57 protein-coding genes and 3 pseudogenes (2 of these 60 cut by a window edge) are annotated in these 57,671 nt (G+C 49.5%); 51 read left to right on the forward strand and 9 right to left on the reverse strand.

From position 1 onward, the window contains the following. The 6 genes in view from DW965_RS06555 to DW965_RS06580 are tightly spaced (at most 53 nt apart) and all read left to right on the forward strand, a layout consistent with a single transcriptional unit that may run on beyond the window. Positions 1-86 carry the 3' end of a ribonuclease H1 domain-containing protein gene (locus DW965_RS06555; protein WP_022462318.1) on the forward strand. Its footprint begins 649 nt before the window's first position, so only the last 86 of its 735 coding nucleotides appear in the window; its start codon lies off the left edge, out of view; its stop codon occupies positions 84-86. A 53-nt stretch (positions 87-139) separates the two neighbouring features. Then, positions 140-985 (forward strand): metallophosphoesterase, encoded by an 846-nt coding sequence (locus tag DW965_RS06560; RefSeq protein WP_158582813.1) that lies wholly within the window; start codon positions 140-142, stop codon positions 983-985. Further along, positions 954-1,775, forward strand: a complete 822-nt coding sequence (locus tag DW965_RS06565; RefSeq protein ID WP_022462320.1) for a segregation and condensation protein A — start codon at positions 954-956, stop codon at positions 1,773-1,775. Before DW965_RS06560 ends, DW965_RS06565 begins: the two co-directional genes overlap by 32 nt. Then, complete coding sequence (gene scpB, locus DW965_RS06570) at positions 1,753-2,376, forward strand: SMC-Scp complex subunit ScpB (RefSeq protein ID WP_119198169.1); 624 nt, start codon at positions 1,753-1,755, stop codon at positions 2,374-2,376. Before DW965_RS06565 ends, scpB begins: the two co-directional genes overlap by 23 nt. A gap of 33 nt (positions 2,377-2,409) precedes the next feature. After that, positions 2,410-2,922, forward strand: a complete 513-nt coding sequence (locus DW965_RS06575) for a zinc dependent phospholipase C family protein (protein WP_119198170.1) — start codon at positions 2,410-2,412, stop codon at positions 2,920-2,922. Between the two features lie 5 nt (positions 2,923-2,927). Beyond that, positions 2,928-3,197 (forward strand): hypothetical protein, encoded by a 270-nt coding sequence (locus tag DW965_RS06580; RefSeq protein ID WP_119198171.1) that lies wholly within the window; start codon positions 2,928-2,930, stop codon positions 3,195-3,197. 99 nt (positions 3,198-3,296) lie between these two features. On the opposite strand, the gene DW965_RS06585 is transcribed toward DW965_RS06580, so the two are convergent. The 4 genes from DW965_RS06585 to DW965_RS06600 form a co-directional block, all read right to left on the reverse strand. Then, a complete protein-coding gene (locus DW965_RS06585; RefSeq protein WP_416388066.1) occupies positions 3,297-5,171 on the reverse strand; it encodes an extracellular solute-binding protein in 1,875 nt (624 codons plus the stop codon). A 23-nt stretch (positions 5,172-5,194) separates the two neighbouring features. Further along, positions 5,195-6,037, reverse strand: coding sequence for an ABC transporter permease (locus DW965_RS06590; protein WP_118666265.1), 843 nt, complete (start codon positions 6,035-6,037; stop codon positions 5,195-5,197). Then, a complete protein-coding gene (locus DW965_RS06595; protein ID WP_118666264.1) occupies positions 6,009-7,082 on the reverse strand; it encodes an ABC transporter ATP-binding protein in 1,074 nt (357 codons plus the stop codon). Before DW965_RS06595 ends, DW965_RS06590 begins: the two co-directional genes overlap by 29 nt. Before the next feature lie 72 nt (positions 7,083-7,154). Beyond that, positions 7,155-7,661: an XRE family transcriptional regulator gene (locus DW965_RS06600; protein ID WP_243036466.1), complete on the reverse strand. Its 507-nt coding sequence runs from the start codon at positions 7,659-7,661 to the stop codon at positions 7,155-7,157. Between the two features lie 310 nt (positions 7,662-7,971). On the opposite strand from DW965_RS06600, the gene DW965_RS06605 reads away from it, so the two are divergent. Continuing rightward, positions 7,972-9,207: a D-alanyl-D-alanine carboxypeptidase family protein gene (locus tag DW965_RS06605; RefSeq protein ID WP_243036468.1), complete on the forward strand. Its 1,236-nt coding sequence runs from the start codon at positions 7,972-7,974 to the stop codon at positions 9,205-9,207. Here DW965_RS06605 and DW965_RS06610 read toward each other — a convergent pair. Further along, entirely contained in the window at positions 9,192-10,574 is a 1,383-nt protein-coding gene (locus DW965_RS06610; protein WP_055226390.1) for an MATE family efflux transporter, read from the reverse strand. The genes DW965_RS06605 and DW965_RS06610 overlap by 16 nt on opposite strands. 267 nt (positions 10,575-10,841) lie before the next feature. On the opposite strand from DW965_RS06610, the gene DW965_RS06615 reads away from it, so the two are divergent. From DW965_RS06615 to DW965_RS06665, 11 genes and pseudogenes are all read left to right on the forward strand, one after another. Continuing rightward, positions 10,842-12,065 carry a 6-phosphofructokinase gene (locus DW965_RS06615; RefSeq protein WP_119198172.1) on the forward strand — a complete coding sequence of 408 codons (1,224 nt, stop codon included), beginning with the start codon at positions 10,842-10,844 and terminating at the stop codon, positions 12,063-12,065. Positions 12,066-12,335: 270 nt separating this feature from the next. Further along, a complete protein-coding gene (locus DW965_RS06620) occupies positions 12,336-13,769 on the forward strand; it encodes an acyl-CoA carboxylase subunit beta (protein ID WP_022462330.1) in 1,434 nt (477 codons plus the stop codon). A gap of 15 nt (positions 13,770-13,784) precedes the next feature. Then, complete coding sequence (locus tag DW965_RS06625; RefSeq protein ID WP_118659149.1) at positions 13,785-14,558, forward strand: OadG family protein; 774 nt, start codon at positions 13,785-13,787, stop codon at positions 14,556-14,558. 14 nt (positions 14,559-14,572) lie between these two features. After that, a complete protein-coding gene (locus DW965_RS06630; RefSeq protein ID WP_117509004.1) occupies positions 14,573-14,950 on the forward strand; it encodes a biotin/lipoyl-containing protein in 378 nt (125 codons plus the stop codon). A gap of 33 nt (positions 14,951-14,983) precedes the next feature. Beyond that, positions 14,984-16,135: a sodium ion-translocating decarboxylase subunit beta gene (locus DW965_RS06635; protein WP_055226382.1), complete on the forward strand. Its 1,152-nt coding sequence runs from the start codon at positions 14,984-14,986 to the stop codon at positions 16,133-16,135. 49 nt (positions 16,136-16,184) lie between these two features. Further along, entirely contained in the window at positions 16,185-17,594 is a 1,410-nt protein-coding gene (locus DW965_RS06640; protein WP_022462334.1) for an oxaloacetate decarboxylase subunit alpha, read from the forward strand. Positions 17,595-17,824: 230 nt separating this feature from the next. Then, on the forward strand, positions 17,825-18,799 hold the full coding sequence (locus tag DW965_RS06645) for a MurR/RpiR family transcriptional regulator (protein WP_118594791.1): 975 nt from the start codon (positions 17,825-17,827) through the stop codon (positions 18,797-18,799). After that, positions 18,796-20,043, forward strand: a complete 1,248-nt coding sequence (locus DW965_RS06650) for an NAD(P)/FAD-dependent oxidoreductase (RefSeq protein WP_118594753.1) — start codon at positions 18,796-18,798, stop codon at positions 20,041-20,043. Before DW965_RS06645 ends, DW965_RS06650 begins: the two co-directional genes overlap by 4 nt. A gap of 44 nt (positions 20,044-20,087) precedes the next feature. After that, positions 20,088-20,752 (forward strand): annotated as a pseudogene (gene cmk, locus DW965_RS06655) ((d)CMP kinase). Between the two features lie 32 nt (positions 20,753-20,784). After that, a complete protein-coding gene (locus DW965_RS06660) occupies positions 20,785-22,686 on the forward strand; it encodes a bifunctional 4-hydroxy-3-methylbut-2-enyl diphosphate reductase/30S ribosomal protein S1 (RefSeq protein ID WP_118594754.1) in 1,902 nt (633 codons plus the stop codon). A gap of 147 nt (positions 22,687-22,833) precedes the next feature. Next, positions 22,834-23,910 (forward strand): putative ABC transporter permease, encoded by a 1,077-nt coding sequence (locus tag DW965_RS06665; protein WP_117801018.1) that lies wholly within the window; start codon positions 22,834-22,836, stop codon positions 23,908-23,910. Positions 23,911-23,974: 64 nt separating this feature from the next. On the opposite strand, the gene DW965_RS06670 is transcribed toward DW965_RS06665, so the two are convergent. Then, positions 23,975-25,063: a ribonuclease H-like domain-containing protein gene (locus DW965_RS06670; protein WP_117801021.1), complete on the reverse strand. Its 1,089-nt coding sequence runs from the start codon at positions 25,061-25,063 to the stop codon at positions 23,975-23,977. Between the two features lie 172 nt (positions 25,064-25,235). On the opposite strand from DW965_RS06670, the gene ruvA reads away from it, so the two are divergent. From ruvA to DW965_RS19305, 11 genes are all read left to right on the forward strand, one after another. Continuing rightward, entirely contained in the window at positions 25,236-25,850 is a 615-nt protein-coding gene (gene ruvA, locus DW965_RS06675; RefSeq protein ID WP_117508999.1) for a Holliday junction branch migration protein RuvA, read from the forward strand. A gap of 40 nt (positions 25,851-25,890) precedes the next feature. Beyond that, the gene (gene ruvB / locus DW965_RS06680; protein WP_022461905.1) at positions 25,891-26,901 is read left to right on the forward strand and encodes a Holliday junction branch migration DNA helicase RuvB; all 1,011 of its coding nucleotides are present in this window, start codon (positions 25,891-25,893) and stop codon (positions 26,899-26,901) included. Between the two features lie 130 nt (positions 26,902-27,031). Continuing rightward, positions 27,032-27,463 (forward strand): cell division protein ZapA, encoded by a 432-nt coding sequence (gene zapA / locus DW965_RS06685; protein ID WP_055226374.1) that lies wholly within the window; start codon positions 27,032-27,034, stop codon positions 27,461-27,463. A 57-nt stretch (positions 27,464-27,520) separates the two neighbouring features. Continuing rightward, the gene (locus DW965_RS06690) at positions 27,521-29,734 is read left to right on the forward strand and encodes a U32 family peptidase (protein ID WP_117801024.1); all 2,214 of its coding nucleotides are present in this window, start codon (positions 27,521-27,523) and stop codon (positions 29,732-29,734) included. Positions 29,735-29,760: 26 nt separating this feature from the next. Next, entirely contained in the window at positions 29,761-31,275 is a 1,515-nt protein-coding gene (locus DW965_RS06695) for an FtsW/RodA/SpoVE family cell cycle protein (RefSeq protein WP_119198173.1), read from the forward strand. Between the two features lie 55 nt (positions 31,276-31,330). Next, positions 31,331-32,689, forward strand: a complete 1,359-nt coding sequence (locus tag DW965_RS06700) for a peptidoglycan D,D-transpeptidase FtsI family protein (RefSeq protein ID WP_243034501.1) — start codon at positions 31,331-31,333, stop codon at positions 32,687-32,689. Between the two features lie 203 nt (positions 32,690-32,892). Further along, positions 32,893-33,369 carry an NUDIX hydrolase gene (locus DW965_RS06705; RefSeq protein WP_117508996.1) on the forward strand — a complete coding sequence of 159 codons (477 nt, stop codon included), beginning with the start codon at positions 32,893-32,895 and terminating at the stop codon, positions 33,367-33,369. Next, on the forward strand, positions 33,353-33,682 hold the full coding sequence (locus tag DW965_RS06710; protein WP_022461899.1) for a hypothetical protein: 330 nt from the start codon (positions 33,353-33,355) through the stop codon (positions 33,680-33,682). The genes DW965_RS06705 and DW965_RS06710 overlap by 17 nt, the downstream gene beginning before the upstream one ends. After that, a complete protein-coding gene (locus DW965_RS06715) occupies positions 33,679-34,662 on the forward strand; it encodes a DUF2953 domain-containing protein (RefSeq protein WP_117760322.1) in 984 nt (327 codons plus the stop codon). The genes DW965_RS06710 and DW965_RS06715 overlap by 4 nt, the downstream gene beginning before the upstream one ends. Before the next feature lie 3 nt (positions 34,663-34,665). After that, positions 34,666-35,070 (forward strand): GerW family sporulation protein, encoded by a 405-nt coding sequence (locus DW965_RS06720; protein WP_117760321.1) that lies wholly within the window; start codon positions 34,666-34,668, stop codon positions 35,068-35,070. 6 nt (positions 35,071-35,076) lie between these two features. After that, positions 35,077-35,223: a hypothetical protein gene (locus tag DW965_RS19305; protein WP_167622772.1), complete on the forward strand. Its 147-nt coding sequence runs from the start codon at positions 35,077-35,079 to the stop codon at positions 35,221-35,223. Positions 35,224-35,616: 393 nt separating this feature from the next. On the opposite strand, the gene rpmB is transcribed toward DW965_RS19305, so the two are convergent. Then, positions 35,617-35,802 (reverse strand): 50S ribosomal protein L28, encoded by a 186-nt coding sequence (gene rpmB, locus DW965_RS06725; RefSeq protein WP_022461896.1) that lies wholly within the window; start codon positions 35,800-35,802, stop codon positions 35,617-35,619. Between the two features lie 244 nt (positions 35,803-36,046). Between rpmB and DW965_RS06730 the strand changes: the two genes are divergently transcribed. The 4 genes and pseudogenes from DW965_RS06730 to DW965_RS06745 all read left to right on the forward strand — a co-directional run bounded on the left by DW965_RS06730 (position 36,047) and on the right by DW965_RS06745 (position 40,962). Continuing rightward, positions 36,047-36,403, forward strand: coding sequence for an Asp23/Gls24 family envelope stress response protein (locus DW965_RS06730; RefSeq protein WP_022461895.1), 357 nt, complete (start codon positions 36,047-36,049; stop codon positions 36,401-36,403). 24 nt (positions 36,404-36,427) lie between these two features. Continuing rightward, a pseudogene (locus tag DW965_RS06735) lies at positions 36,428-38,106 on the forward strand (DAK2 domain-containing protein). 18 nt (positions 38,107-38,124) lie between these two features. After that, positions 38,125-40,179, forward strand: coding sequence for an ATP-dependent DNA helicase RecG (recG, locus tag DW965_RS06740; RefSeq protein ID WP_117760320.1), 2,055 nt, complete (start codon positions 38,125-38,127; stop codon positions 40,177-40,179). Between the two features lie 264 nt (positions 40,180-40,443). Further along, a complete protein-coding gene (locus DW965_RS06745) occupies positions 40,444-40,962 on the forward strand; it encodes a DUF6465 family protein (RefSeq protein ID WP_055265199.1) in 519 nt (172 codons plus the stop codon). A gap of 112 nt (positions 40,963-41,074) precedes the next feature. Here DW965_RS06745 and DW965_RS06750 read toward each other — a convergent pair whose 3' ends face one another. Further along, positions 41,075-41,296 carry an alpha/beta-type small acid-soluble spore protein gene (locus tag DW965_RS06750; RefSeq protein WP_022461891.1) on the reverse strand — a complete coding sequence of 74 codons (222 nt, stop codon included), beginning with the start codon at positions 41,294-41,296 and terminating at the stop codon, positions 41,075-41,077. Positions 41,297-41,592: 296 nt separating this feature from the next. On the opposite strand from DW965_RS06750, the gene DW965_RS06760 reads away from it, so the two are divergent. From DW965_RS06760 to DW965_RS06775, 4 genes are read left to right on the forward strand one after another with little or no spacing between them, the layout of a single operon-like run. After that, entirely contained in the window at positions 41,593-41,994 is a 402-nt protein-coding gene (locus DW965_RS06760; RefSeq protein ID WP_022461890.1) for a methylglyoxal synthase, read from the forward strand. A gap of 40 nt (positions 41,995-42,034) precedes the next feature. Next, positions 42,035-42,613, forward strand: coding sequence for a 16S rRNA (guanine(966)-N(2))-methyltransferase RsmD (rsmD, locus tag DW965_RS06765; RefSeq protein WP_022461889.1), 579 nt, complete (start codon positions 42,035-42,037; stop codon positions 42,611-42,613). Beyond that, positions 42,610-43,122: a pantetheine-phosphate adenylyltransferase gene (coaD, locus tag DW965_RS06770; protein ID WP_055265195.1), complete on the forward strand. Its 513-nt coding sequence runs from the start codon at positions 42,610-42,612 to the stop codon at positions 43,120-43,122. The genes rsmD and coaD overlap by 4 nt, the downstream gene beginning before the upstream one ends. An 11-nt stretch (positions 43,123-43,133) precedes the next feature. After that, the gene (locus DW965_RS06775; protein WP_055265193.1) at positions 43,134-43,757 is read left to right on the forward strand and encodes a hypothetical protein; all 624 of its coding nucleotides are present in this window, start codon (positions 43,134-43,136) and stop codon (positions 43,755-43,757) included. On the opposite strand, the gene DW965_RS06780 is transcribed toward DW965_RS06775, so the two are convergent. Beyond that, positions 43,731-44,402 (reverse strand): sporulation protein, encoded by a 672-nt coding sequence (locus DW965_RS06780; protein WP_119198174.1) that lies wholly within the window; start codon positions 44,400-44,402, stop codon positions 43,731-43,733. The two genes, DW965_RS06775 and DW965_RS06780, sit on opposite strands and share 27 nt — an antisense overlap. 354 nt (positions 44,403-44,756) lie before the next feature. Between DW965_RS06780 and DW965_RS21030 the strand changes: the two genes are divergently transcribed. The 14 genes and pseudogenes from DW965_RS21030 to hisB form a co-directional block, all read left to right on the forward strand. Beyond that, positions 44,757-45,488, forward strand: a complete 732-nt coding sequence (locus DW965_RS21030; RefSeq protein WP_330420975.1) for a hypothetical protein — start codon at positions 44,757-44,759, stop codon at positions 45,486-45,488. 50 nt (positions 45,489-45,538) lie between these two features. Then, positions 45,539-46,111 carry a hypothetical protein gene (locus tag DW965_RS21035; protein ID WP_330420976.1) on the forward strand — a complete coding sequence of 191 codons (573 nt, stop codon included), beginning with the start codon at positions 45,539-45,541 and terminating at the stop codon, positions 46,109-46,111. A gap of 262 nt (positions 46,112-46,373) precedes the next feature. Beyond that, the gene (locus tag DW965_RS06790) at positions 46,374-47,186 is read left to right on the forward strand and encodes a GTP pyrophosphokinase (protein WP_055218019.1); all 813 of its coding nucleotides are present in this window, start codon (positions 46,374-46,376) and stop codon (positions 47,184-47,186) included. 24 nt (positions 47,187-47,210) lie between these two features. Continuing rightward, positions 47,211-48,584: an RsmB/NOP family class I SAM-dependent RNA methyltransferase gene (locus tag DW965_RS06795; protein WP_117760580.1), complete on the forward strand. Its 1,374-nt coding sequence runs from the start codon at positions 47,211-47,213 to the stop codon at positions 48,582-48,584. Further along, on the forward strand, positions 48,581-49,339 hold the full coding sequence (locus tag DW965_RS06800; RefSeq protein ID WP_117760317.1) for a pseudouridine synthase: 759 nt from the start codon (positions 48,581-48,583) through the stop codon (positions 49,337-49,339). The genes DW965_RS06795 and DW965_RS06800 overlap by 4 nt, the downstream gene beginning before the upstream one ends. A 3-nt stretch (positions 49,340-49,342) precedes the next feature. After that, positions 49,343-51,286, forward strand: a complete 1,944-nt coding sequence (locus DW965_RS06805; protein ID WP_055226360.1) for a YgiQ family radical SAM protein — start codon at positions 49,343-49,345, stop codon at positions 51,284-51,286. A 112-nt stretch (positions 51,287-51,398) separates the two neighbouring features. Then, on the forward strand, positions 51,399-51,956 hold the full coding sequence (locus tag DW965_RS06810) for a hypothetical protein (protein ID WP_119198175.1): 558 nt from the start codon (positions 51,399-51,401) through the stop codon (positions 51,954-51,956). Between the two features lie 12 nt (positions 51,957-51,968). Beyond that, a complete protein-coding gene (locus DW965_RS06815) occupies positions 51,969-52,955 on the forward strand; it encodes an RluA family pseudouridine synthase (RefSeq protein WP_055226359.1) in 987 nt (328 codons plus the stop codon). After that, entirely contained in the window at positions 52,952-53,530 is a 579-nt protein-coding gene (lepB, locus tag DW965_RS06820; RefSeq protein ID WP_055265187.1) for a signal peptidase I, read from the forward strand. The genes DW965_RS06815 and lepB overlap by 4 nt, the downstream gene beginning before the upstream one ends. Before the next feature lie 25 nt (positions 53,531-53,555). After that, positions 53,556-54,104, forward strand: coding sequence for a Holliday junction resolvase RecU (locus tag DW965_RS06825; protein WP_117509155.1), 549 nt, complete (start codon positions 53,556-53,558; stop codon positions 54,102-54,104). 179 nt (positions 54,105-54,283) lie between these two features. Beyond that, a pseudogene (hisZ, locus tag DW965_RS06830) lies at positions 54,284-55,452 on the forward strand (ATP phosphoribosyltransferase regulatory subunit). A gap of 21 nt (positions 55,453-55,473) precedes the next feature. Continuing rightward, on the forward strand, positions 55,474-56,112 hold the full coding sequence (gene hisG, locus DW965_RS06835; protein ID WP_022461875.1) for an ATP phosphoribosyltransferase: 639 nt from the start codon (positions 55,474-55,476) through the stop codon (positions 56,110-56,112). Further along, a complete protein-coding gene (gene hisD, locus DW965_RS06840) occupies positions 56,109-57,407 on the forward strand; it encodes a histidinol dehydrogenase (RefSeq protein WP_055226357.1) in 1,299 nt (432 codons plus the stop codon). The genes hisG and hisD overlap by 4 nt, the downstream gene beginning before the upstream one ends. Before the next feature lie 54 nt (positions 57,408-57,461). Then, on the forward strand, positions 57,462-57,671 hold the start of the coding sequence (gene hisB, locus DW965_RS06845) for an imidazoleglycerol-phosphate dehydratase HisB (protein WP_242991106.1). It continues 327 nt past the right edge of the window; the window shows 210 of its 537 coding nt (coding positions 1-210); its start codon is at positions 57,462-57,464; the stop codon falls past the right edge of the window.

Genomic DNA, 57,671 nt, shown 5'->3' on the forward strand with positions numbered 1-57,671 from the left:
TCCGTTTCTGCAAAGTAAAGGGCCACACCGGCGTCACCTACAACGAAAAAGCCGATCAGCTGGCAAAACAGGCACTGGGCTTATAAACAGCAGGGAAAACGGGTTGTCATACACCGAAAAATCAAGTATAATGAACGGTATGAGAAAATTTACAACGACCTATTACAAACTTTCGTCAAATGGAAAATTTCTGGAAGGAAACGGTTTTCGTCTGGCGTTTATCAGTGATCTTCACAATATGGAGTTTGGCCCGGATAACACGGTGTTAAAGGCAGTCATCGATGAGGCGGCTCCGGATCTTGTCATCATCGGCGGGGACCAGATTGTGGCAAAGCCGGGGGAGAACCTCGACCCGGGTCTGAGTTTCGCGGAACGTCTTGCGGAGGAATACCAGGTAATCTATGGCTGCGGAAACCACGAATACCGTCTGAAGCTGTATCCGGAACAGTACGGCGATCTGTATGAAAAGCTCCGGGAGCGCCTGAAAAAGGCAGGAATCTGCTATCTGGAAAATGAGACGGCGGATCTTACCATCAGCGGCTGTCCGGTCCGGATCTACGGCTATGCCATGGACCGCACCTATTACAACCGCTTTTACCGCGGACCGCTGCCGGTTTCGGAACTGACGGACCATCTTGGAAAACCGGATCCGGCGCGCTACGGCATTCTGCTGGCGCATCACCCTGCCTACCGCAGCTCCTATGCATCATATGGAGCCGATCTGACGCTTTCCGGCCATTATCACGGCGGCGTGGTGGGCCTTGGCGCGCACCGGGGGCTTGTGACGCCGGATTTCCGCCTTTTTCGAAAACTGCCGCGGGCTGTTCCTGACGGGCGGCACCTGCCAGATCATCAGTGCAGGAACGGGCGAACACACCATTCCGGTCCGCATCTGGAACAGAAGAGAATTGATTATTACAGATATCGGGAAAACGTAAGGGAGAACAGAGCACATGGCGATACCAGTAAAGCTTCCGGTGTTTGAAGGACCGCTGGACCTTCTTCTTCACCTGATCGATAAAAACAAAATAGATATTTACGATATCCCCATTGTAGAGATTACGGACCAGTATCTGGAATACATTCATCAGATGGAGCGGGAAGACCTCGACATCATGAGCGAGTTCATGGTCATGGCGGCGACGCTTCTGGATATCAAATGCCGCATGCTGCTTCCGAAAGAAGTGAATGAGGAAGGCGAGGAAGAGGACCCGAGAGCCGAGCTGGTGCAGCAGCTTTTAGAGTACAAAATGTACAAGTACATGTCGTACGAGCTGCGTGACCGCATGAACGAGGCGAGCCGTTCCGTGTACAAGGAGCCGACGCTTCCAAGAGAAGTGCTGGAGTACAGGACGCCGGTCGACACCTCCGAGCTTCTCTCGCAGATTTCTCTCGCGAAGCTCCATACGATCTATAAAATGATTTTAAAGCGCCAGGAGGACAAGATCGACCCGATCCGAAGCAAGTTCGGAAAGATCGAAAAAGAAGAGGTCAGCCTGCCGGACAAGATGACGTATGTCGAGCAGTTTGCTGTTAAAAAACGCCGCTTCAGCTTCCGCGACCTTTTGGAATCCCAGCCGGGCAAGGTGCATGTGATTGTCACCTTCCTTGCAATCCTGGAGCTGATGAAAACCGGCAAAATCCGGATCAGCCAGGAGGAGCTTTTCGGGGATATCCTGATTGAATCCCTGGAGGATGAAGACACCGTAGTTGTGCCGTATACAGACGAGACAGACAGTGAGGACAAGACAGATGGAAGAACAGAACAGGAATAAAGAAACTGCCCTGGGTGAGGCAAGACGCCCCTCTTCGGTCGAGGAGGCGGAAGCAGCCATCGAGGCAGTCCTTTTTGCGATGGGAGATTCCGTGGAGCTGGGAAGGATTGCAAAAGCGATCGGCCATGACACGGAGACGACCCGCAGGATTCTGAACCATATGATGGAAAAATATAATACGAAAGACCGCGGCATCCACATCGTGGAGCTTGAAAATGCGTATCAGATGTGCACGAAACAGGAATATTATGATTATCTTGTCAACATCGCCATGCAGCCGAAGAAGGCGGTTCTGACCGACGTCATGATGGAGACCCTCTCGATCATTGCCTACAAGCAGCCGATCACGAAGCAGGAGATCGACAAGATCCGCGGCGTCAAGAGCGATCACGCGGTCAACAAACTGGTGGAGTACAATCTGGTGCAGGAGCTTGGCCGTCTCGACGCGCCGGGCCGCCCGATTGTGTTCGGCACGACCGAAGAATTCCTGCGGAACTTCGGCGTTGATTCCACCGACAATCTGCCGGAGATCAGTCCGGTCAAGATGGAGGACTTCCGCGCAGAAGTGGAAGAGGAAATGCAGATCAAGCTGGATGTCTGATCCGGCAGGAGAAAAAAGAAGGGAGATACCGATATGCCTACTACGTACGCACACGACAGGTTCGGAAGAGAAGTCTATGAACAGCTTCCGGCAAATTTGAAAAAGATCATTCGAGAAAACAAAAAATTGTATCTGATCGGACTGCACGGGCCGGATATCTTCTTTTATTACCGTCCGTTCTCGAAAAACCGTGTGTCTGATTACGGAACGTTTCTGCATGAGCAGACGGCTTCCGTTCTGTTCGAGGATGAGGTGAAAAAGTATCAGCAGAGCCCGTCAGAGGCGATGGAAGCGTATCTGTTAGGCTTTGCCTGCCATTACCTTCTCGATTCGACGTGTCATCCGTATATCGGGAAATTTGTGGATCACACTGGAATTTCCCATGCAAAGATTGAGACGAGCCTTGACCAGTACTTCATGCTGGAGGACGGCCTCGATCCGCTCGTATACCGTCCGGCATCGCCGATCTGCCCGCACACCGACGGCAACAAGGTCATCCACGCTGTTTTCCGGAAATCGGGGAAACAGAAATTGTCGAATGCCTGAAGGGCATGAAGCTCTGGACGAGAATCACGATCTGCCGCAGCAGTGCGGTAAGAAGCCTTCTTCTTGGAGCGATGAAACTGGTCGGCTGCTATGATTCGATGGGCGGCCGTGTGATGCCTGGAAGGTCTCAGAAGGAATGCGAAGCGGGCACACGGAATCTTGTCCACCTGTACGAAAGAGCGCTTGCAGAGGCGCCGCAGGAGCTTGTAAAGCTGGATGAAGTGCTCCATGGAAACGGAACGCTTTCTCCGCGCTTTGACCACAATTTTGATTAAAACAGACTTTTGAGAGCAACAGTAAGAATAGAAAAATCCCGGCAGGAATCTTTCCTAAGAATTCCTGACCGGGATCTTTTTTTGTCCGAAAGCAGATCTTTAATTTGATTTTACTTCACGCCACAGCTGGTTGTAAACCTCATCGGCATCATCGCCAAGATACGTAAAGGTTTCGCACCGTGCAAGCGTTTCCTCATCCGGGAAGGCGATTTCACTGTTTCGGATATCGTCATCCTCAATCAGTTCACGCGCCGCATCATTCGGCGTAGAGTAGGTAATATACTCAAAGTTTTTCAGTGCGATGTCCGGCCGGCAGAGGAAATTCAGGAATTTCTCTGCGTTCTCGACATGCTGCGCATCTTTTGGAATGCACCAGGAATCGATCCAGACGTTAGAGCCTTCTTTTGGAACAACGTATTCCAGATCCGGGTTTTCACGCTTCGTGTAGATAGCTTCACCGGAGTAAATAACGCCGATAGCCGCCTCATTTCCGATCATCTTGTCACGCACCTGATCCACAACGTACGCCTGCACGAGAGGTTTTTGTGTCACAAGCAGATCCTTCGCCTCCGTCAGCTCCTTGATATTGGTGGAGTTTAAGGAGTATCCCAGATCCTTTAAAGCAACAGCAAACGCATCGCGCACGCTGTCCTGCATCAGAATGCTGTCGCGGTAATTGGTATCCCACAGAACAGACCAGGAGTCGATCGGCTCGGTTACCATTTTTTTGTTGTACAGAATACCAACTGTTCCCCAGCAGTACGGGATCGAGTAGAGATTGCCCGGGTCGAACTGCTCGGAAGTCTCGTAGTACATATCTCCAATGTTGGAAGCGTTCGGAATATGGTCAAAGTTGATCGGCTGCAGCAGATCGTTCTGGATCATCTTCTGAATCATATAGTCGGACGGGCAGACAAGATCGTAGGAAATCGCACCGGATTTGATCTTCGGATACATGATTTCGTTCGTCTCATACTCCTCGTAAACAACGTGGATACCGGTTTCTTCCTCAAAGATATCGATGACATCAGAATCCATATATTCGCCCCAGTTGTACACAATCAGCTGCTGGGAGCCGCCGGCTGAAGCATTCTGGCTTCCGTAGTAAATACCGCCGCCGCCGATGACAAGCACCATGGCGATCGGAAGAATCCGGCGGAAGACCACACGTTTCGTGATGCGGAAACGGATGCCCTTCTTCGCCATAGCCTCGCGCTCTTTTGCCTCCTCTTTTTCTTCCTTCGGAGAAGGATTCACATTCACAAGGAGCAGCAGAAGCAGTACGGTAACAAAAAGAATCGTGGAGAGCGAGTACATCTCCGGCTTGATTCCCTTGCGGACTTCGGCATAAATCTTTGTGGAGAGCGTATCAACGCCCGGTCCCTTGGTGAAGTAGGTGATAACGAAATCATCGAGGGACATCGTAAAGGAGAGCAGAAAGCCCGAAACAACGCCTGGCATGATGTCCGGGAAGATGACTTTCCAAAACGCGTACAGAGGGGAAGCGCCAAGGTCGAGGGCTGCCTCGTACGTTGATTTGTTCGTCTGCTTTAATTTCGGCATAACGCTCAAAATAACATAAGGAACATTGAACGTGATATGCGCCATCAGAATCGTGCCGAATCCAAGCTGAATGCGGCAGATGATAAAGAGCAGCATCAGCGAGATTCCCATAACGATCTCACCGTTCAGCATCGGGATGTTCGTAATACCCATGAAAAGCGTCCGGCTTTTTTTTGACATGCTGTTGATGCCGATGCACGCAAGCGTTCCAAGGATGGTTGCAATCGCAGAGGCAAGAAGCGCAATGATTAACGTTGTATACAGCGCGTTCATGATCTCTGTATTGGCAAACAGTGAACGGTACCAGTGCAGCGTAAAGCCGCCCCATTTGGCACGCGTTTTTGATGCATTAAAGGAGAGCACCACAAGGGTGACAATCGGCGCATACAGAAGAATAAAGATGAGCGCCATGTAAATTTTTTCCAGTTTCTTTCTCAAAATGCCGTTCCCTCCCCGTCTTTATCGTATTTGTTCATCAGAACCATAGACAGGATGATGAAAATCATCAGGACTGTGGAAAGTGCGCTTCCGGCATTCCAGTTGTTGGTCTGTTTGAACTCCTGCTCGATGACGTTTCCGATCAGAAGGATCTTGCTTCCGCCGAGCAGGTCGGAAATAACAAAGGTTGTAAGCGCCGGGATAAATACCATGGTAATACCGCTTACGATACCCGGCGTGGTGAGCGGCAGCGTTACTTTCAGAAAAGTCTGTACACTGTTCGCTCCAAGGTCTCTTGCTGCGTTGATGACATCGCGGTCGATCTTAATCAGGACATTGTAGATCGGCAGAACCATAAACGGCAGGAAGTTGTAAACCATACCGAGAATGATCGCTCCCGGTGTGTTGATGATGGAAATGCCGGGCAGATGGAAAAACGAGAGAATGCTGTTGATGACGCCGTTTTTCTCAAGCAGTGTCTGCCATGCAAGCGTACGGAGCAGAAAGTTCATCCACATCGGGAGAATGAAGATCAGCACAATAAAGCTGGTCTGGTTGACATTCCGGTTTGCCAGAATCATGGCAAGCGGATAGGCAAGGACAAGACAGAGTACTGTGCTAAGGAGTGAGAGCCACAGAGCCAGGCCAAGTGCCTTGATGTTTTCCTTCGTTGCAACGTAGGCAAAATTCGAAAGGGTAAAGCCGCCTTCTTCCCCGGTGAACGCATAGTAGAGAATCAGGATCAGCGGGATGATGATGAAACCAACAGCCCAGACGGCATAAGGTGCTGCCAGCCATTTCTTTAATTTATTACTCTTCAACAGCTGCCGCCTCCTCATCTTCGGATTCCGGTTTGTTCATGATCTGGATATCAAATGGATCGACATGGATGCCGACTTCCTGTCCGACCGGGAACAGATCGGTAGAGTGAACGAGAAGCTCAAAACCGTTCACCGTAACCTCCATCTCATAGTGAACACCTTTGAAAATCAGATGGGTGACACGTCCGCGGATGGTACCTTCCTCCGGTTTCACAAGATCAATATCCTCCGGGCGGATCACAACGTCGACCGGTTTGTTTTTGCCGAATCCGACATCAACGCACTCGAACTTCGCACCGAGAATCTCGACGAGACGGTCCTCAATCATGATGCCGTCGAGAATGTTGCTGTCACCGATGAAGTCTGCAACGAATGCGTTCTGCGGCTCATTGTAGATGTCTTCCGGTGTGCCGATCTGCTGGATATAACCCTGGTTCATGACAACGATCGTGTCCGACATGGTAAGCGCCTCTTCCTGATCGTGGGTGACATAGACAAAGGTGATGCCAAGTTCGTTTTTCAGACGGATCAACTCGTACTGCATGTCCTGGCGGAGCTTTAAGTCAAGTGCGCCGAGCGGCTCATCCAGAAGGAGAACTTTCGGTTCGTTGACAATCGCGCGCGCAATGGCGATTCGCTGCTGCTGGCCGCCGGAGAGAAGCGCCGGGGAGCGGTTTTCGTAACCCTCAAGGTTAACAAGTTTTAATGCGTATTTGATTTTGTCATTGATATATGCTTTGGATTTTCCTTTGATTTTCAGCCCGAAAGCAATGTTTTCCGCAATTGTCATATGCGTGAAAAGAGCATATTTCTGGAACACCGTGTTTAGCTGGCGTTTGTTTGGCGGAAGCTGGGTGATATCCTGTCCGTTAAATAAAACCTTTCCGGCATCCGGTGTCTCAAAACCGCCGAGGATACGTAATGTGGTTGTTTTTCCGCAGCCGCTCGGGCCAAGGAGGGTAAGAAATTCGTTTTCACGGATATAAAGATTCAGATCATCCAGAATGGTAACTCCGTCGTACGATTTTGTGATGTTGACCAGATCAAGTAATTTGGTACTCATGTGTAATATGCTCCTTTCGGGTTGTGAAATTTGGAACACCGTTTCTCGTGAAAATCACGCGGTGTAAAAAATCTAAAAATAAGGCGGTGAACTGACCCAGAGAATGATGGCCGGTGTTTTACCCGGATTTTCCAGATAGTGATTACAGGAAGCGGGATAGTAGAAGCTTTCCCCTTTCTTCACTTTGTGGCATTCATCTCCAAGATGAAGGAGAATACGGCCGGAAAGTACATAGCCGAATTCCTCGCCTTCATGCGGTGAATCAATCTCGGTGCACGCGCCGCTTTGCAGCGTCAGCCGGATTGGCTCCATCCTGTTTTTCTGTGCATTCGGAACGATCCATGCGATCTCGTTGCCCTGCGCTTCAGCGGTCTTTACAAAGTAATCTTCTTCGCAAAAGACAACCTGATTGTCCTGCTCTTCGCCGAAAAACGTTTTTAGATCCGTTCCAAGGCAGGTAAGAACATCAACCAGCGTGGCGATCGAGGGAGAGGTCACATCGTTTTCAAGCTGGGAAATAAATCCCTTTGACAGCTCGCTCCGATCTGCCAGTTCCTCCTGCGTCAGCCCTTTCCACATCCGCAGTTCCCTGATTTTTTTCCGATTTCCATAAAAAATCCTTTCTGCATCCAAAGTCTTTCCTGGGATCCTTTTGCTGAATACGGATTCTCAGGAAATCTCAGTAAAAATAAACAAAAAGTTTAGTAATTCTATACAAACACGGGGAATTATACATGATATGGATCGCAGTGTCAATAACTTTGTGAAATTTTACCATGATTTTGCAGGAAACCTCATATAATGAAGAAGAAGCAGACAAAAAGCCGGTCCCAAAAGAGCGTCCGGCTTTTCCATTTTTAAAGAGAAAAAACACAAGGGGGATCTGATTTTGAACAGAAAAAGAAGAAACAAGACAGGTTTTTTCCTGGGAATCCTGCTTCTGTTTTTGGGAAGTGTGTCCGTGACTGCGACAGAGCAGGAGAGCGAGCCGAATCAGCTGTTTGCAACGGCGGCATGCCTGATGGATGGCGATACCGGCCGTGTGCTGTTCGGAAAACGCGAGACAGATCCTATGGCAATGGCGAGCACAACGAAAATCATGACATGCATTCTGGCACTGGAAAACGGACAAGAGCAGACGGTCGCAACTGCATCGGCTAAAGCAGCCGCAGCGCCGAAAGTACATCTCGGTGTGAGGGAGGGAGAACAGTTTCTGCTTGGCGATCTTCTGTATTCCCTGATGCTGGAATCGCATAACGACGCGGCGGTAATGATTGCAGAGACCATCGGCGGAAGTGTAGAGGAATTTGCATCGCTTATGAATGAAAAAGCCGCAGCAATCGGCTGTACAGATACGCATTTTGTGACGCCGAACGGTCTCGATGCTTCTGACGCAGGCGGAGATCACCACACGACAGCAGCTGATCTGGCACGGATCATGCGATACTGTGTCTGGATTTCACCGAAAGCCGCCCAGTTTCTCGCAGTGACGCAGACGCGGTCCTATACCTTCTGGGATCTGGAAAAGAAAAACATGTTCAACTGCTATAATCACAACGCACTGCTGGATCAGATGGATGGAGCTGTTTCGGGAAAAACCGGCTTCACGGCAAAAGCCGGTTACTGTTATACCGGTGCGCTGGAGCGGGATGGAAAGCGTCTGATTGTGTCGTTGCTTGCGTGCGGATGGCCCAGCCATAAAAACTATAAATGGGCGGATGCCGCAAAGCTTTTAAACTACGGGCTGGAATCGTATATGTATCGTGACGTGCTGGACCATAGCTGGAACCCAGGGCAGATTGAAGTAGCAGACGGTATTTACGACGGGATGCTGCAGGTAAAAAGCAGCGCCCGCCTTACCCTTACAAGCCCGGCGCTTGATCCGGCGCGCTCGCTTCCCGCTCTTCTGAAAGAGACAGAAATACCGGAAAAAGACATTTTTTTACCGGAGCTTTTGAAAGCCCCGGTAAAGAAAGGAGAAAAGGTCGGTTCAGTTACGTATTCGATCGACGGGATTCTTCTCGCGGAATATCCCGTCTATGCAGCCGAAACGATCGAGAAAATTGATTATGGGTGGTGCATGGAAAAGGTCGCAGAGCGCCTCTTTTGTCACTCTTCGGTATGAGTTACTTTTGCAAGTGTTTCCGTTGAAAGAATTTTCCGGATATTGCAGAGAAACAGCGTAACGGCAGTGATAACAGAACATACATCAGCGATCGGTTCTGCATAGTAAACGCCCATGACACCGAAGAAATGCGGCAGAATGAGTGCAAGCGGAATCAGAAGGATGACTTTTCGAAGCAGTGCAATAAAAAGAGAAATCTTCGCCTGGCCAAGACCGAGGAAGGAACTCTGTACGCCGCTCTGCAGTCCGAAAATTGCCATGCCGGCAATGTAAACCGGAAGTACCTTCTCTACGATGACAATCAGTTCCGGGTCAGTCGTGAAAAGACCGGCAAAAAGAGCCGGACGAAGCATTGCGAATACAACGTAGACGAAAGCGGCAGTAAAAGTAATGGCGATCATGCGCCGGATTGTCTGGCGGACACGGTCAAACTGGCCTGCACCAAAGTTGTAGCTGATGATCGGCTGTACACCGTTCGTAAAGCCGTTGACCGGTACGAAAATCAGCTGCAGCACCGACTGGAGAATTGTCATCGAGCCGACATAGAGGTCGCCGCCGTACGTCTGTAGCCCGTGGTTCATGACGATTGTGATGGCACTTTCCGTTGCAGACATGATAAATGGTGAGATGCCGAGTGCCATGACAGAGCCTAAAATGGAAAAATCCGGTTTCATGGTGCGAAGAGAAAGGCGGACACCTGATTTTTTTGAGGTAAGAAACCGAAGAACCCATGCAGCACTTAAAGCCTGGGAGAGAATGGTAGCAAGTGCGGCCCCGGAAACACCCATATGAAGAACGAAGATGAAAACCGGGTCAAGACCAATGTTGATAACAGCGCCAATGAGAACGGAGCACATGGCCGTGCGTGCGTGTCCCTGACAGCTGATAAAAGTATTCAATCCGACAGCCAGCTCGACAAATACGGTTCCGACAAGATAAATGGAAATATACGTGGAAGCGTATCGGATTGTGTTGCTGCTTGCACCAAAGAGGTACAGAAGCGGTGTCTGAAAGAAAAAGAAAAACGCCATCAGACACACGGAGAAAAAGAGCAGCAGGGAAGTGGAGCTTCCAAGAATTTTTTCTGCGCGGTCCCGGTTTTTCTGTCCGAGTGCGATGGCGGCAAGAGGAGCACCGCCTCCACTTGCGAATCCGGCAAAGGCGGAGATGATTGTGATAATCGGAAACGTGACGCCGACACCGGTCAGTGCCAGGGAACCAACATCAGGAATCCGGCCGATATAAATGCGGTCTACAATGTTATATAGTACATTTACAATCTGTGCGAGGACAGAGGGAAGGGCCAGTTCGAGCATCAGTTTCCCGATTTTTTCGGTGCCGAGACGGCCATCTTGCTTGGTCTGCATGAAAAAAACCTCCAGTTTTTTTGTTGATGAAACGTATATTTTTCTGCGTCCTTTTCGTGGACATTGCTCTATTATAGCTTTTTAAGGGCAATCCTGCAAGAAAAAAACGAAAAACTTTGCAATCCGTTGTGAAAGTCTACAGGCTTTTCCCGGAAACGCAAAACAGGGTGTACGGAAGAAAAAAAATATGGTACGCTATAGGACGAAGCGAAAGTGATTTCGTGAAAAACTTTTAGAAAGTAGTGGGAATAGATGGAGGAAAATCATATGCGAAATCTGTTAGTAGCGCAGTCTGGCGGACCGACCGCGGCGATCAATGCAACGGTGGCAGGAGTTGTTTCCTGTGCTGCACTGTCCGGAAAAGTAGATCATATTTATGGTGCGGTAAATGGAATTGAAGGCGTGCTTGCAGAAAAATTTCTTGATCTTGGAAAAAAACTGGATTCAGCAGAAAAAATCTCTCTTCTGATGCAGACCCCGGCAGCAGCGCTTGGCTCCTGTCGTTATAAACTGGGCGATCCGGAAGAAAACAAGGAGGATTTTGAAGAAATACTTCAAATTTTTCGCAGACATGAGATCCGTTATTTTATTTATATCGGCGGAAATGATTCGATGGATACCGTAGACAAGATGTCAAAGTACTGCAAAGAAAACGGTGTGGACGATGTGTTTGTTGTCGGGGCGCCAAAGACGATTGACAATGATCTTGTCGAAACGGATCACTGCCCGGGCTTTGGATCTGCGGCAAAATATCTGGCAGCAACCTTTGCAGAGCTGGAGAGAGACTGCCATGTATATGAAAAGAAGGCTGTGACCATCGTGGAGGTCATGGGAAGAAACGCAGGATGGCTGACGGCAGCGTCTGCACTGTCCCGTGTCAACGGCGGAGAAGGGCCGAGCCTGATCTATCTTTGCGAGCCGGTCTTTGACACCGAACAGTTTTTAAAGGATGTGCAGGAAAAACTGGAACAGAAGGACAGTGTTCTGGTTGCAATCAGCGAGGGCATCCATGACAGCGAGGGCCGCTATGTTTCTGAGCAGGTGCAGAGCGATGCACAGGATCAGTTTGGGCACAGCTACATTGCAGGTTCTGCAAAAGTACTCGAAGAGCTGGTGCGTGACCGTATCGGCTGTAAGGTAAGATCGATTGAACTGAACCTGATGCAGCGGTGCGCGGCTCATCTTGCGAGTGCGACCGATCTTGAGGAGTCCCGTATGCTCGGCATGAAAGCCTGCCAGTGTGCACTGGAAAAACAGGGAGGACAGATGGCATCGATCCGAAGAATCTCCGCGGATCCTTACCGCGTGGAGTATACCTCCGTTCCGGTATCGGAAGTGGCAAATAAAGAAAAGAAAGTGCCGCTTTCCTGGATTACAGAAGATGGTCATGATGTGACCGAGGAGATGATGGCGTATCTTCGTCCGCTGATTCTTGGCGAACCGGCGATGCAGTATGAGAATGGAATTCCGGTTCACATTGAACTATATTAAACCGAAGGAAAAACGTGTAAGAAAAGCCGCCGCCGGGCGGCTTTTTTGTACGATGCGGAAAGAAAACAGGACTTTTTGAAAAAGGAAAGGCCGGGAAAAATCAAGTTTGACCTTCCATTTATAATAGGAAAAATCTGAAATTTTTCTGTCTATTTTCTGTCAAAAAGGTGAGAAAAAGTATTGAAAAAAAACGAAAAAACAGATATGATAGACTTGTATAAAATTTGTTTAAAATTTTATAATGAAAATAGAAAGATGGAGGTTTGAAGAATGAGTAACACAGCACAAAGTTTAGCGAGCACAAGAATCGCCTCTTTGCTGGATGAAAACAGCTTTGTGGAAATCGGCGGACAGGTTACTGCCAGAAGCACAGATTTCAACATGGCCGGCATGGAGACACCATCCGATGGTGTAATTACTGGTTACGGTGTGATCAACGGCAGCCTGGTATACGTATACAGCCAGGATGCGTCTGTGATGGGCGGTACCATCGGCGAAATGCATGCAAAAAAAATCGCGAGACTGTATGAGTTTGCACAGAAAACAGGTGCTCCGGTCATCGGACTGGTAGACTGTGCCGGTATGCGTCTGCAGGAGGCAACTGATGCTCTGAACGGTTTCGGCGAAATCTATATGGCGCAGGCAATGGCATCCGGCGTGATTCCACAGATCACAGCAGTATTTGGTACCTGCGGCGGCGGTATGGCACTCATCCCGGCTATGACAGACTTCACGTTCATGGAGTCTAAAAACGGAAAACTTTTCGTAAACTCCCCGAACGCACTGGACGGAAACCACGTATCCAAATGTGATACCGCATCCGCAGATTTCCAGGGCGAAGAAGCAGGTCTTGTTGACTTTGCTGGAACCGAGGAAGAAATCCTCGGACAGATCAGAAACCTGGTATCTATGCTTCCGGCAAACAACGAGGACGAAGCATACACCGAGTGCGAGGATGATCTGAACCGTGCATGTGCAGACCTTGCAAACTGCGCAGGCGATACCGGAATCCTTCTTTCTCAGCTCAGCGACAACGGCATCTATTTTGAGACCAAAGCCGCTTACGGAAAAGATGTTGTAACTGCATTTATCCAGTTAAACGGAGCAACCGTAGGAGCAGTTGCAAACCGCTCTGAAATCTACGGCGAGGACGGAACGGTAAAAGAGAAAATGGATGGAACCTTAAGCGCAAGAGGAGCCAAAAAAGCAGCAGATTTCGTAAACTTCTGCGATGCTTTCTGCATCCCGGTACTTACCATCACAAACGTAACCGGATTCAAGGCAACCAAATGCTCTGAGAGAACCATGGCTAAGAACGCAGCAGCCCTGACCGCAGCTTTCGCAAACGCAACCGTTCCGAAAGTAAACGTTGTTGTCGGCAAAGCATACGGAAGCGCATACGTTGTCATGAACAGCAAATCCATCGGAGCAGACATGGTATTTGCATGGCCGAACGCAGAAATCGGAATGATGGATGCAAAATCTGCAGCAAAGATCATGTACGAAGGATCTGACGCTGCTACCATCAACGAGAAAGCAGCTGAATATGCAACCCTTCAGAACAATGTAACTTCCGCAGCCAGAAGAGGCTATGTGGACACCATCATCGAGCCGGAAGACACCAGAAAATATGTTATCGGCGCATTCGAGATGCTGTATACCAAGAGAGAAGACAGACCGGACAGAAAACACGGAACAGTCTAAGGAAGGTGGCATACGATGAGAAAGAACTGGAAAAAATTAGTAAGTCTCGTCCTTACCGCAGCCTGCACCATGGTTGTGACCGTAGCTCCTGTTTTTGCGGATGCGGCATCTACACCGGCTTATTCACCGGTTGAGGCATCTACGGTAGATTCTCTGCTCTCCTCCAGTGTTCAGTGGGTAGGACAGAGCCTGATGACCTACAGCGATGACGATCTTGCCAATATGGAAGCTTCCGACCAGCAGTTCTATGCAAGAGCAGCTGAGGCATGGGAAGAGGCAAAGGCTGACCTCGGAGAGGTAAAAAGCCTGGAAGACGGTACTCTCGAAGTAGACGGAGATTTTGTAACCTGCACAATTCCGGGTGAATTTGAAAAAAATCCTGGTATTGTCCGCGTATTCTGGAACATCAGCACCGGAACACCAGTTCCGACCGACCTCACCATCACCGTTGAGGAGTCAAAGGGCGTTCTGATCGGCCAGGCCGGCATGAACACCATCATCGGAATCGGTACCGTATTTGTTATGCTGATTTTCCTGATTTTCGTTATTTCTTCGTTTGATTACATTTTGGGAGACAAGAAGAAGAAAAAAGCACCGGCAGCACCTGTACAGGAAGCACCGAAGGCTGTCGCAGCACCGGTTGTTGAAGAGACAGCACCGGAAGCAGACGATATGGAGCTGCAGGCTGTTATTACAGCTGCAATCGCCATGTATGAAGAAGATATGGCTTCTGCATCCGGAGATGCTTATGTTGCACGTCCGATCCGCAGAAAAGGCAAAAGAGCTTAAGGAGGAAATTTTCAATGAAAAACTACACCATTACCGTAAACGGAAATGTATATAACGTAACTGTAGAAGAAGGAACCACAGCAGGCGCAGCTCCAGTTGTCAGCGCAGCAAAAGCAGCTCCGGCACCAAAAGCAGCACCGGCAGCACCGAAAGCAGCAGCTCCGGCAGGCGCAGCAGGCAGCGTAGAGGTTACTGCTTCTGTACCTGGTAAAATCTGCAAAATCGAAGCAGCAGCAGGCACCGCTGTAAAAGCAGGAGATGCTGTTCTTGTACTGGAAGCCATGAAGATGGAAATCCCGGTTGTAGCACCGCAGGATGGCACAGTAGCAACCATCAATGTAGCAGTAGGCGATGCAGTAGAATCCGGTGACGTTCTTGCAACCATGAACTAATGCCCGTTGTAAGAAAAAACCGGAGGTGAAAAAATGATTACTGAAACTTTAAACAACCTGCTTCACCAGACGGCGTTTTTTAATCTGGACTGGGGCAATTACGTTATGATCGCAGTGGCTTGCTTCTTCTTGTATCTTGCGATTAAGCATGAATTTGAGCCGTTGCTTCTTGTACCGATCGCATTCGGTATGCTGCTTGTAAACATTTACCCGGACATCATGGCTGAGCCTTATACCGACGTACAGGGTCTTGAGCATGCGGGCGGTCTGTTCTACTATTTCTTTACTCTGGACGAGTGGAGTATCCTCCCATCCCTGATCTTCATGGGTGTAGGTGCGATGACAGACTTCGGTCCGCTGATTGCAAACCCGATCAGCTTCATCATGGGAGCTGCAGCACAGCTTGGTATCTATCTGGCGTACTTTTTCGCTATTTTCATGGGATTCAATGGAAGAGAGGCAGCAGCTATCTCCATCATCGGCGGTGCCGACGGCCCGACTTCTATCTTCCTTCTGAACAAGCTCGGACAGCAGCACCTGATGGGACCGATCGCAGTAGCAGCATATTCCTATATGTCACTTGTGCCGATCATCCAGCCGCCGGTCATGAAGCTTCTGACTACAGAAAAAGAGCGTAAAATCAAAATGGAGCAGCTTCGCTCCGTATCCAAACTTGAGAAGATTCTGTTCCCGATTGTCATTACAATCGTTGTCTGCATGATTCTTCCGTCTACCGCTCCGCTGGTAGGTATGCTGATGCTTGGTAACCTGTTCCGCGAGTGCGGCGTTGTAAAACAGCTTCAGGAGACAGCTTCCAACGCCATGATGTACATCGTTGTTATCCTTCTTGGTACTTCCGTTGGTGCATCCACAAGTGCGGAGGCATTCTTAAATGTCAGCACTTTAAAGATCGTTGCACTGGGTCTGATCGCATTCGTATTTGGTACTGCAGGCGGTGTCCTGTTAGGAAAAATACTGTGCAAGGCAACACATGGAAGAATCAACCCGTTGATTGGTTCTGCAGGTGTATCTGCGGTTCCGATGGCAGCCCGTGTATCCCAGAAGGTTGGCGCTGAGGCAGATCCGACGAACTTCCTGCTGATGCATGCGATGGGACCGAACGTAGCCGGTGTTATCGGTACAGCAGTAGCGGCCGGTACCTTCATGGCGATCTTTGGTGTATAACTTCTTAAGACAAACAAAAGTGAAAAACACTTCATTTAGGAGGATAGAAATGGCAGTAGAAAAGAAACCTGTCAAGATTATGGAAACTGTTCTGCGTGATGCACATCAGTCCCTGATCGCGACGAGAATGACAACAGAACAGATGCTTCCGATCATCGATAAAATGGATAAAGTCGGATATCACGCAGTAGAGTGTTGGGGAGGTGCAACTTTCGATGCTTCCTTACGTTTTCTGCATGAAGATCCATGGATGAGACTGAGAAAACTCCGTGACGGATTCAAAAATACAAAACTGCAGATGCTGTTCCGTGGACAGAATATCCTGGGATATCGTCCGTACGCAGACGACGTAGTAGAGTATTTCGTACAGAAATCCATTGCAAACGGAATCGACATCATCCGTATTTTTGACTGTATGAACGATCTGCGCAACCTGCAGACCGCTGTCAGCGCAGCAAACAAAGAAAAAGGCCACGCACAGGTAGCACTTTCCTATACTTTAGGAGATGCTTACACCCTGGATTACTGGACCACCATGGCAAAGAGAATCGAAGAGATGGGTGCAGATTCCATCTGTATTAAAGATATGGCAGGCCTGCTCGTTCCGTACAAGGCAACTGAGCTGGTAACCGCGCTGAAAGAAGCAACCGATCTTCCGATTCAGCTGCACACCCACTATACTTCCGGTGTTGCATCCATGACGTACCTGAAAGCAGTAGAGGCTGGTGTTGATATCATCGATACCGCAATGTCTCCATTCGCTATGGGTACTTCACAGCCGGCAACTGAGGTTATGGTTGAAACCTTCAAAGGCACTCCATACGATACTGGTCTGGATCAGAACAAACTGGCTGAGATCGCAGATTACTTCCGTCCGATGAGAGACGAAGCGCTCGATACAGGCCTCTTAAATCCGAAGAACCTTGGCGTAAATATCAAGACTCTTCTGTATCAGGTACCGGGCGGTATGCTCTCCAACCTGACAAGCCAGTTAAAAGAGCAGCACGCAGAGGACAAATACTACGATGTACTCGAAGAAGTACCGCGCGTAAGAAAAGACCTCGGCGAGTGCCCGCTGGTTACTCCGTCTTCCCAGATCGTTGGTACCCAGGCTGTATTCAATGTCCTGATGGGCGAGCGTTACAAGATGGTAACGAAAGAGACAAAAGACGTTCTTGCCGGAAAATACGGTGCAACTGTAAAACCGTTCAATCCGGAAGTACAGAAGAAATGCATCGGCGATACCGAGCCGATCACCTGCCGCTACGCAGACCTGCTTGAGCCGGAGCTTCCGAAACTGGAGAAAGAGATCGAGCAGTGGAAACAGCAGGATGAGGATGTATTAACCTACGCTCTGTTCCCGCAGGTAGCTGTAGACTTCTTCAAATATCGTGAAGCGCAGCAGACAAAAGTAGATCCGGCAGCCGCTGACAAAAAAGACGGCGCATATCCGGTCTAAATAAAATCTGAGTAAAAAAATCAGCCGGTGTTCTGTGTTCCCCGTAAAAAGGGAATGCAGAACACCGGCTTTCCTTTTCAGCTTTTCAGCCATTGCGTCAGTAATTTATTCGTGTTATAATTCAAAAGATCGAGGTGTGTCCGAAAAAGAATCAGGATGCCCCCAAAAGAAAAAATGTGGATGCCGAACGGCATTTGCAGATCGGAAAAACAAATCAGGAAGAAAATAACATGAAAAAAGAAAAAGAACAGTCTTCTTCAGAAGAGCAGAAGGCAGCGAACGAGAATCTCCTCATTCGTCTGAATCAAAATTACGGAAAGTTGAGCAAAGGACAGAAGAGGCTGGCAGATTTTATTACGGCACATTATGACCAGGCCGTATCGATGACGGCAGCGCGCCTGGGACAGCAGGTCGGCGTCAGCGAATCGACAACGGTTCGCTTTGCGATGCAGCTTGGCTACGCGGGATATCCGGAGTTCCAGCGCGCACTGGAGGAGATGGTGATGAATCGTCTGAATTCAGTGCAGCGGATGCAGTTTACGTATGGCCGCGTGCCGCAGGGAGAAATTCTGGAGACCGTCCTGCAGTCGGATATTGAAAAAATCAAGATGACGCTGGAAGAAGTGGACCGGAGCGCCTTTGAGCGCGCTGCGGATACGATTCTTTCTGCGCAGACAATTTACATTGTCGGCATTCGGAGCTGCGCGCCGCTTGCGAGCTTTCTGGCGTTCTATTTCCATATGATTTTCCCGGATGTGCGCCAGGTACAGACAAACAGTTCCAGCGAGATTTTCGAGCAGATGATCCGCATCACGGAGGATGATGTGGTGATCGGCATCAGCTTCCCGCGGTATTCGATGCGTACGATGAAGGCACTGGAATTTGCGAACAGCCGCAAAGCGAAGGTGATTACGATCACAGACAGTGTGCATTCACCGATGAATGTTTATGCAGCCTGTACGCTGATTGCCAAGAGCGATATGGCATCGATCGTTGATTCTCTGGTGGCCCCTTTGAGTGTAATCAATGCGCTTGTCGTGGCGCTCTGCATGAAACGCCAGGCGGATGTGAAAAAGACACTTGAGAGCATGGAAAAACTGTGGGATGAGTACCAGGTTTACAGCAACGATGAAATCAACGGGCTGGACGATGCACGTCCCATGGGCGGAAAAAAGGCAGCTCTGCCGGTAAAGGAGAAAGCATGAGAAAAGCAGCAGTAATCGGCGGAGGTGCCGCCGGAATGATGACCGCCGTGCTTGCCGCCGGCGAAAAGACAGAGATTCATCTCTATGAAAAAAATGAAAAGCTGGGAAAGAAGCTGTTTATCACAGGAAAGGGCCGCTGCAATGTGACAAACGACTGCCCGACAGAAGAGTTCTTCACGAATGTGGTGACAAACCCGAAATTTCTGTACAGCTCCGCCTACAGCTTTGACAGCGCCCAGGTGCAGGAGTTTTTCGAAGCGGCAGGTGTCCGCTTAAAAGTGGAGCGCGGAAACCGTGTCTTCCCGGAGTCAGATCACTCCTCGGATATTATCCGCGCGCTGGAGACGGAACTGAAACGGAAAAATGTGCAGGTGCATAAGAATACAAAAGTAAAAGAGCTTCTTTTCGAAGGAGACCGCGTGAAAGGAATCCGCCTGGAAAACGGGAAAGAGCTTTTTTACAATGATGTCGTTGTCGCAACCGGCGGTATGTCGTACCAGACGACGGGGTCGGATGGAGACGGCTACCGTTTCGCAGAAGAGGCAGGACTTGCCGTCACTCCGCTCCGCCCGGCGCTGGTGCCGCTGGAAACAGAGGAAGCGTACATCCGTGAGCTGCAGGGACTCTCCCTGAAAAATGTGACGATGACGATTAAAAACGGCAAAAAAACGCTGTTCGATGGATTCGGCGAGATGCTGTTTACACATTTCGGAATTTCCGGCCCGCTGGGGCTTTCTGCGAGCTCCTACATCGGAAAAGCACTGGAACAGCAGCCGTTGAAAGGATATCTGAACCTGAAGCCGGCACTCACGGAAGAACAGCTGGATGCGCGGATCCTGCGTGAATTTGAGGAAAACCGGAACAAACAGTTCCGCAACGTGATCAACAGTCTGTTCCCGGCGAAACTGCTTCCGGTGATGCTCTCTCTTGGCGGGATCGACCCGTACAAACAGGTCAATGCCGTATCGAAAGCGGAGCGTCAGCACTTTGAAGAGCTGATCACGCATTTCCCGTTTACAGTAACCGGAACACGGGGTTTCCGTGAAGCAATTATCACACAGGGTGGTGTTTCCGTGAAAGAGATCCGTCCGGGCACGATGGAGGCAAAGAAAAAAGAAGGTCTGTACTTCGTAGGAGAAGTGCTCGATCTCGATGCACTGACCGGCGGCTTCAATCTGCAGATTGCCTGGGCAAGTGCCCACGCTGCAGCCGAAGAGATCCGGGCAAAGGAAGAACAGGAATAAAATATGGATCACAGATTTTAGAATTTTCAGGAGGAAGAGAGAAGATGAGATTTAATCTTGCAATTGACGGACCGGCAGGCGCTGGCAAAAGTACAATCGCAAAACGTGTGGCAAAGGAGCTTTCGTTTGTCTACGTTGATACAGGAGCAATGTACCGTGCCATGGGCATCTATTTTTCAGATCTTGGCATTGCACCGGAAGAGCAGGAAAAATTGAGGCAGCCTGCAAAGATGTGAAAATTTCCATTTCCTACGAAAACGGAGAGCAGCAGGTTTATTTAAACGGCGTCAATGTCACCGGAAGACTGCGCACCGAGGAGGCTGGAAAGATGGCATCCGCGACAAGCGCCTATCTGGAAGTACGGAAAAAACTCGTGGAGCTGCAGCAGGAGATGGCGGAGAATACGGATCTTGTGATGGACGGCCGCGATATCGGAACTGCCGTTCTGCCGAACGCACCGTTGAAAGTCTATCTGACAGCAAGTGCCCATGTCCGCGCACTGCGCCGCTGGAAAGAGCTGACCGAAAAGGGACAGACAGCCGATCTTGCGAAAATCGAGGAAGATATCAATGAGCGTGATTATCAGGACATGCACAGAGAGCATTCCCCGCTGGTACAGGCAGAAGACGCCGTACTCGTTGACAGCTCTGAAATGACGATCGATGAGGTTGTGGAAAAGATCTTAAGCCTTGCCCGCGAGCGCATGTAAACGCGGCAGAGAAAAGAGGAGAAGAAAAACAGATGGAAGTAACTGTTGCAAAAAGTGCAGGCTTCTGCTTCGGCGTCAAACGGGCGGTCGATACGGTATACCGTGAAATTGAGAGCGGTGAAAAGCCGGTCTACACCTTCGGGCCGATTATTCACAACGAACAGGTTGTGGAGGATCTCGAAAACCGCGGCGTGCAGGTGATCCATTCGGAAGATGAACTAGAGGGGCTTTCCGGCGGAACCGTTGTGATCAGGTCGCATGGCGTGTCGCGGGATGTCTGTGAAAAGATCGAAGCGCGCGGCATGAAGATTGTAGATGCGACGTGCCCGTTTGTCAAGAAGATCCACCGGATTGTGGACGAGGAGGGCAGAAAAGGCCGCCACGTCGTCATCATCGGAAGCGTGGATCATCCGGAGGTACAGGGCATCATGGGATGGGCGAGCGGCCCGGTTACCGTGATGCATACCGCCGAAGAAGCGGAAAGTTTTGTGCCCGAAAATGGAAAACCAATATCTATTGTGGCACAGACGACATTTAATTACAACAAATTTAAAGATTTAGTTGAAATTTTTTTGAAAAAGAGTTATGATAGTACTGTTTTAAAGACTATCTGCAACGCTACCGAGGAAAGACAGACGGAAGCGAGAGCAATTGCCAGGAAGGTTGATGCCATGTTTGTCGTGGGAGGCAGACATAGTTCAAACACGCAAAAGCTGTATGAGATATGTAAAGAAGAATGTAAAAATACTTACTTTATAGAGACACTCGTTGATTTGGAATCTAAGCCTTTTCAATCATTTGGTCGCGTAGGTATTACAGCTGGGGCATCCACCCCGAATAAAATAATTGAGGAGGTTCAAAAAATGTCAGAAATGAGTTTTGAACAAATGCTGGATGAATCATTTAAAACAATCAGAAACGGAGAAGTCGTTGAGGGTACTGTAATCGATGTCAAAGACGATCAGATTATCCTGAATATCGGATACAAAGCCGATGGTATTCTTACCAAAAACGAATATTCCAACGATTCTTCCATCGATCTTCACACCGTTGCACAGCCAGGTGACAAAATGGAAGTCAAAGTTCTGAAAGTAAATGATGGAGAGGGACAGGTCCTTCTTACTTACAAGAGACTTGCTGCTGAAAAAGGCAACAAGAGACTCGAGGAAGCATTCGAGAATCATGAAGTTCTGAAAGCAAAAGTAACACAGGTACTGAACGGAGGATTATCCGTAGTTGTTGAGGAGACCAGAGTATTCATTCCGGCCAGCCTTGTATCTGATGTATATGAAAAAGATCTGTCTAAATATGCAGATCAGGAAATTGAATTCGTTATTACCGAGTTCAACCCGAGAAGAAGACGCATCATCGGTGACCGCAAACAGCTCATCGTTGCTGAGAAGAAGAAACTGCAGGAAGAACTGTTCGCACGCATTGCAGTTGGCGATGTTGTAGAGGGAACTGTTAAGAATGTTACCGATTTCGGCGCATTCATCGATCTGGGCGGAGCTGACGGACTGCTTCACATCTCTGAGATGTCCTGGGGCCGCGTAGAGAACCCGAAAAAAGTATTCAAAGTTGGTGAGACTGTAAAAGTTCTGATCAAAGACATCAACGGCGACAAGATCGCTCTTTCCTTAAAATTCCCGGAAGAGAATCCGTGGCTGAACGCTGCTGATAAATACGCTGTAGGCAACGTAGTAGAAGGCTGTGTTGCCCGTATGACTGACTTTGGTGCATTCGTTGAGCTTGAGCCGGGCGTAGATGCTCTGCTTCATGTTTCCCAGATCTCCAGAGAGCACGTTGAGAAACCGTCTGATGCACTGAAAATCGGACAGGAAATCACTGCAAAAGTAGTTGATTTCAACGAGGAAGACAAAAAAATCTCTCTGAGCATGAAAGCTCTGGAAAACGAAGAGCCAGTAGAAGAGTAAGAATAATTTAACTTGCAGGTGCTGCAGTTGGATGATTAGAATGCCGTAGACAACCGGGTTTCCTGAACAGACAGGAAACCTGTTGCCTGCGGTATTTTCTTATCATCCTGTTTTTGGCACCAGAAAAGAAAAAGGGGATGAAAGTTTATGTGGGAGACGAAGATTCTGGGTGTGGATCTGTACCACGTTCTAGCATGGTTCTGGCTGTACAGCTTCTGCGGATGGATCTGGGAGAGTTCCTATGTATCGATCCGGCAGAAAAAACTGGTCAACCGCGGTTTTGTCAATGGTCCGCTGCTGACACTGTACGGCACCGGCGCTGTTATGGTATACTTGATCCTGCGCCCGTTTGAAGCGAACGTCTGGGCACTGTATTTCGGAGGTGTCATTGTAGCGACGGTTCTGGAATATGTAACCGGCGTGCTGATGGAGACCATTTTTCATGCGCACTGGTGGGACTACAGCAATCAGAAGTTTAATTTTCAGGGAAAGATCTGCCTCAGCAGTTCGATTGCCTGGGGATTCTTTACACTGGGGCTGTTCTATATTCTGCAGCCGATTGCCGTGAAAGTAGTGAATCTTGTTTCGGATACTACAGGAGAGATCATTGTTTCCGTTGTTACCGTCTGCTATCTGGTAGATTTTGGATTTTCCGCAGCCGCAGCATTCCAGCTGGGACAGAAGATGCGCAGTCTGGAGAAAACGTGGGGAGAATTTATGAAATATCTGCAGAAATCCCGCTTTAACCAGCTTGCCGAGGAGATGAATGCGAAAGTACAGCAGTATCGTGCAGAGTATTCCAGAGATAAGATGAAAGAATATCTGGCCGAGAAACGCCAGACACTGTCTGAGGCAATGGAGCAGATGCAGAAGCTGGAGAAGGAGCGGAAAGAAGCCGAGGGAAGAAGAAATCCGCTTTCCGAGTCGAAGAACCGCCTGATGGAGTTCGGAGCAGAGCAGAAGGAACGCCTGACCGAGTTCGGAGCAGAGCAGAAAGAACGGTTTGCGGCACTTGGATTTGATGTGCGCAGCGATAAGATGCCGGATCTTAAAGAGCTGCTGGAGCGCTTTGACCAGATGACAAAACCGCAGCTTCCGACCAACTGGCTGATGCGCCTGACAACGAAACGTTATCTGCGCGCCTATCCGCATCTGCAGGGAACGCATCATGCTTCTCTGAAAAAGGAAGAAAAAAAGGTAGAAGAGAAAGAAGAGAAAAAATAAAGGACTGCTTGGAAAGGACAGTCCCGGAAAAACGGCCGTGCATGCAAAAACGTGTACGGCTGTTTTATTTTCTGGTTTTGCTATCGTATTTGAAAAAGAGCTGAAGCTCGGAACAGAGATACTCTTTCAGGAGATTTTCCTGCGAAAGAAAGGCATCGGACCACTCAAAATAGTAAGGGCGGCTTTTGAAATCCTCGCGGAAGGCCGGGGTGAAAAACTCTTTCTGCTGCGGAAGAAATGTACCGGTCCGCCGCTGATAGCAGTTGGCAGCCTTTGCTTTCTGACGGTGTTCCGGATCGACAAACGCGCCAACGCTCTTGTGAACAGCCTGATCCTCCAGCGGAAGATAATAGTAATTCTTATAGTCCGGGAAGAAATATTTCAGCTCCGCCGTATGCGTCTGCAGGGAGAGAGAAACCCGTGAACCAAAGGCTGTAAGAGAACCATCCGCGCAGACACGGGAGAGGAAAACCGGAACTTCCCGCTCGGGCTGCAGTGAAACTTCCAGTGTCTGTCCGGTAAAACGACACGACTGGACAGAAAAATCGCCGTGAAACAGGGCAGGAAGCGCGAGCAGTTCCAGAACAGAACCCATGCCGAGGACATCCTCATAATTGTGAAGGAAAAGCAGTTCCAGTTTCTTTTCATCCAGTGTCTGAAGATAGTCGTGGTAAACAGAAATCAACTGTTTTCCGTTAAGTTGATCCTTCCGTGGGAATGAGAGATACTGTTCCACATTTTTCTGTTTCATTGAAGAAAGTCCCAGGATTGACTGAAACGGGCGGAGTGCCTGATAAAGATCCAGGGATGCGATTGACGAAAGCGGATCTTCCATCTGATAAAACAGTGCTTTGTGTGTGAGGTAAGGAAGATCAAATGTCGTTCCATTAAAATGCACCAGCTGCTTCACGTCGGAAAGAAACGTGAAAAAAGAGACAAGCATCTCTTTTTCTTCGGTCGGTCGATCAAGAAACCACTGGCGCAGTGTGAAAGCATCCGCGGCCGGGTCAAAGAACAGCGCACCAATCAGATAGAGATGCGAGGTACGCCAGGAAAGGCCGGTCGTCTCAATATCGAAAAAGACATCGCCGTTTCTCAGATACATCTGAAGATTGGCAGAGAGAGCAGCGGGGGTAGAATCTATGATCTGCATAAGGTTTTTTGTCTCCTTTGAAAAACTTTTTTGAATCTAAAGATATTATAAGACGAAAAAATCTGACATGCAAGAAAGACAGCGACTAATCGTTGCGTGATGAGAAAAGTTCTGCTATAATAGAATGTGCGTTCGCTTTCGAAAAAAGAAAACGGCGCTTTGGAGGAAAAACATGATTGCATTTATCAAAGGAACTGTAGATTCTCTTTCGGAAGGAAAAATGATTCTCGAAAGCCATGGAATCGGCTATGAGCTGAATATTCCAGCGAGTATGTTCGACGCAGGCATCCGGGAGGGAGAAGAGTTAAAGATATATACCCATATGAGTGTGCGGGAAGACGGAATTTCCCTATTCGGCTTTCTGTCCCGTGAAGATCTTGAAATATACCGTATGCTGATCGGCGTAAGCGGCATCGGACCAAAAGCGGCGCTTGCGGTGCTGTCCACGCTTACTGCAGACAATCTGCGCTTTGCCGTCCTCTCGGAAGATGTCCAGGCGATTGCCAAAACACCGGGCATCGGAAAGAAGACCGCGCAGAAGCTGATTCTGGAATTAAAAGACAAATTCGACCTGCAGGAAGCGTTCGAGCAGAAGCTGGCAGGAAATCAGGCGGCTGCGGCGGTACGGCAGACAGGCGAACCGGATGCCTTCCAGGATGCGGTACAGGCGCTGACTGCGCTTGGCTACTCCGGAACGGAAGCACTGCAGGCAGTAAAGAAAGTCGAAATCACCGAAGGCATGGACAGCGAGGCTGTGCTGAAAGCGGCATTGAAGCATATGTTTTAGCAGATGGTCCTAAATTGTGGAAGAAGGAAACCTTATAACGATGGAAAGAAGAATTATCACAACTGACGTTCTCGAGGAGGACGTGAAAATCGAAGGTTCGCTCCGTCCCCAGCACCTGGACGACTACATCGGACAGGAAAAGACGAAAAAGAACCTGAAAGTATATATTGAAGCAGCAAAACAGCGAAGTGATGTTCTCGATCATGTGCTGTTTTACGGCCCTCCGGGACTTGGAAAAACAACGCTGGCGGGCATCATTGCAAATGAGATGGGAACCCATATGAAGGTAACGAGCGGCCCGGCGATCGAAAAACCGGGTGAGATGGCAGCGATCCTCAACAATCTGCAGGAGGGCGACGTCCTGTTTGTTGATGAGATCCACCGCCTGAACCGCCAGGTCGAGGAGGTTCTTTACCCAGCGATGGAGGATTTTGCGATTGATATCATGATCGGAAAAGGCTCTTCGGCGCGCTCGATCCGCCTGGATCTGCCGAAGTTTACGCTGGTCGGCGCAACAACGCGTGCAGGTCTTTTGACTGCCCCGCTCCGCGACCGGTTCGGTGTCATCCACCATCTGGAATTTTACACGGAGGAAGAATTGGCCAACATTATCCTGCACTCCTCAAAAGTACTGAATGTGGAGGTGGACCCGCAGGGAGCGCTTGAGATGGCGCGCCGTTCCAGGGGAACACCGCGTCTGGCAAACCGGATTTTAAAGCGTGTCCGCGACTTTGCCCAGGTGAAATACGATGGAAGAATCACAAAAGAGGTCGCATCATTTGCTCTCGATCTGCTGGAAGTAGACCGTTACGGACTGGATCAGACTGACCGGCTGCTTCTTACCACCATTATGGAAAAGTTCCAGGGCGGTCCGGTGGGACTCGATACCCTGGCAGCATCGATTGGAGAAGATGCCGGCACCATCGAAGATGTCTACGAGCCGTTCCTGATCAAATCCGGATTTATCAACCGCACTCCGCGCGGAAGAGTGGCAACGGAATTTGCCTGGCACCACCTGGGGCTGGAGGCACCGCGTAAGATCGAAGAGTAAAAGCCCTGAATCTTTCATTTTCTGTCGCTTTTTGCAGAAAAAGGTTGTTTTTCTTCCATTTTCGGTATATGATAGGTTATATTAGCCGGAAGTTTGGTCCGGTTAAATTCAGTGGAGGAAAAGCAAAAGAATGGCTGTAAAAAATACAACACAGGTTTTAATAGATGGAAAAATTATCACACTGGGAGGCTATGAGAGCCCGGAATATCTGCAGAAAGTAGCTGCTTATCTGAATCAGAAGATCAGCGAACTTTCCCAGTCAGCCGGATACAACCGCCTGTCGGTGGATACGAAGCACACACTGCTTGCACTGAACATTGCAGACGACTATTTCAAAGCAAAAAGCCAGGTAGATACCCTCGAAGAGGATATGGAAGCCAAAGACCGGGAAACCTACGATATGAAGCACGATCTGATCGCAGCGGAAATCCAGGCCGGCGATCTGAAAAAAGAGCTGGAAGAGAAACGAATCGAGCTGGAACATGTGCGCGGCGAGATGGAAGAACTGCAGCGGCAGCTTGATAAGGCAAATAAGGATCTGGAAGATTTATTAAAAGCGTAAAAGAAGGAAAAACGGGGGATTGCGGAACAGGTAATCGCCCGTTTTTAGGAGATAAAGATGAAGACAGAATTATTAGCACCAGCCGGTTCGATGGAAGCGTTAAAAGCGGCGGTTTCCGCCGGTGCGGATGCCGTCTATCTCGGCGGAGCCGCATTCGGCGCAAGAGCGTATGCAAAAAATCTGGATGAGCAGGAGATTCTCTCAGCCATCGATTACGTCCATCTGCGGAACCGGAAACTGTATCTGACGGTCAACACCCTCTTAAAAGAGGAGGAACTGGAAGAGAAACTGTATCCGTATCTGCGTCCGTACTATGAGCAGGGACTGGATGCCGTGATTGTCCAGGATATGGGCGTTTTAAAGGCGGTCCGCTCCTGGTTCCCGGATCTCGACATTCATGCGAGCACACAGATGACAGTGACAGGATCTGCGGGAGCGCGTTTCCTGGAGAGCCTTGGCGCGACGCGTGTGGTACCAGCCCGTGAGCTTTCGTTTGCGGAGATCCAGAAAATCCACCGGACGACCAACCTTGAAATTGAATGCTTCGTCCACGGGGCGCTCTGCTACTGCTATTCGGGACAGTGCCTTTTTTCCAGCCTGATCGGCGGGAGAAGCGGAAACCGCGGAAGATGCGCGCAGCCGTGCCGTCTGCCGTACGAAGCGTACGATAAAGACAACCACCGCATGGGGGAGCCGGGCGACCGCTATCCGTTAAGCCCGAAGGATATGTGTACGGTAGAACTGCTGCCGGAGATTGTAAAATCCGGGATTATGTCCCTCAAAATCGAAGGCAGAATGAAAAAGCCGGAGTATACAGCGGGCGTTGTCAGCATTTACCGCAAATACCTCGATCTGTACGAAAAAAAGCCGTCCCGTTTCCACGTTCTGCCGGAGGACATGAAAAAGCTGTATGAGCTGTATAACCGTGACGGTTTCAACAAAAGCTATTATACCGTAAGAAACGGACGCGATATGATGGCGCTGAAGAACGAAAAAGAGCAGGAAAATAAAAAGAAACAGCGCAGAAATGAGCAGCTCTTTTATGAGATCCAGAGAGATTATATCGAGACTGAGGCAAAAGAGCCGATTTCCGGCTTTCTGACCCTGTATCCGGGCCAGCCGGCGTTCTTAAGTGCAGAAAGCGGAAAATACAGCGTAACAGCAGAGGCGGGCATGGTAGAACCGGCAAAGAAGCAGCCGCTGACCGAGGAACGCGTAAAAACACAGCTGGAAAAGACAGGCGAGACACCATTCTATTTCAAAGAACTCGATATCTGTATGGATGACAACTGTTTCGTGCCGATGCAGACGTTAAATGAGCTGCGGAGAGGCGTTTCGGACCAGCTGGTGAAAGAGATGACAGAGCCATACCGCAGAAAAGCAGCGGAAAAGCCGGAACAGGAAGCAAAAGCATCTGGAAAACCGGACCAGGAGAGCAGGGCAGAAAAGAAAATGGAGCTGACCGCATCTGCCGAGACGAGAGCCCAGTGGAATGCGCTGCTCGAGATTCCGGAGATCACGACGATCTACGCCGGCATGGGATGCTTCAAACGGGAAATCTTCGAAGAGCAGGCGGAAAAAGGCATCCTGCAGGCGAAAGAACTGGGAAAACAGGTTTATCTGATGCTGCCGCACGTTGTACGTGAAGGCGATCTGAAGGAATACCGCGACACGTTCCGCTGTCTGAAGGAGATCGGTCTTGGCGGTTTCCTGATCCGCAATCTCGAAAGCTTTTCATTTTTGAAAGAGATGGGAATGGAAAAGGATATCCGGCTCGATTACAGCGTTTACACGTACAACAGCCGTGCGCAGGCATTCTGGCAGGAGCAGGGCGTGCAGCGTGATACCGTTCCGTATGAGCTGAACGAGTGGGAAATCGGAAAACGTGACAATACGAACAGCGAAATAGTGGTCTACGGCTACCTTCCGATGATGGTTTCCGCCCAGTGTGTCCAGAAGAACCTGAACGGCTGCAATCACAGTTATTCCCTGGTACGCTTAAAAGACCGGATGGGAAAATACTTCCCGGTGAAGAGTTACTGCACCTCGTGCTACAGTGTGATCTACAACAGCCTTCCGCTCGGCCTGGTAAAAGAAGCCGATGAGATCCGGTCCATGCATCCGGCTGCGGTGCGGCTGAATTTTACCATCGAGACACTGGAGGAGACAAAAGAAATCGCCGCTGCGTTTGCTGGAACGTACTGTAAAGGAATCGCAGTTCCGGCCGAACAGGAATATACCAAAGGCCATTTCCGCCGGAAAGTAGAGTAAACGGTGAGAAAAAATAAGGGGAATTTATGGAAAATACCATTGTTCAGTTATCAAAATATGTGATTACCTTCCTCATGATCTGTTTTACCGTGCAGTCGTTTGCTGCACTCAAAGAGCGGGATGAGGATGAGCGCCATTACATTCTGATGCGGCAGATCATCATGATCGTTCTGATGAATTTCATCTGTTTCTTCGTGATGTTCCTCCAGGAGGGCGAAGTATCAACGATTCAGATGTTTCTGCTCACGATGGCGTATATCCTGGGCGTACAGATCCTGTACCGCCTGATTTACCGGAAGGCATCGATGATCCTGGTAAACAACATGTGTATGCTGCTCTCGATCAGCATGATTATTCTGACGAGACTGAGCGTGTCAAAGGCGATGTCCCAGTACAAAATTCTGGCGGCATCCACACTGCTCTGCTTCATCATTCCGGTCATTGTCCGAAAGGGCAAGTTCCTGAAAAATCTGACCTGGATTTACGCTGTGCTCGGAATTGCCATGCTTTCCGTCGTTATGGTGCTTGGCTTTACTTCCGGCGGTGCGAAGCTGTCGATCGAAATCCACGGCATTACGTTCCAGCTCTCCGAGATTGCCAAGATCACACTCGTGTTCTTTATGGCAGGCATGCTGCGCGAGGATAATTCCTTTGGAAACGTTGTGAAAGCAACGGTCATTGCGGCAGTTCATGTGCTGATCCTTGTTGCATCCACCGACCTTGGAACTGCGTTCGTCTTCTTTATGGCGTACGTGGTTGTAATCTATGTGGCAACGAGAAAAGCCAGATATCCGCTTTTGGGACTTGCGGGAATGAGTGCCGCCTGCGTTGTGGCGTATTTCCTGTTTTCCCATGTACGGAACCGTGTGGCACTCTGGCAGGATCCGATCGGAAACTGGGATATCAGCAGCCAGTTAGCACAGGGCCTCTTCGGCATGTGCTCCGGCGGATGGTTCGGAACCGGCCTTTTCGAGGGACGGCCTGACATTATCCCGGTTGCAACGAAAGACTTTATTTTCTGTGCGATCTGTGAGGAGATGGGCATTATCTTCGGAATCTGCCTGATTCTGCTGTGCATGTCCACATTCCTTCTGATTATCAATATTTCCATGAAGATGAGCAAACGGTTCTACAAACTGATTGCCATGGGTCTTGGAACGGAATATGCGACACAGGTGTTCCTCACCATCGGAGGAACCATTAAATTTATTCCTATGACAGGTATCACGCTGCCGCTGGTCAGCTATGGAGGAAGCTCTATGTTCTCCACGGTGCTGATGCTGTCGATCATTCAGGGATTGTACATCTTAAGGGAAGACGAAGGTGAGGAGCTTGAGAAAAGACGAAACAAGAAGAAACGAAACCAGCAGAAAAACGACCCAGGCGCCAAGAAAAAACGACGCCCGGACGAAGAGACCGAAAGACGAAAGAAGAGCGGCAGCCGGAACGATGGACAGGGAACCCGCCAGAAGTACCGCGAGCAGCCGGATGAATTCGAACGGCGGATCGAAGAGCAGACCGAGAACAGCCTCCACTGGTAAGGCGGCAAACAACGGCGCAGGGCCGTATCTGATCGTTTCGTTCCTGTTCGTGGCCATGTTTCTTGGGCTGATCGCGTATCTCGTTTACTTTAATGTCGTGCGGAAAGAAGAATTTCTGAATAGTTCTTACAATACGAGACAGAATAACTATGCAGAGCGCGTGATCCGCGGAACAATCTATTCTGCGGACGGCCAGGAACTGGCAAAGACGACGACAGATGAAAACGGGGATGAGGTAAGAACGTATCCGTTCGGCAGCCTGTTTGCGCAGGTGGTTGGCTACACGGGAAAAGGAAACAGCGGCCTCGAATCTTCCTACAACTATATGCTGATGGAGTCCCATACAAGTAAGTTAAAGCAGGTAAAGAATGAATTCAGCGATGCGAAGAACCCGGGAGACAGTCTCTATACAACGCTGAATACAACACTCCAGCAGGCCGCGGCCGATGCACTGGACGGATACCGCGGTGCAGTTGTCGTGCTGGAGGCAAAAACGGGCCGTGTACTTGCCAATGTGAGCAATCCGGTTTTTAATCCTAATACGATTGATGAGGACTGGGAGGCACTGAACGCAGACGATGAGAGCGGCGTGTTTCTGAACCGCGGTCTGCAGGGAAGATATCCGCCGGGATCTACGTTCAAGATTGTTACTTCGCTTGCGTATCTCCGTCAGAACGGCACACTGGACGGTTTTTCGTTCGACTGTGACGGTGAGCTGACAGCAGGAAACTATACGATTCACTGCTCCGGTGGTGAAGTGCATGGACCGGAAGATTTTGCAGGTGCGTTTGCACATTCGTGCAACTCTGCCTTTGCACAGATTGGCCTTGGGCTGGATAAAGATGCCTTCCGCTCGCTGGCGGATTCCCTGTATCTGAACAGCCGTCTGGATCTGGAGCTTCCGACCAGCAAAAGTTCTTTCGATCTTGATTCGACAACGGCGGATGCTCTTGTGATGCAGACCTCCATTGGCCAGGGCGATACGCTGGTAACACCGATGGAGATGGCACTGATCGCCTCCGCGGTTGCAAATGACGGAGAAATGATCAAACCGCGTTATGTGGATAACATTGTGTCTGCGGACGGACAGGCAGTCAAAACCTTTTACAAAGAGTCTCTTGGCACGGTAATGTCCGAGAGCGAAGCCAATACGCTGACAGAGCTGATGAAAGGCGTTGTCCAGAACGGAACTGCAGTTTCACTTTCGGATCTGCCGTACAATATCGCCGGTAAAACAGGAACCGCAGAACACGGAAGCGACGGAGAGACACCGCATTCCTGGTTTGTCGGATTCTCCAATGCGGATGATCCTGATATTGTCATTGCTGTTGTGGCAGAAAACGGCGGATATTCGAGTGAAGTCGCTGTACCGATTGCAAGACAGGTAATTGAAGCATATTATGCACAGCAGTAAACGATGAAAAAAACGCGTTCGAACCGGAAAGGATGGGTTCGGGCGCGTTTTCTGAATTTTTAGAAAAATGTTAGAAAAAGGATGCGGTTTTAAGGTTGCGCGGGGGCGGGAAAAGAGGTATACTTTTTAACAGAAGATCTGGCGGCAAGCGGGAAGAAAAGAGCTGTCAGAGAATGGAAAAAGCCAGAAGGAGCTTAAAACGTATGATCGAAGCAGTAAGCTGCGGAGGTATCGTAATCTACCGTGGAAAAATATTGACGCTTTACAAAAGCTACCGCAACAAATATGAAGGCTGGGTTCTGCCGAAAGGAACCGTTGAGCCGGGAGAAACCCATGAACAGACTGCTGTCCGCGAGGTATATGAGGAGTCCGGCGTGCACGGCACCATCATCAAGTACGTGGGAAAAAGCCAGTACAGCTTCAGCATTCCGGAGGACACCGTGGAAAAAGAGGTGCACTGGTATCTGATGGTCTCATCCGGCTACTACAGCCGTCCACAGAGAGAAGAATACTTTGTGGATTCGGGCTATTACAAGTATCACGAAGCATATCATCTGCTGAAGTTTTCCAATGAACGGCAGATTCTGGAAAAGGCCTATCAGGAGTATCTGGAACTGAAGAGAGCAAATTTATGGAAGGTTCAGCCACAAGCTCAGGGAAAATATGGTAAACTGGTATAAAAATCTGTACGTCGGGGATACTGCAAAAAAGAAACAGAAAAAATGGATGCGCCGGATTGAGAACAAAAAAGCAGTTCCGGGAGTCTGGCTCCTCACACTGCCTTCCAATCAGCAGAACAATCTGGATGTAATTCCGGCGGATCTGCTTTTACAGCCGGCCGTGCGGAGAAACTGTCCGATGATTGTCGGACTTGCCGTGTCGCGCGAGGAAGCTTTTGAGCTTGTGGAGGCGATCGCATTGGAAACTTATCGGGAAACCGGAGAAGTAAAAATCCGGGAATGGCTGCTGAACCGGATTGAGGGATGTGAATGATACATATACTATTCATGATTTTGAAGGCACTGGGGATTTTACTCCTTGTTTTACTGTTTCTCGTGCTTCTTATCGTCTGCACCGTCCTGTTTCTTCCTTTTTGCTACCGGGCGCAGGTTCTGAAAGAAGAAGAGGGATTTGCCTGCGTAAAAGCGAGCGGAAGAGTATCGTGGCTTTTCGGAGCTGTCGCGCTGACGGCCTCGTATGAGGAACAGAAGTCGGAGGCGCAGATTCTGCTTTTCGGGGCATCACTGGAAACATGGAAACGGCGGCTGAAAAAGATCCGCCGGGGAGAAGCGTCCGTGCCCCGGACGGAGGAAAATGAGACAGAAAATGCGCTGGAAGCAGAAAAAACAGCAGAGCAGAAAGCACCGGACCAGAAAGAAAAGCAGCAGAAGGTGACAGCACAGAAGGAGCAGCCAGAGCAAGAGCAGGAACCGGATGCGCCGAAAAAAAGCATTCTGGAACGGTTTTTCGGAAGGATCGAATATCTTCCGGAAAAACTGCTGAATCTTGCCAGCCGTCTGCTGCAGACAGCTTTCCGGCTGTTGGAACTTCCGTTCCGTCTGCTTGAAAAACTGGAGCAGAAAATCCAGGCAGGCAGACGGTTAAAAAGAAAGTGGGAGAGTGTGAAAAAATTCTTCCGTTCGAAGATGTTCCGTGAGGCGCTGCTCCATGCAAAGAAAGAAGTGCTTTATTTCCTGAAGAAAGCAGCACCGAAAAAAGTAACCGGCACAGTCCGGTTCGGATTTAACGATCCGGCACTGACCGGAGAGACACTCGGCATTCTGGGTATGATTTATGGAAAACTGCCGAAAGACCTTTCCATCCAGCCGGATTTCGAACAGGAAATTCTCCAGGGCGATGTCCGGATGAAAGGAAGTTTTCAGGCTGTGACAGCAGCCGGCATTGCACTTCGATTATTCCGGGATCAGAATCTTCGGAAAACCATACGACATTTCAAACACAAGGAGGCCTAAAAGATGGCAGAAAAGGACAACACATTTCAGAATACCGTAGAAGCACTGTTCCGCGGAATGGACAGTTTTATCACAACAAAGACGGTCGTAGGTGAGGCGATCCACATTGAGGATACGATTCTTCTGCCGCTGGTAGACGTTTCCTTCGGCGTGGGAGCGGGCGCATTCGCAGAAAATGCAAAGAACAATGCAGGAGGCGGTATGGGCGGAAAAATTTCTCCGAGCGCCGTTCTTGTCATCAGCAAAAACGGAACGCGTCTGGTCAACATCAAAAACCAGGATGCTGTGACCAAAATCATTGACATGGCTCCGGATCTGATCAGCCGCTTTACCGGCAAAAAGGAAGAGGACGGGTATACCGCAGAGAAAGTAGAGCATATAATAAACCAAGAGGCGGATAAGGAGTAAGCTCGTTTGTGCAGAATTTTAGGTTTTCTGCTGTTTTGGATGGGGGTCGGGCTTCTCATCAGCCTGATGATCCGCAGCTCATTTCTTACGGTTCTTGCGGCCGCTCTGCTGCTGTGCGTGGGATATCATCTGTTCTGCAATACAGGGGAATAGTGAAAGATGCACAAAAAGATCGGAAATGAACTGGCTGATTTGTACAGAGAAATACTTGCAAAATGAAGAAAGCTGCGCTATAATAAGTCCATCTTAAATGAATCAGCCAACTATACTAATATCATAGATCAAGACGAGGGCGTCTTACCAGAATGAAAGTTTCGGTAGGATGCTCTTTTTCTTTTGCTAAGCATATGGATCGTTGGCAGGTTCAGCTTAAGAGACCACGCTATTTTTTTCTCCCTTTTAAAATATAAAAAATAGAGCACAACAGGGCATAAGCGAAAACTTATGTCCTGTTTGCTCTTCCCAGAACTTTTTTTAAAATCTTAATTCTATTTTTAAACAGCAAAAAAGCCTTCCCGGACTGGAAAGGCCTTTTAACCATTCAACTTATGCACGCTCTACTTTTCCGGATCTTAAGCAGGAAGTACATACGTACATTTTCTGCGGTACACCGTCAACTTTAACTTTGACAGATTTTACGTTAGATTTCCACATTTTATTGCTTCTTCTATGTGAATGACTTACGTTGTTTCCGAAATGAGCACCCTTCTCACAAATTGCACACTTTGCCATGATTGCACCTCCTTGACATACGTACTTGAGTCAAAACGCATTTTAGACTCACAACATAAGTCATTCTAACAGATCTATACCGGTTTTGCAAGTAAAAAATGAAAAAATTATATGAATTTTGAAGGTTTTTCATTTTAAACTTTCTTTTTTGCGGAAAAGCGGTTATAATGTATCGTAGAGTGGAGTCAGTTATTCCTGTCTCCATGTGTTTTGAATAGTATGATGGAATTGGAGGATACAAGGCATGAAAGGTCGTATGAATACAGGCTTGGGAGAAATCGTAATCAATCCGGATGTAATCGCCCTGTATGCGGGCAGCGTTGCTGTGGAGTGCTTCGGCATTGTCGGAATGGCAGCGGTAAACATGAAAGATGGACTGGTCAAACTTCTGAAAAAAGAGAGTCTGACACACGGAATCAATGTATCGATTTCGGAAAATAAAATTTCCCTGGATTTCCACGTGATTGTTTCTTACGGAGTCAGTATTTCTGCCGTAACAGATAACCTGATCAATAATGTGAAATACAAGGTGGAAGAGTTCACCGGAATGGAAATTGAAAAAATCAACATCCTGGTTGAAGGCGTTCGCGTCATCGACTGATGGTAATAGGAGGAAATGAAGAAAGTGGCTACAAATACAATTGATGCCGGCTTACTGGCAAAAATGTTTCTGGCTGGTGCAAAAAATCTGGAAGTAAAGAAAGAGTGGATCAATGAGCTGAACGTGTTCCCGGTACCGGACGGCGACACAGGTACCAACATGACGCTGACGATCATGTCCGCAGTCAAGGAAGTAAACTCGCTCACAGAAGTGAACATGTACAACCTTTCCAAGGCAATCTCTTCCGGTTCTCTGCGCGGTGCCAGAGGTAACTCTGGCGTTATTCTTTCCCAGCTCCTTCGTGGCTTTACCAAGAAGATCCGCGACTATCAAGAGCTGAATGCAGAGATTCTTGCAGAGGCAATGGAAAAAGCAGTCGAGACTGCATACAAAGCCGTTATGAAGCCAAAAGAAGGTACCATCCTGACCGTGGCAAAGGGAGCAGCAGAGAAAGCAGCAGAGCTTGCACCGGAAAGCGAAGATCTGAACGCATTCATCGAGGACGTTCTCGCGCATGCAGAGTACGTGCTCTCCCAGACACCAGAGATGCTTCCGGTATTAAAAGAGGCAGGCGTTGTGGATTCCGGCGGACAGGGTCTCTTAACCGTACTGCAGGGCGCATATGACGCGTTCCTCGGGAAAGAGATTGATCTGAATTTCGAGATGCCGGAAGCAAAGACAGAATTTGTCAGACCGTCCAAAGAGACAGAAAAAGAAATCAAATTCGGCTACTGCACCGAGTTTATCATTATGCTGGAAAACCCGCTTCCGGATGAAGAGGTTTATGCATTCAAAGATTTCCTGAATGGAATCGGAGATTCGATCGTTCTCGTTGCAGACGATGAGCTGGTTAAGGTACACGTACATACCAACGATCCTGGAAAAGCAATTTCCAAGGCGCTGACGTACGGACAGCTGACCAGAATGAAGATCGACAACATGCGTGAGGAGCATCAGGAGCGCCTGATCAAGAACGCAGAAAAGATCGCAGCACAGCAGGCAGAGGAAGATAAGAAGAGAAAAGAAGCAGCAAAACAGCCGCCGAAGGAGAACGGATTCATCGCCGTGTCCATCGGAGAGGGAATCAAAGAGATCTTCCAGGGACTCGGTGTTGATTACCTGATCGAGGGCGGTCAGACCATGAACCCGAGCACCGAGGATATGCTGACTGCAATTGAGAAGGTCAATGCAAAGAATATCTTTATTCTGCCGAACAACAAAAATATCATCCTCGCAGCAAATCAGGCAAAAGCCATGACTGAGGACAAAAATATCATCGTTGTTCCGACCAAAACCGTTCCGCAGGGCATCACAGCCATGATCAGCTATGTGCCGGAGAAATCTGCAGAAGAGAACGAGGAGGCCATGACAGAGGGCATCCAGATGGTAAAAACCGGTCAGGTAACGTACGCGGTACGTGATACCCACATCGATGAGAAAGAGATCCATCAGGGCGACATCATGGGACTTGGCGATCATGGACTTCTCGCTGTCGGACAGGATATTCTTACCGTTGCAGAAGAAACCATCCGCGCCATGGTCGATGAGGACAGCGAGCTGATCAGCATCTACTACGGTGAAGATATGAGTGAGGAAGATGCCGAAAGCCTTGGCGAAAAAATCGAGCAGGCATATCCGGACTGCGATGTGGAAGTAAACTATGGCGGACAGCGATTTACTACTGTGTCGTTTCGGTTGAATAAGAGTAAGGAAAGAAAAATATGAATACGGAACCCCTGACAACACTGAAGGGGATCGGTGAAAAAACGGAGAAGCTGTTTGCAAAAGTAGGAATCTACAATTTGCAGCAGCTTCTGCATTATTATCCAAGAGATTATGACTGCTATGCAGAGCCGGTTCCCCTTCGCGAATGCAGACAAGAGGAAAAGAATGCGGTATACGGAAGAATTGTCCACAGTCCGTCGGTAAAAGGAAACCAGAGAAAGAGCGTCGTTGTCCTGGAACTCTACGAGGAGCCGGTGCGGCTGCAGCTTACCTGGTTTAATATGCCGTTTCTGCGGAGCACGCTGAAGAAAGGCAGTGTTTTTATCTTCCGCGGAAAGATACAGGAAAAATCAGGCCGTCTCGTGATGGAGCAGCCGGAAATCTTCACTCCTGCCGCATACCATGAGCTTCTGGCAAGTCTTCAGCCGGTTTATGGGCTGACAGCCGGTCTCACGAACAAGATGGTGAGCAAGGCCGTTGCACAGGTGCTGGAACGATGCGCACCTGCGCAGGACTATCTGCCGGAAAAAATCCGTGCCCGGTATGAACTCTGTGAAATCAATTATGCCCTCCATGAGGTTCATTTTCCAAAAGACCAGGAGCATCTGGAAACGGCGCGGCGCAGAATTGTGTTCGAAGAGTTTTTTCTCTTCATCCTGTCCCTGCGGCAGTTAAAAGAGCAGACGGAGGGAATTACCAATGTGTTCCCGATCCGCGCCGTCTGGAAGACGGAGGAAGTCATCGAAAATATGCCGTACCGTCTCACGAATGCACAGATGCGCGTGTGGGGCGAACTGGAGCGGGACTTAAAAGGCCATACCCGCATGGCGCGGCTGGTACAGGGAGATGTCGGAAGCGGAAAGACGATTCTGGCATTCCTTGCAATGATTATGACAGCTGAGAACGGCTACCAATCGGCGCTGATGGTTCCGACGGAGGTTCTGGCGCGGCAGCATTATGAATCGCTCTGCACTCTGTTGAAAGAAAACAATCTGACGGGATACAATCCCCGCCTTCTGACTGGATCCACGAAAGCAAAAGAACGCCGGGAATTCTATGCCAGTCTGGAAGACGGAAGCTGCAAAATGGTGATCGGCACACATGCACTGATTCAGGAAAAGGTACAGTACAAAAATCTGGCGCTTGTCATCACAGACGAACAGCACCGCTTCGGTGTCCGGCAGAGAACGGCACTTGCTGAAAAAGGGGAACCGCCGAATGTTCTCGTTATGAGTGCAACGCCGATTCCAAGAACCCTGGCTATCATTCTGTACGGAGATCTTTCGATTTCTGTGATTGATGAACTTCCGGCGAAGCGTCTGCCGATCAAAAACTGTGTGGTGGATACGTCTTACCGTCCAAAAGCTTACCGCTTTATCACGCGTCAGGTCGAACTGGGCCGTCAGGCGTATGTGATCTGCCCGATGGTGGAGGAGAGCGAGGGTCTGGAAGCGGAAAACGTCACCGACTATACACAGCTCCTGAAAAAAGAGCTGCTGGGCATCACAGTAGAGATGCTGCACGGACAGATGAAGGCGGCGCAGAAAAACGAGATCATGGAGCGGTTCGCCAGCGGAGAAATCCAGGTACTCGTCTCGACGACAGTCGTGGAGGTCGGTGTCAACGTGCCGAATGCGACGGTGATGATGGTGGAAAATGCCGAACGGTTCGGCCTTGCACAGCTCCATCAGCTCCGCGGACGTGTCGGAAGAGGAGAGCATCAGTCCTACTGTATTTTCATCCGCGGAAACAAAGATCAGGAGACCGCCAAACGTCTGGAAATCCTGAACCATTCGAACGACGGGTTTTATATTGCTTCGGAAGATTTGAAACTGCGCGGCAGCGGCGATCTGCTGGGAACGCGCCAGAGCGGGGATATGGAATTCCAGATGGCAGATATTTTCCGGGATGCCGATATCCTGCAGAAAGCGAGTGAGGCGGCTTCAGAACTGCTTGCCGACGATCCTTATTTTGAAAAACCGGAGCATGAACTGCTGAAAAAGGTAATGAAATCGTATCTTGATCTGGAAAACCACGACATTGGATTGTGAAAAATTACAAAAAAAATCCGGCTTTAAAATGCAAAATCGGATAAAAGTAACAGCCTGATTGGATAGTATGGAAAATGACTGTACAATTTCGTGGAAAATTCGTGCGAAATCAGATATTACTTGAAATGACAAAAAAATTCATGTATCATAAACAAGGAATCAAAAAATGTGCGGACCGTGAGTGTCAAGCGTTCGCCTGAATAATAGTTCGCAGGATGGCTCTTCCAAAATATACAGGGCCGGTCCAAATGGGAGGAAACAGATATGGTAAAGAAAAAACCAGCTGCCCAGGCTAAGACAGCAGAGAACGAGACAGTAAAAGTAGAGACCAAAGCAGCAGAAAAAACAACCGCAGCAGAGAAAGAAGCTGTAAAAGAAGTTGCAAAAGAAGTTGTAAAGGAAACTGCAGCAGCAGAGGAAGCACCTGCAAAAGCAGAAGAAAAACCGGCAGCAAAAGCTGCAAAAACAACCCGCACAACAGCAAAGAAAACAACGACAAAGAAAGCGGCTGCACCGAAAAAACCAGCAGCAGTGAAAAAGCCGGCAGAGAAAAAATCACCTGCAAAAGCAGCAAAGAAAGAAGCGGAGCAGGAGATGATTCTGCAGTTCGGCGGAAGAGAAATCAAGGAGAAAGATCTGTACGAGAGAATCCAGCAGATCTGGATCGAAGGATATGGCAAGAAAGCAGAGGAATTAAAGAGCCTGAAGGTTTATGTAAAACCGGAGGAATTTACTGCTTACTACGTAATCAATGATGATGTAACCGGAAGCATTGATCTGTAAGTATTATGTACCAGCTCTGCAGGAGCAAGAAAAAAGCGTGAGCTTTTCCGAAAAGAAAAGAGCTCACGCTTTTTGATGCCTGTTCCGGCATCAGGATGTTATACCGGGATGATTAGTACTGGCCAGAAGAACCGCCGGACATCTGGCGTTCCTGCTGCTCAATCATCTTTTTGACCATATAACCTCCGACAGAACCATTCTGTTTGGAAGTCAGGTTACCGTTGTAGCCATCACTGAGCGGCACGCCGAGTTCGCTTGCCACCTCAAATTTGAATTTGTCCAGAGCGCCTTTTGCTTCTGGTACTGCTGCGGTATTCGATGAACGATTCGCCATGTTCATTCCCTCCTTTATCTTTGTGCTTGTTAAAAGCTGCTGTGAAGCAGATCCGGATGTGTTTTTCATCTGTTCTGCTACGGTCATAGTATGTGGAAAGAAAACAAAAATAAACTTCCAGATTCTGTATTTTTTCCGGAAAAGCGGAGAAAGTAAAAGAAGAAGGAAAAATGGAACGTCAGAAAAAAATATAAAAACTGTGTAAAAAATTCACAAAAAGAATTGCGTATTGAAAATAAATTTGTTATAATTGCTGTACATGGTAGTAAAAACAGGAGAAGGGGCGGTTTGCAGTAATGAATATTGGAATCATAGCACACAACAGCAAGAAGAGTTTGATCGAGGATTTCTGTATTGCATACAAGGGAATCCTCATGAAACATGAGGTGTACGCCACCGGAACCACCGGACGGCGGATTGAAGAGGTGACGAACCTTCATGTACACAAGTTTCTGCCTGGAAGCGTAGGCGGAGACAAACAGTTTACCGAGATGATTGAACGCGGCGATATGGATATGGTAATTTTCTTTTACAATCCGACGATGATCAATCCGAAAGAGCCGGATGTCTACAAAATTATCCGTACCTGCGACCAGTACAATATCCCGATTGCAACAAATATCGGAACCGCGGAGTCTCTGATTTTGGGACTTGCAAGAGGAGATCTGGACTGGAGAGAGCAGTTGAAAGCCGACTGATCCATCAAACAAAAACAGTAAGGACGAAAATAAGACCAACATGAGAGTAATAGCAGGAAAATGCCGGAGTCTTCCATTAAAGACGGTTCCCGGCAGACAGACCCGGCCGACGACGGACCGGATCAAAGAAACCTTATTTAACATGCTTCAGCCGTATCTGCCGGATGCGCGTTTTCTCGATCTGTTCGCCGGAAGCGGGGCGATCGGAATCGAGGCGTTGAGCCGCGGCGCCGAGCGCGCGTGGTTCGTAGAGCAGAACAAAGCTGCAGCAGACTGTATCCGGCAGAATTTAAAATTTACGAAGCTGGAACAGCAGGCAGTGCTCCTGCCCATGGAAGCGCATGCAGCTCTGCAGTCGCTTCAGGGACAGGAGCCTTTTGACTGCATTTTTATGGACCCGCCATACGATAAGGGACTGGAAAAGGACGTGCTGTATGCGTTCCGCGACGCCTCTTTTATCGGTGAGGATACCTTAATTATTGTAGAAGCATCGCTGAATACTGATTTCGACTGGGCGGAGGATGCCGGATACGAAATTCTGAAGAAAAAAATCTATAAGACAAATGTCCATGTATTCCTTACCCCGAAAAGCAAACACGAAGGAGTAAAAGAATCATGAAGACAGCCGTATACCCGGGAACTTTTGACCCTGTAACGTATGGTCATCTGGATGTTATCTTGCGTGCATCCAAGCTTTTTGACCGCGTAATCGTGGGAGTTTTACATAATTCCTCAAAATCTCCGTTGTTTTCTGTGGAAGAACGTGTTAATATACTAAAGAAAGCGACCCAGGACATTCCAAATGTCGAAGTCCGTTCTTTCAGCGGGCTCGCTGTTGATTTTGCGAAGGAATGCCAGGCGCATACGATCGTCCGCGGACTCCGCGCGATCACAGACTTTGAATATGAACTGCAGATGGCACAGACGAACCGCGTTCTGGAACCGGAAGTAGATACCACGTTTCTGATTACCTCGCTGGAGTATGCGTACCTCAGCTCCACGGTAGTAAAAGAAGTAGCTGCTTTTGGCGGCGACATTCACAAATTTGTTCCGGATTTTGTGGAAAAAGAAATCCGCGCAAAGTATGCCGCCCGAAATTCAGAAGGAATGCCGCAGGATAAAAGATAAGGAGAATTAAAATGAGCAGCAGAATTGAACAGATCATCGAAGAAATTGAGGAGTATGTAGAGAGCTGTAAATATCAGCCGCTGTCTACCACCAAAATCGTTGTAAATAAAGAAGAATTAGAAGAGCTTCTCCGTGAGCTCCGTCTGAAAACACCGGACGAGATCAAACGGTACCAGAAGATCATCAGCAACAAAGATGCGATTCTGGCAGATGCACAGAACAAGGCAGATGCCATCATTGCAGAGGCACAGGCAAAGGCAAGAGAGATGGTAGAGCAGAGTGAAGTGATGCAGTCAGCATACGCACAGGCAAATGAGACCGTCAACAATGCAAACCAGCAGGCACAGGAAATCCTGGATGCTGCAACCAACGATGCCAACAGCATCCGTCTCGGTGCCATCGGATATACCGATGATATGCTTGCCAACTTAAGCAATATTATGACGACTGCATTAAACGATGCAGGAGAGAAATACAACAGCTTTGTAGAATCCCTGACAAGCTGCTACAATACCGTTGTTCAGAACAGAAGTGAGCTCTCCCCGCAGGGTGCTCCGGAAGAAGAGCAGCCAGAGGAAGAAGTTGTCGTACCGGAATATGATCCGGCATCAGAAGAGGAAAGCGAAGAGGAATAAACCAAGCGTTCCTGCGAAAGCAGCACAGCAGAGCTTCCCGGCAAGATAAGGCCAGAGGGGCAGACCGCTGTTATGGATCATACAGTTTGTCTGGGCAGCGACAGAGAGACCGCCGAAGGCGGCGCAGGTAAGGATAGCAGAGACTTTTCCGGCGTAAGGAAGAGAGGACGCGGCAAGCTGTGCGATTCCCGTCGTGATTTCCAGCACGCCGCAGAGCAGGGGCGAGGCGGAACCAAACGGATGCAGATCCATCAGAAGTCCGGACAGAATGGAAAACAGGATGATGTATCCGCCAAGCTGTGTAATGATTTCAAATCCGTTCATGATAGAGGTGTCCAGCAGGTTTCCTTTGGAAGTCTGTTTTGACATCTCTTTTTTTTCCACGGAATGTGTCCGATGGGCGGTGTGCCGGTGCAGGCGGAAGCGGCGGAAAACAAGCCGGAACAGAAAACCAGTTAGAAAATTGGAACCGTAGAGCACGCCGAAGACGAACCCGGGATGGATCTGTCCGGAAAACGCAGTTAAGATAACATAGGAAGACAGAAAAGCAGGACTCGGACTGCTGCAGAAGGTTAAAAGATAGCACGCTTCGTTCCGGTCAATTTCTTCTGCCTCATAGAGCTGGGCAGTGATGCGCGCTCCCATGGGAAAACCGCAGAAAAGACCGAGAAAAAGTGCATAAAACCCAGCCGGGGAAAGACCGAAAACCGTTTGAAAAAAACTTCTGCACGGGCAGAGATCCGCCGCGCGGCTCCTGTTTCCAGAAGAAGAGATGTCAGAATCAGAAACGGCAGAAGTGACGGAAGAATGGTATGAAACCAGAGATTGACACCCTCGCAGGCATAGAAAAAAGTCCGCGCGGGAAAGATAAGAAGACAGAAAAAAAGAAGCAGGGAAGAGAGAAATAAAAGTGATTTTTTCATGACGTTCGAACCTCCTCCCGCTTTCTAAAATAGAGTATGACGAAGCTTTGAAAAAAAGAAGATGGGAGAAGAAAAAATGAGCGTATTAGCAGGATTAAAACCGGAACGTGTATTTTATTATTTTGAAGAGCTCTGCCGCATTCCGCACGGCTCCGGAAACACAAAAGAAGTGAGCGACTATCTGGTTCAGTTTGCAAGGGACCATGAATTATCCTGGTATCAGGATGCGTCCAACAACGTGATCATCCGCCGCCCGGCATCGAAGGGATGTGAATTGGCTCCGACCGTGATTCTGCAGGGCCACTGCGATATGGTCTGCGAGAAGAAGCCGGGCAGCAGCCACGATTTTACGAAGGACGGCCTTGAGCTTCACATCGACGGCGATGAGATTTATGCCAGGGACACGACGCTTGGCGGAGACGACGGAATTGCCGTTGCCTATATGCTGGCTGTGCTGGAATCGGATGATCTGCAGCTTCCGGCCATCGAGGCACTGATTACGACGGATGAAGAGATCGGACTGCTCGGCGCAGCAGCATTAAACGGGAATGAATTAAAGGGAAGAACACTGTTAAATATGGATTCTGAAGAGGAAGGCATTCTCACCGTATCGTGCGCAGGCGGTATGACAGCCATGATGGATCTGCCGGTGCGCAGAAGCGAAGTGATGGGTGAGCAGATGGAAGTGACGATTTCCGGTCTTGCCGGTGGCCATTCCGGTACGGAAATCCACAAAAACCGTGCCAACTCCAACATTCTGGCGGGCCGTTTCCTGTACGAACTGGCAGGAAAGATGGATTATGCCTGATCGAGCTGGAGGGCGGTTTAAAAGACAACGCCATTCCGCGGACAACCCGCATGCTTCTTGCCATCGACGGCGGAGAGAAAGAGATCTTAAAAGAGGAAGCATCACGCTTCACCGAAAATCTTTGCAGAGAGTACAGCGGAACAGATGACGGTATTACCGTTACGGTAGAGAAAACAGGCGAGGGCGCTGCACCGGCGCTTCATCCGGTCAGCCTGCAGAAAACCGTCTTTTTCCTGATGAATCTTCCGAACGGGGTACAGAAGATGAGCGGCCAGATCCCGGGACTGGTGGAAACATCCCTGAACCTCGGTATTCTGAAATTAGAGCCGGATCACCTGCATGCGTGTGCAAGTGTGCGGAGCTCCGTGGGAAGTGCAAAGGAAGCCCTTTCCGACAAGCTGGAGTATCTGATCGGTTTCCTGGGCGGTGAGTTCCACGTAGAGGGCGCGTACCCGGCATGGGAGTATAAAGAGGATTCTGCCCTCCGCGATCTGATGGTGGCGGAATATGAAGCATGTATGGACAGAAACCGGCAGTGGAAGCGATTCATGCCGGACTGGAATGCGGTCTGTTCTATGAAAAGCTTTCCGGTCTTGACTGTGTATCTTTCGGCCCGAACATGAAAGCAATCCACACGACCGAGGAGCGGCTTTCGATTTCCTCCGTGGAGAGAACGTATCAGTACCTGTGCCGCGTTCTGGAGCAGCTTTCGAAACGGCAGGCATAAAAAACTGCCCGTGTCTATTTCAAAAAAGTTTCTGAAAAACAGTCATAAAACAGAAAAGACAGGCATAAAGTAACAGGGTGGGGATTGAATTTCCAAAGCGTTTACCATCCGATAAGAAAAATGGCTGAAAGCAGGAGCAAAAAAGGAGATTAGGGGACATGGATATACTGTTATGGCATGAGATTCTGGAACCATACGAGCTGGCTGTCAAGGAATTACAGGTGAAATTCCGGCATCTGATCAAGGAGCACCACGGAAAAGGGCTGTACTCACCGATCGAGAGCGTGAGCGGCCGTGTGAAGAGTGTTTCCAGTATTCTGGAAAAAATGCAGAGAAAGGGCATTGTGCCCGAAGAGATGGAGGAGCAGGTGGAGGATATCGCGGGCATCCGCATCATCTGCCAGTTCGTTGAAGATATCGAAAAGGTTGCCGACCTGATCCAGAAGCGGTCGGATATTGAGATTAAGAGCGAGAAAGACTACATCCGCCACATGAAGGACAGCGGTTACCGGAGTTATCACCTCATTGTTTACTATACCGTGGAGACGATGAACGGCCCGAAGCGCATCCAGGTGGAAATCCAGATCCGCACGATGGCGATGGATTTCTGGGCGACGATTGAGCACTCGCTGCAGTACAAATATAAGGCAAACATTCCGGATCACATCCGGGAGCGCTTAAGCGCAGCTGCAAAGGCGATTATTGTGCTGGATAATGAGATGTCCTCTGTGCGGAGTGAGATTATGGATGCACAGAATTCCTCCCAGATACAGCGGAATCTGATCACGGATATCCTGAATAATATCGAGAATCTTTACAAGGTGACGAACAAACGCGAAGTAGAAAAAATTCAGGATGAGTTTTATCACATCTATGCGCAGAACGATCTGCAGGAGTTAAAACGGTTCCACAAAGAACTGGATCTGATTGCAGAGGGATACCGCGCACAGGCAATTACAGACGAACTTTAGAACAAAAGGGGATAAACGGATATGATCACACTGCCGGAAGCCTTTGAGCAGGAGATGAAACAGCTGCTCGGTGAGGAAGAATATGAGGCATACCGCAAGACATTTGACGAGGCGGTACATAGAGGACTGCGGGTAAACAACGGAAAAATTTCGACAGAAGAGTTTCTTAGGCGGACCGATATTCCGCTTAAGAAGGTTCCGTGGATCCCAAATGGATTTTATTACGATGAAGAGAGCTGCAATCCGGCAAAGGATGCCGATTACTATGCGGGCCTGTATTATCTGCAGGAGCCGAGTGCGATGACACCGGCATCCCGCCTTCCAATTGAGCCGGATGACCGTGTGCTCGATCTCTGTGCGGCACCGGGCGGAAAGGCAACGGAGCTGGGAAGCCGGATCGGTGAGGGCGGCATGCTGCTGGCAAACGATATCAGCAATTCGCGGGCGAAGGCGTTGCTGCGCAACCTGGAAATCCAGGGAGTGGGACGTCTTCTCGTGACGAGCGAGGATCCGGAAAAATTAGTAACCTTGTATCCGGCCTTTTTTGACAAGATCCTTCTTGACGCGCCGTGCTCTGGGGAGGGCATGTTCCGAAAAGAGAGCTCAATGCTGCGCTACTACAGTGAAAATGGGCCGGAGCATTATGTGCCGATCCAGAAAAAACTGATCGAGCAGGCGTATCAGATGCTTGCAGAGGGCGGAGAGCTGCTGTACTCTACCTGTACGTTTTCTGTAAAGGAGAACGAAGAGGTCATCGCAGGGCTGCTGGATGCGCATCCGGATATGGAAGTACAGGAGATTACCCCGGGTTACGAAGAGTTTGCGCCGGGAGTATCCGTGAATGGCCGCGATCTTTCCCGGTGCGTTCATATTTTCCCGCAGCGGATGGAGGGAGAAGGCCATTTCGTGGCGCTCCTGAAAAAGCAGGGAGAGAGCCGGAAACGGCAGCCGTCCCGCCTTTTGGAAACGACAAAGAAGCTGCCGAAAGAGGCGGAAGAGTTTCTTGCTGGCGTGCGCATGGACTGGAAGAATGGTTCGTTTGCCCTTGTGAAAGACCAGCTCTATTTTCTGCCGGAAGGTGTCTGTGCGGCAAAGGGTCTGCGCTATCTGCGGACCGGACTTTCGCTTGGCACCGTAAAGAAAAACCGCTTCGAGCCGTCCCAGGCGCTGGCGGCGTATCTGAAAAAAGAAGAATACGTTTCGTGTTTGACCATTCCCAAGGGAGATGACCGTGTCATGCGCTACTTAAAGGGTGAGACACTCTCGTTTTCCGAGGAAGAGTGTCAGGGGAAAAAGGGCTGGGTGCTTGTGTGCCTGGATGATTTCCCACTTGGCTGGGGAAAAATAAACAACGGAACGTTAAAGAATAAATATTATGCAGGATGGCGGATGGTATGAGTAAATTACGACTCGATAAATATCTGGCGGACATGGGTGTGGGAACACGCCAGGAAGTAAAGGCCCTGGTCCGGAAGGGACGGGTGGCCGTAGACGGAATTACGGCAAAAGCCCCGGAACTGAAAGTCGACCCGGATGAAGCGCAGGTGACTGTGGACGGAAACAGCATTTCCTATGTGAAAATGGAATACTGGATGCTCCACAAACCGGCGGGTGTCGTCTCTGCGACGGAGGACCGCCGTGACCGGACCGTACTCGATCTTTTAAGTGGTGCGGCAAGAAAAGACCTCTTTCCGGTCGGACGGCTCGACAAGGACACCGAAGGGCTGCTGCTGATTACGAACGACGGAGCCCTTTCCCACCGGCTGCTCTCTCCGAAATCGCATGTCTCGAAAGTGTATGAGGCCGTGATTGACGGAAAAGTGACAGAAGAAGATCGGCAGGCATTTGCCGAAGGGCTCGACATTGGGGACGACAAACCGACACTTCCGGCCGAGCTTACCATTCTGGAAACGACAGAAAAAGAGCCTGGCATTTTTGAAAGCCGGATCCGCATTACCATCTGTGAGGGCCGCTTCCACCAGATCAAGCGCATGTTTGAGAAGGTCGGAAAAACGGTCGTCTATTTGAAACGGCTGTCGATGGGGAGCCTGGAACTTGATCCGGCGCTGCCAAAGGGCAGTGCCCGTCTCCTGACGCAGGAAGAAAAAGCGGCGCTTGGCATAGCGGACGCCGAAACACAGAAAGGAAAGTAAAGCATGCCTTTTTTACCAATTACAAGAGAAGAGATGAAGGAACGGGGAATCGAACAGTTTGACTTTGTCTATGTCATCGGAGATGCCTACGTGGACCATTCCTCGTTCGGCCCGGCAATCATCAGCCGTGTGCTCGAGGCGAACGGCTATTCCGTCGGCATCATCTCACAGCCGGACTGGAAGGACGAGAACAGCATTTCGATTTTCGGTGAACCGCGTCTTGGCTTTCTTGTCTCTTCCGGAAATATGGATTCCATGGTCAACCATTATACCGTGGCGAAAAAGCACCGAAAAACAGATGCCTTTACGCCGGGCGGTGTCATGGGAAAACGGCCGGACCGCGCGGTTACCGTGTACGGCAATCTGATCCGGAGAACGTATAAACATACACCGATGATCCTCGGCGGCATCGAGGCATCGCTCCGGCGCCTTTCGCATTACGATTACTGGTCTGACCAGGTGCGCCGCTCCGTCCTTCTCGATTCCGGTGCGGATCTGATTTCGTACGGAATGGGAGAACTTTCGATCGTAGCGATTGCAGATGCACTTGCGGCTGGCATTGACGTTCATGATGTCACCTTTATTCCGGGAACCGTTTATCGGAGCAAAACGCTGGATCACCTGATTGACCCGGTGGTGCTGCCGTCATTCGAGGAGGTGCGGGAGAGCAAGCGGACGTATGCGGAGAGCTTTGCGATTCAGTATAAAAATACCGATGCCATCAATGCGAAGCCGATGGCAGAGCCGTATGAGGGCCAGGGCTACATTGTACAGAATCCGCCTTCCCGTCCTTTGACAGAGCAGGAGATGGATGATGTCTATGCGCTTCCATACATGCGCGCCTATCACCCAAGCTATGAAAAAGACGGCGGTGTGCCGGCGCTTGGGGAAATCAAATACAGTCTGACGAGCAACCGCGGCTGCTTTGGGTCCTGCAGTTTCTGCGCGCTGACGTTCCACGAGGGACGCGTTGTGCAGACGAGAAGCCACGAATCCATTCTGGCGGAAGCGCGGCAGATGGTTCAGGAAAAAGAATTTAAAGGCTATATTCACGATGTCGGCGGCCCGACGGCGGATTTCCGCGGTCCGGCATGCAAAAAGCAGCTCACCAAAGGCGCCTGCCCGAACCGGAACTGTCTCTTCCCGGAGCCGTGTAAAAATATGGTGGCAGATCACAGAGATTATGTGAAGCTGCTGCGGGAATTAAAAGACATTCCGGGCGTGAAGAAAGTCTTTATCCGCTCCGGCATCCGTTTTGACTATGTCCTGGCCGATAAAGACCAGACGTTCCTTTCCGAGCTGGTAAAGGATCACGTCAGCGGTCAGCTCCGCGTTGCGCCGGAGCACGTTTCGAACCGTGTGCTTTCCTATATGGGAAAACCGCGCCACGAAGTATATCAGGAATTTATCCGCCGCTTCGATGCGTGCAACAAAAAGACGGGGAAGCAGCAGTACGCACTTCCGTATTTTATGTCGTCCCATCCGGGGTGTGACTTGGAGGATGCGGTGGAGCTTGCCGAGTACATCCGCGATATGGGATTTATCCCGGAGCAGGCACAGGACTTCTATCCGACGCCTTCCACACTTTCCACCTGTATGTACTATACCGGTCTTGACCCGCGGACGATGGATCCGGTTTACGTGCCGAAATCGCCGCATGAGAAGGCGATGCAGCGTGCGCTGATTCAGTACCGGAATCCGGAGAACTATGAGCTCGTCTGCGAGGCACTGCGCCGGACACACCGGGAGGATCTGATCGGATTCGGACCGAAATGTCTCGTACGGCCGAGAAAGATGGCCGGGGAGGCAGGAAAACCGTCAAGAGGAAAAGGGTCCAACGGAAAAGGCTTTGGCCAGAAGACGGCGAATGACCGTTCCGGACAGGGAAAAGCCAAAACAGGCGGACGGCCGAAAAAGACGCTCCGCAACGTGCACAAAAAGAAATAAACACGCAGAAGATGAGCGGGGATCTTATCGAAGAAGGGAAATGACAGAAGAATGAAGATCAGAAAAGGGGATTACGGCTATATCCGCCGGGAAAAGAAAAAAAAGACTGCTTGTGACACTGGGACTGTTCGTCCTTCCGGCCATCGTTTTTATTGTCGGGCTTGTGCTTGCAGACGGAAACAAGAGCAACATTTTTACGGTTGTCGCCGTAGTAGGCTGTCTGCCGGGCTGCCGCGCCGCCGTCGGTTTTATCATGATGGTTATGCAAAAGCCAGTGGACAAAGCAGTGTACGATGCCATTGAGGCAAAAAAAGGAAAACTGCTGATGGGATATGAAATGTATATCACACAGGAAAAATCGAGTCTGATGATCGAAGCAGCGGCGTTCTGCGGTGAGGAGATCGCCTGCTACACCACGCGCGCCAAAGACCAGAAACAGATCGAGGACTGCACTACGTATCTGAACAAGATCATCCGTGCCAACGGCTACAAATGCCATGTGAAGATTTTTGATCGGGAAAAAGCATTTCTGGAGCGCCTCGATTCCCTGAACCGCAACTACGATGAGCTGGAAAAGAGCGCCAGTGAAAACTTCAAACCGGATGAGCGGTACCCGGATCTGTCCCGCACGGAACTGGTGAAACACACGATGCTGGCGCTGGCACTGTAGGAGACCATTGCTATGAGAGAACTGACCGTGACAGAAAAAGACTGCGCGCAGCAGCTCATCAAATATCTGTCCAAATATATGGAGGAGGCGCCAAAGAGTTTCTTCTATAAAATGCTGCGAAAGAAAAACATTGTGCTGAACCAGAAAAAGGCGGACGGCAGTGAAAAGCTGAAAACAGGCGATACGATCCGGCTGTATCTGGCGGAAGAGACCATCGAAAAATTTCGGAAAACACCGGAAAAACCGGCGGCTGGAAAACAGGTAAAGTATCCGAAGCTGGATATCGTCTATGAAGACGAAAAAGTAATTTTCCTGAACAAGCCGGCAGGTGTCCTCTCACAGAAGGCGAAAGAGACGGATGTGAGCCTTACCGAAGCGCTCGGCGCCTATCTTTCGGAAAAAAATGCCGGGGAGGAGACCATGTTCCGCGCCGGACTCTGCAATCGTCTGGACCGGAACACCAGCGGTCTGATTCTTGCCGGAAAAACCGTTGCGGCGACGCAGCAGCTTTCAGAACTGATCGCAGAGCGGGCTGTTGGAAAATACTATCTGACGGTTGTAAAAGGAACCGTGACAGAGACAGAGCGGATACGCGGATATCTCACAAAAAATGAGAGGACAAACCGTGTTTCGATTCAGAGAGAGCAGCAGGGAGATGCTGTTTACATAGAAACCGCATACCGGCCGCTCTGTGCCGGAAGAGGCTGTACGCTGCTGGAGGTTGAGCTGGTGACCGGAAAGAGCCATCAGATCCGCAGCCATCTCGCGAGCATCGGTCATCCGCTTGCGGGAGATACGAAATACGGGGATGCGGAGTTTAACCGCCGCTTCCGGGAAAAATACGGACTGAAATACCAACTTCTCCATTCGTGGAAGGCGGTATTTCCAGAGCTTACGGGCACCTTATCGGATCTGTCCGGAAAAACCTTTACAGCGCCCCTGCCATCATCCGTGCGCCGGATTTTACAGGGAGAACATTTGACGGGAGAAGGATTATGAGCCGAAAAGACAACGAAAAGAAAGAAACAAAACCAAGAAAAACGGAGGAGACGAGCATCGGACGGGAAATCTGGGAATATGTAAAAATGATCGCTATTGTCGTGGCAGTCGTTGTTTTTGTGGAGCAGGTCATTGTCATCAACGCAAGAATCCCATCTCCTTCCATGGAAAACACGATTATGACCGGAGACCAGATCTTCGGTAACCGCCTTGCTTATGTAAAGAGCGATCCGCAGCGGTATGACATCGTTATTTTCTATTATCCGGACGACGAGAAGCAGAAGTTTATCAAGCGCGTCATCGGACTGCCGGGAGAGACGGTTACGATCCGCGACGGAAAGGTGTATATCAACGATTCCACCGATCCGCTGCGCGATGATTTCTGCCCGGAAACACCGGTCGGCGATTTCGGACCGTATGAGGTGCCGGAGGGCTGCTACTTTATGCTCGGCGACAACCGGAACGTATCAAAGGATTCCCGCTACTGGCTGAATCCGTACGTAGAGAAAGACAAGATCATCGGCAAGGCCTTTCTGCGCTACTGGCCGCTGAACAAAATTTCTCTGATTGAATAAGAACAGAACAAAGACGAGGACAGGAATTATGGCATGGACATCGAGGGGACTCCGCGGATCAACGCTGGAGGAAATGATCAACCGCACAAACGAGCAGTACCGTGACAAGCATCTGGCACTGATCCAGAAGGTGCCGACGCCGATCACCCCGATCAAAATAGATAAGGAGAGCAGACACATCACGCTGGCTTATTTTGAAAAGAAGAGTACCGTTGATTACATCGGCGCTGTACAGGGCATTCCCGTCTGCTTCGATGCCAAAGAGTGCAAAACGGATTCCTTTCCGCTCGCAAACATCCACGAGCACCAGGTCACGTTTATGAAAGATTTCGAGCAGCAGGGGGGGATTTCCTTCCTGCTGCTGTATTTTACGGCGCGGGACGAATATTATTACCTGCGGTATGAGACGATGAAAACCTTCTGGGACCGCGGACAGAACGGCGGAAAGAAGCATTTTTCCTACACCGAGCTTGAAACGTCATTCTTCCTTCCCAGAACGGGAAGCAGCGTTCTCGTCCCGTACCTGAACGGAATCCAGAAGGATCTGGAGATACGGGATTCGAAAGCGGATTAAAATTTTGAGTTGACAGGGAAAATGTTTTCCGATATACTAACCATAGTTTTAAATTCAATATGGTAATATGGTAGTGGACTAAAGCGAAAAAGTGAGGACAACAAAACATGGATCGATTAATTCATACCCCGGAAGGCGTCCGGGATGTCTACAATCAGGAATGTACGAAAAAATTATACATGGAGAATCAGATTGAGCAGGTATTTCATGCGTTTGGATATCAGGATATTGAAACACCGACGTTCGAGTTTTTTGATGTATTCGGAAGAGAAGTGGGAACAACACCGTCCCGCGAGCTCTACAAATTCTTTGACCGCGACGGCAACACCCTTGTGCTCCGTCCGGACTTTACCCCGTCGATTGCACGCGCAGCCTCCATGTATTTCATGGAAGAGACGATGCCGATCCGCCTTTGCTACAGAGGAAGCAGCTTCGTCAACAGCAGCAGCTATCAGGCCGCTTAAAAGAGTCCACCCAGATGGGCGTCGAGCTCTTAAACGATGATTCCGCAATGGCAGACGCAGAGATCATTGCGATGACCGTAAAAGTTATGCTGGATGCCGGTCTTACCGATTTCCAGATCAGCATCGGCCACGTAGGTTTCTTCCAGGCGCTCGCCGAGGAAGCTGCGCTCGCCGAGGATGTTCTGAACGAATTAAAAGAACTGATTTCCATTAAAAATCATTTTGGCGCCGAGGAGCTGCTGGCAAAACAGAACCTTCGAAGTGATCTGTTTGAAGCACTCCGTGATGTTCCGCAACTGTTCGGAAATGCAGAGATTCTCGAAAAGGCAAAAGGCCTTACAAGAAATCCGGCGGCAAGAGAGGCACTCGATCGTCTGGCTACGATCTATGAGATCGTTAAAGATTACGGCTATGAAAAATACGTCTTCTTCGATCTCGGCCTTTTAAGCAAATTCCATTACTACACCGGTATTATTTTCCAGGCCTACACCTACGGCACCGGCGAGCCGATCGTAAAAGGCGGCCGCTACGATGCACTGCTGCAGCACTTCGGAAAGAAAGCGCCGGCGATCGGATTCTGTACTGTCATGGAATCTCTGATGAATGCACTGGAGCGCCAGAAAATTTCTCTTCCGATTGCCAATACGAAAACGATGCTACTCTACCCGGATTTTCTTCAGCCGCTGGCCGTAAAACTTGCTAACGAGCACAGAAGCAAGGGCATGGATGTCGCGCTGGTCTGCTTTGCAAGGGACAAGGTTCTTGCAGATTATGAAGAATACGGCAGAAAGAACCAGTTCGGCGGCATTGTCTATATTCAGAAGAGCGATTCGGTGCTTGCTATCGATTTGTCGACAGGAGAAGTACAGCCGGTGGAGCTGTAGGAGAGGAAGGGTACGAAAAAGATGAGATATTTGACCATTGCACTGACAAAAGGACGCCTGGCGTACCAGACGCTGGAGCTGCTGGAAAAAGTCGGCATCACCTGCGATGAAATGAAAAATAAAGATACGAGAAAGCTGATTTTCACGGACGAAGAGCATAAGCTCCGTTTCTTCCTCGCCAAAGGTCCGGATGTGCCGACCTATGTGGAGTACGGCGCAGCGGATATCGGAATCGTCGGAAAGGACACGATTCTGGAGGAAGGAAGACGCCTCTACGAGGTATTGGACCTTGGCTACGGCAAGTGCCGCATGTGTGTCTGCGGACCGGAATCCGCGCGTGAGCTGCTGCAGCACAACCAGCAGATCCGTGTGGCAACGAAGTACCCAAACATTGCCAAGGATTACTTCTACAACCGCAAGCACCAGACCGTTGAGATGATCAAGCTGAACGGCTCGATCGAGCTGGCACCGATTGTCGGACTTTCCGAAGTGATTGTGGATATTGTAGAGACAGGAAGCACTTTACGGGAAAACGGCCTGACCGTTCTCGAGGAGGTCTGCCCGCTGTCTGCGCGCATGGTTGTCAACCAGGTGAGCATGCGGATGGAAAATGAGAGAATTACCAAATTAATTCAGGATCTGAAAGGAGCACTGGTATGAGAATCGTAAAACTGACAAAAGAGACCACAGAAAATATTCTGGAGAATATGCTAAAACGAAGCCCGACACAGTACGGAACGTACGAGGCTTCCGTGCAGGAGATCATTGAGAATGTAAAAACAAGAAAAGACGCAGCCGTTTTCGAATATACCGAGAAATTCGACCACGCGGTACTCGATGCTTCTACCGTAGAAGTAACACAGGAAGAGATTGATGAGGCGTACAACATCGTAGATCCAGAGCTGATCGGTGTCATCCGCAGATCCATGAAAAATATCCGTGAGTTCCACGAAAAACAGAAACAGAACAGCTGGTTCACCTCTACCGAGAACGGAACGATGCTTGGCCAGAAGCTGACCGCCCTGAACCGTGTCGGCGTATACGTTCCGGGAGGAAAGGCAGCGTATCCGTCCTCTGTTCTGATGAACATTCTTCCGGCAAAAGTGGCAGGAGTCAAAGAAATCTGCATGACAACGCCGTGCGGCAGAGACGGAAAAGTCAACCCGGTTGTCCTTGCAGCAGCAAAAGAAGCCGGTGCGGACCGCGTCTTTAAAATCGGCGGTGCACAGGCAATTGCAGCCCTTGCTTACGGAACCGAGAGCATTCCAAAAGTCGATAAAATCGTAGGACCTGGAAACATCTACGTTGCCCTTGCAAAGAAAGCCGTATACGGAAATGTCAGCATCGACTCCATCGCAGGCCCAAGTGAGATTCTTGTCCTTGCTGATGAGACTGCAAATCCGCGGTTCGTGGCAGCCGATCTCTTAAGCCAGGCTGAGCATGATGAGCTTGCAAGTGCGATCCTCATTACCACCTCCCAGGAACTGGCAGAGAAGGTAAGTGAAGAGGTAGACGGTTTCTTAAAAGTCCTCTCCAGAAGCGACATCATCTCCAAATCACTGGACAACTTCGGCTACATCCTTGTCACCGATTCGCATCAGGAAGCGATCGACACCGTAGATGCCATCGCACCGGAGCACCTCGAGATCGTGACGAAGAACCCGTTTGAGGATATGATGAAGGTACATAACGCCGGTGCTATTTTCCTCGGCGAGAACTCCAGCGAGCCTCTCGGTGACTATTTTGCCGGCCCGAACCATATCCTGCCGACGAACGGAACCGCAAAATTCTTCTCCCCGCTGTCCGTAGACGATTTCGTGAAGAAATCCAGCATCATCTATTATTCCAGAGAAGCCCTTTCCGAGATCCACGAGGATATCGAGAGCTTTGCAAAATCAGAGAGCCTGACGGCACACGCCAATTCGATTGCCGTCCGTTTTGAGGGGGAAGAGTAAGTGGAGAACAGAACAGCCAGCGTAGAACGCGTGACAAAAGAAACAAAGATCCGCATGACATTAAATCTGGATGGAACGGGAAAGAGCGACATCCACACCGGCATCGGCTTTTTTGACCATATGCTCGACGGCTTTGCCCGCCACGGTCTTTTCGACCTTTCCGTTTCTGTAGATGGAGACCTTGATATAGACGGCCACCACACGATCGAGGACACCGGTATCGTGCTCGGAACTGCAATCCGCGAGGCAGTCGGCGACAAACAG

It is taken from the genome of Blautia sp. AM47-4, assembly GCF_003479865.1.
GTDB lineage: Bacteria > Bacillota > Clostridia > Lachnospirales > Lachnospiraceae > Fusicatenibacter > Fusicatenibacter saccharivorans.

Coding starts and splice junctions, on each gene's coding strand:
- DW965_RS06560 (WP_158582813.1), top strand. CDS start 140: ATGAGAAAATTTACAACGACCTATTACAAACTTTCGTCAAATGGAAAA.
- DW965_RS06565 (WP_022462320.1), top strand. CDS start 954: ATGGCGATACCAGTAAAGCTTCCGGTGTTTGAAGGACCGCTGGACCTT.
- scpB (WP_119198169.1), top strand. CDS start 1,753: ATGGAAGAACAGAACAGGAATAAAGAAACTGCCCTGGGTGAGGCAAGA.
- DW965_RS06575 (WP_119198170.1), top strand. CDS start 2,410: ATGCCTACTACGTACGCACACGACAGGTTCGGAAGAGAAGTCTATGAA.
- DW965_RS06580 (WP_119198171.1), top strand. CDS start 2,928: ATGAAGCTCTGGACGAGAATCACGATCTGCCGCAGCAGTGCGGTAAGA.
- DW965_RS06585 (WP_416388066.1), bottom strand. CDS start 5,171: ATGGCGCTCATCTTTATTCTTCTGTATGCGCCGATTGTCACCCTTGTG.
- DW965_RS06590 (WP_118666265.1), bottom strand. CDS start 6,037: ATGAGGAGGCGGCAGCTGTTGAAGAGTAATAAATTAAAGAAATGGCTG.
- DW965_RS06595 (WP_118666264.1), bottom strand. CDS start 7,082: ATGAGTACCAAATTACTTGATCTGGTCAACATCACAAAATCGTACGAC.
- DW965_RS06600 (WP_243036466.1), bottom strand. CDS start 7,661: ATGTGGAAAGGGCTGACGCAGGAGGAACTGGCAGATCGGAGCGAGCTG.
- DW965_RS06610 (WP_055226390.1), bottom strand. CDS start 10,574: ATGCAGACCAAGCAAGATGGCCGTCTCGGCACCGAAAAAATCGGGAAA.
- DW965_RS06615 (WP_119198172.1), top strand. CDS start 10,842: ATGCGAAATCTGTTAGTAGCGCAGTCTGGCGGACCGACCGCGGCGATC.
- DW965_RS06620 (WP_022462330.1), top strand. CDS start 12,336: ATGAGTAACACAGCACAAAGTTTAGCGAGCACAAGAATCGCCTCTTTG.
- DW965_RS06625 (WP_118659149.1), top strand. CDS start 13,785: ATGAGAAAGAACTGGAAAAAATTAGTAAGTCTCGTCCTTACCGCAGCC.
- DW965_RS06630 (WP_117509004.1), top strand. CDS start 14,573: ATGAAAAACTACACCATTACCGTAAACGGAAATGTATATAACGTAACT.
- DW965_RS06635 (WP_055226382.1), top strand. CDS start 14,984: ATGATTACTGAAACTTTAAACAACCTGCTTCACCAGACGGCGTTTTTT.
- DW965_RS06640 (WP_022462334.1), top strand. CDS start 16,185: ATGGCAGTAGAAAAGAAACCTGTCAAGATTATGGAAACTGTTCTGCGT.
- DW965_RS06645 (WP_118594791.1), top strand. CDS start 17,825: ATGAAAAAAGAAAAAGAACAGTCTTCTTCAGAAGAGCAGAAGGCAGCG.
- DW965_RS06650 (WP_118594753.1), top strand. CDS start 18,796: ATGAGAAAAGCAGCAGTAATCGGCGGAGGTGCCGCCGGAATGATGACC.
- DW965_RS06660 (WP_118594754.1), top strand. CDS start 20,785: ATGGAAGTAACTGTTGCAAAAAGTGCAGGCTTCTGCTTCGGCGTCAAA.
- DW965_RS06665 (WP_117801018.1), top strand. CDS start 22,834: ATGTGGGAGACGAAGATTCTGGGTGTGGATCTGTACCACGTTCTAGCA.
- DW965_RS06670 (WP_117801021.1), bottom strand. CDS start 25,063: ATGCAGATCATAGATTCTACCCCCGCTGCTCTCTCTGCCAATCTTCAG.
- ruvA (WP_117508999.1), top strand. CDS start 25,236: ATGATTGCATTTATCAAAGGAACTGTAGATTCTCTTTCGGAAGGAAAA.
- ruvB (WP_022461905.1), top strand. CDS start 25,891: ATGGAAAGAAGAATTATCACAACTGACGTTCTCGAGGAGGACGTGAAA.
- zapA (WP_055226374.1), top strand. CDS start 27,032: ATGGCTGTAAAAAATACAACACAGGTTTTAATAGATGGAAAAATTATC.
- DW965_RS06690 (WP_117801024.1), top strand. CDS start 27,521: ATGAAGACAGAATTATTAGCACCAGCCGGTTCGATGGAAGCGTTAAAA.
- DW965_RS06695 (WP_119198173.1), top strand. CDS start 29,761: ATGGAAAATACCATTGTTCAGTTATCAAAATATGTGATTACCTTCCTC.
- DW965_RS06700 (WP_243034501.1), top strand. CDS start 31,331: ATGTTTCTTGGGCTGATCGCGTATCTCGTTTACTTTAATGTCGTGCGG.
- DW965_RS06705 (WP_117508996.1), top strand. CDS start 32,893: ATGATCGAAGCAGTAAGCTGCGGAGGTATCGTAATCTACCGTGGAAAA.
- DW965_RS06710 (WP_022461899.1), top strand. CDS start 33,353: ATGGTAAACTGGTATAAAAATCTGTACGTCGGGGATACTGCAAAAAAG.
- DW965_RS06715 (WP_117760322.1), top strand. CDS start 33,679: ATGATACATATACTATTCATGATTTTGAAGGCACTGGGGATTTTACTC.
- DW965_RS06720 (WP_117760321.1), top strand. CDS start 34,666: ATGGCAGAAAAGGACAACACATTTCAGAATACCGTAGAAGCACTGTTC.
- rpmB (WP_022461896.1), bottom strand. CDS start 35,802: ATGGCAAAGTGTGCAATTTGTGAGAAGGGTGCTCATTTCGGAAACAAC.
- DW965_RS06730 (WP_022461895.1), top strand. CDS start 36,047: ATGAAAGGTCGTATGAATACAGGCTTGGGAGAAATCGTAATCAATCCG.
- recG (WP_117760320.1), top strand. CDS start 38,125: ATGAATACGGAACCCCTGACAACACTGAAGGGGATCGGTGAAAAAACG.
- DW965_RS06745 (WP_055265199.1), top strand. CDS start 40,444: ATGGTAAAGAAAAAACCAGCTGCCCAGGCTAAGACAGCAGAGAACGAG.
- DW965_RS06750 (WP_022461891.1), bottom strand. CDS start 41,296: ATGGCGAATCGTTCATCGAATACCGCAGCAGTACCAGAAGCAAAAGGC.
- DW965_RS06760 (WP_022461890.1), top strand. CDS start 41,593: ATGAATATTGGAATCATAGCACACAACAGCAAGAAGAGTTTGATCGAG.
- rsmD (WP_022461889.1), top strand. CDS start 42,035: ATGAGAGTAATAGCAGGAAAATGCCGGAGTCTTCCATTAAAGACGGTT.
- coaD (WP_055265195.1), top strand. CDS start 42,610: ATGAAGACAGCCGTATACCCGGGAACTTTTGACCCTGTAACGTATGGT.
- DW965_RS06775 (WP_055265193.1), top strand. CDS start 43,134: ATGAGCAGCAGAATTGAACAGATCATCGAAGAAATTGAGGAGTATGTA.
- DW965_RS06780 (WP_119198174.1), bottom strand. CDS start 44,402: ATGGGAGCGCGCATCACTGCCCAGCTCTATGAGGCAGAAGAAATTGAC.
- DW965_RS21030 (WP_330420975.1), top strand. CDS start 44,757: ATGAGCGTATTAGCAGGATTAAAACCGGAACGTGTATTTTATTATTTT.
- DW965_RS21035 (WP_330420976.1), top strand. CDS start 45,539: ATGCTTCTTGCCATCGACGGCGGAGAGAAAGAGATCTTAAAAGAGGAA.
- DW965_RS06790 (WP_055218019.1), top strand. CDS start 46,374: ATGGATATACTGTTATGGCATGAGATTCTGGAACCATACGAGCTGGCT.
- DW965_RS06800 (WP_117760317.1), top strand. CDS start 48,581: ATGAGTAAATTACGACTCGATAAATATCTGGCGGACATGGGTGTGGGA.
- DW965_RS06805 (WP_055226360.1), top strand. CDS start 49,343: ATGCCTTTTTTACCAATTACAAGAGAAGAGATGAAGGAACGGGGAATC.
- DW965_RS06815 (WP_055226359.1), top strand. CDS start 51,969: ATGAGAGAACTGACCGTGACAGAAAAAGACTGCGCGCAGCAGCTCATC.
- lepB (WP_055265187.1), top strand. CDS start 52,952: ATGAGCCGAAAAGACAACGAAAAGAAAGAAACAAAACCAAGAAAAACG.
- hisG (WP_022461875.1), top strand. CDS start 55,474: ATGAGATATTTGACCATTGCACTGACAAAAGGACGCCTGGCGTACCAG.
- hisD (WP_055226357.1), top strand. CDS start 56,109: ATGAGAATCGTAAAACTGACAAAAGAGACCACAGAAAATATTCTGGAG.